The organism is Candidatus Neomarinimicrobiota bacterium (genome assembly GCA_012964825.1).
Classification (GTDB): domain Bacteria; phylum Fidelibacterota; class Marinisomatia; order Marinisomatales; family S15-B10; genus UBA2125.
Map to the genome: position 1 here is coordinate 14,488 of DTTI01000075.1, position 53,046 is coordinate 67,533.

The 53,046-nt window shown below is 46.7% G+C and carries 48 protein-coding genes, 1 tRNA gene and 1 pseudogene (1 of these 50 only partly in view); 33 read left to right on the top strand and 17 right to left on the bottom strand.

Going from position 1 to position 53,046, the window contains the following annotated elements; all coding sequences use genetic code 11:
• The 3 genes and pseudogenes from EYO21_07400 to EYO21_07410 all read right to left on the bottom strand — a co-directional run.
• Nucleotides 1-1,325 (bottom strand): annotated as a pseudogene (locus EYO21_07400) (hypothetical protein) (it extends 109 nt beyond the left edge of the window).
• A complete protein-coding gene (locus EYO21_07405; protein ID HIB03629.1) occupies nucleotides 1,322-2,503 on the bottom strand; it encodes a hypothetical protein in 1,182 nt (393 codons plus the stop codon). The pseudogene EYO21_07400 and the gene EYO21_07405 overlap by 4 nt, the downstream one beginning before the upstream one ends.
• Nucleotides 2,484-3,266: a UDP-2,3-diacylglucosamine diphosphatase gene (locus EYO21_07410; GenBank protein HIB03630.1), complete on the bottom strand. Its 783-nt coding sequence runs from the start codon at nucleotides 3,264-3,266 to the stop codon at nucleotides 2,484-2,486. Before EYO21_07410 ends, EYO21_07405 begins: the two co-directional genes overlap by 20 nt.
• A 131-nt stretch (nucleotides 3,267-3,397) precedes the next feature.
• On the opposite strand from EYO21_07410, the gene EYO21_07415 reads away from it, so the two are divergent.
• The 5 genes from EYO21_07415 (at nucleotide 3,398) to EYO21_07435 (ending at nucleotide 9,879) form a co-directional block, all read left to right on the top strand.
• The gene (locus EYO21_07415) at nucleotides 3,398-6,538 is read left to right on the top strand and encodes a hypothetical protein (protein HIB03631.1); all 3,141 of its coding nucleotides are present in this window, start codon (nucleotides 3,398-3,400) and stop codon (nucleotides 6,536-6,538) included.
• A 97-nt stretch (nucleotides 6,539-6,635) separates the two neighbouring features.
• Entirely contained in the window at nucleotides 6,636-7,982 is a 1,347-nt protein-coding gene (gene radA / locus EYO21_07420) for a DNA repair protein RadA (protein HIB03632.1), read from the top strand.
• Nucleotides 7,983-8,285, top strand: coding sequence for a hypothetical protein (locus EYO21_07425; protein HIB03633.1), 303 nt, complete (start codon nucleotides 7,983-7,985; stop codon nucleotides 8,283-8,285). It begins immediately after the preceding gene.
• A gap of 3 nt (nucleotides 8,286-8,288) precedes the next feature.
• Nucleotides 8,289-9,419 carry a tRNA guanosine(34) transglycosylase Tgt gene (tgt, locus tag EYO21_07430; protein ID HIB03634.1) on the top strand — a complete coding sequence of 377 codons (1,131 nt, stop codon included), beginning with the start codon at nucleotides 8,289-8,291 and terminating at the stop codon, nucleotides 9,417-9,419.
• Nucleotides 9,412-9,879 (top strand): NUDIX pyrophosphatase, encoded by a 468-nt coding sequence (locus EYO21_07435; GenBank protein ID HIB03635.1) that lies wholly within the window; start codon nucleotides 9,412-9,414, stop codon nucleotides 9,877-9,879. Before tgt ends, EYO21_07435 begins: the two co-directional genes overlap by 8 nt.
• A 6-nt stretch (nucleotides 9,880-9,885) precedes the next feature.
• Here EYO21_07435 and EYO21_07440 read toward each other — a convergent pair whose 3' ends face one another.
• From EYO21_07440 to EYO21_07465, 6 genes are read right to left on the bottom strand one after another with little or no spacing between them, the layout of a single operon-like run.
• On the bottom strand, nucleotides 9,886-10,983 hold the full coding sequence (locus EYO21_07440) for a long-chain fatty acid--CoA ligase (protein ID HIB03636.1): 1,098 nt from the start codon (nucleotides 10,981-10,983) through the stop codon (nucleotides 9,886-9,888).
• A gap of 2 nt (nucleotides 10,984-10,985) precedes the next feature.
• Nucleotides 10,986-11,606, bottom strand: coding sequence for a flavin reductase family protein (locus EYO21_07445; protein ID HIB03637.1), 621 nt, complete (start codon nucleotides 11,604-11,606; stop codon nucleotides 10,986-10,988).
• Nucleotides 11,603-12,889, bottom strand: a complete 1,287-nt coding sequence (gene fahA, locus EYO21_07450) for a fumarylacetoacetase (protein ID HIB03638.1) — start codon at nucleotides 12,887-12,889, stop codon at nucleotides 11,603-11,605. The genes EYO21_07445 and fahA overlap by 4 nt, the downstream gene beginning before the upstream one ends.
• 46 nt (nucleotides 12,890-12,935) lie before the next feature.
• Nucleotides 12,936-14,117, bottom strand: a complete 1,182-nt coding sequence (locus EYO21_07455) for a homogentisate 1,2-dioxygenase (protein HIB03639.1) — start codon at nucleotides 14,115-14,117, stop codon at nucleotides 12,936-12,938.
• Entirely contained in the window at nucleotides 14,117-15,250 is a 1,134-nt protein-coding gene (gene hppD, locus EYO21_07460; GenBank protein ID HIB03640.1) for a 4-hydroxyphenylpyruvate dioxygenase, read from the bottom strand. Before hppD ends, EYO21_07455 begins: the two co-directional genes overlap by 1 nt.
• 58 nt (nucleotides 15,251-15,308) lie before the next feature.
• Nucleotides 15,309-16,394 carry a histidinol-phosphate transaminase gene (locus EYO21_07465; GenBank protein HIB03641.1) on the bottom strand — a complete coding sequence of 362 codons (1,086 nt, stop codon included), beginning with the start codon at nucleotides 16,392-16,394 and terminating at the stop codon, nucleotides 15,309-15,311.
• Nucleotides 16,395-16,571: 177 nt separating this feature from the next.
• Here EYO21_07465 and EYO21_07470 point away from each other — a divergent pair, with 177 nt between their 5' ends.
• The 23 genes from EYO21_07470 (at nucleotide 16,572) to acs (ending at nucleotide 41,927) form a co-directional block, all read left to right on the top strand.
• Complete coding sequence (locus tag EYO21_07470; GenBank protein HIB03642.1) at nucleotides 16,572-17,540, top strand: cystathionine beta-synthase; 969 nt, start codon at nucleotides 16,572-16,574, stop codon at nucleotides 17,538-17,540.
• A 62-nt stretch (nucleotides 17,541-17,602) separates the two neighbouring features.
• Nucleotides 17,603-18,745, top strand: coding sequence for a PLP-dependent transferase (locus tag EYO21_07475; GenBank protein HIB03643.1), 1,143 nt, complete (start codon nucleotides 17,603-17,605; stop codon nucleotides 18,743-18,745).
• Between the two features lie 11 nt (nucleotides 18,746-18,756).
• Entirely contained in the window at nucleotides 18,757-19,914 is a 1,158-nt protein-coding gene (locus tag EYO21_07480; GenBank protein ID HIB03644.1) for an aminotransferase class I/II-fold pyridoxal phosphate-dependent enzyme, read from the top strand.
• 3 nt (nucleotides 19,915-19,917) lie between these two features.
• On the top strand, nucleotides 19,918-20,622 hold the full coding sequence (gene sfsA, locus EYO21_07485) for a DNA/RNA nuclease SfsA (protein ID HIB03645.1): 705 nt from the start codon (nucleotides 19,918-19,920) through the stop codon (nucleotides 20,620-20,622).
• On the top strand, nucleotides 20,619-22,286 hold the full coding sequence (locus EYO21_07490; protein ID HIB03646.1) for a hypothetical protein: 1,668 nt from the start codon (nucleotides 20,619-20,621) through the stop codon (nucleotides 22,284-22,286). Before sfsA ends, EYO21_07490 begins: the two co-directional genes overlap by 4 nt.
• On the top strand, nucleotides 22,283-23,365 hold the full coding sequence (locus EYO21_07495) for a mannose-1-phosphate guanylyltransferase (GenBank protein HIB03647.1): 1,083 nt from the start codon (nucleotides 22,283-22,285) through the stop codon (nucleotides 23,363-23,365). Before EYO21_07490 ends, EYO21_07495 begins: the two co-directional genes overlap by 4 nt.
• Nucleotides 23,362-23,628 (top strand): hypothetical protein, encoded by a 267-nt coding sequence (locus tag EYO21_07500; GenBank protein ID HIB03648.1) that lies wholly within the window; start codon nucleotides 23,362-23,364, stop codon nucleotides 23,626-23,628. Before EYO21_07495 ends, EYO21_07500 begins: the two co-directional genes overlap by 4 nt.
• 116 nt (nucleotides 23,629-23,744) lie before the next feature.
• Nucleotides 23,745-25,832 carry an elongation factor G gene (locus EYO21_07505; GenBank protein HIB03649.1) on the top strand — a complete coding sequence of 696 codons (2,088 nt, stop codon included), beginning with the start codon at nucleotides 23,745-23,747 and terminating at the stop codon, nucleotides 25,830-25,832.
• 134 nt (nucleotides 25,833-25,966) lie between these two features.
• Nucleotides 25,967-26,455 (top strand): HIT domain-containing protein, encoded by a 489-nt coding sequence (locus EYO21_07510; protein ID HIB03650.1) that lies wholly within the window; start codon nucleotides 25,967-25,969, stop codon nucleotides 26,453-26,455.
• Complete coding sequence (locus EYO21_07515) at nucleotides 26,448-26,663, top strand: hypothetical protein (protein HIB03651.1); 216 nt, start codon at nucleotides 26,448-26,450, stop codon at nucleotides 26,661-26,663. Before EYO21_07510 ends, EYO21_07515 begins: the two co-directional genes overlap by 8 nt.
• Nucleotides 26,663-28,522 (top strand): sodium:solute symporter family protein, encoded by a 1,860-nt coding sequence (locus EYO21_07520; protein ID HIB03652.1) that lies wholly within the window; start codon nucleotides 26,663-26,665, stop codon nucleotides 28,520-28,522. Before EYO21_07515 ends, EYO21_07520 begins: the two co-directional genes overlap by 1 nt.
• A 59-nt stretch (nucleotides 28,523-28,581) precedes the next feature.
• Nucleotides 28,582-28,656, top strand: a tRNA-Asn gene (locus tag EYO21_07525).
• Nucleotides 28,657-28,737: 81 nt separating this feature from the next.
• The gene (locus tag EYO21_07530; GenBank protein ID HIB03653.1) at nucleotides 28,738-29,976 is read left to right on the top strand and encodes a flavin monoamine oxidase family protein; all 1,239 of its coding nucleotides are present in this window, start codon (nucleotides 28,738-28,740) and stop codon (nucleotides 29,974-29,976) included.
• Between the two features lie 43 nt (nucleotides 29,977-30,019).
• Nucleotides 30,020-32,860, top strand: coding sequence for a hypothetical protein (locus EYO21_07535; GenBank protein ID HIB03654.1), 2,841 nt, complete (start codon nucleotides 30,020-30,022; stop codon nucleotides 32,858-32,860).
• A 58-nt stretch (nucleotides 32,861-32,918) separates the two neighbouring features.
• Nucleotides 32,919-34,106 (top strand): IscS subfamily cysteine desulfurase, encoded by a 1,188-nt coding sequence (locus EYO21_07540; GenBank protein ID HIB03655.1) that lies wholly within the window; start codon nucleotides 32,919-32,921, stop codon nucleotides 34,104-34,106.
• A gap of 54 nt (nucleotides 34,107-34,160) precedes the next feature.
• Nucleotides 34,161-35,336, top strand: a complete 1,176-nt coding sequence (gene moaA / locus EYO21_07545; protein HIB03656.1) for a GTP 3',8-cyclase MoaA — start codon at nucleotides 34,161-34,163, stop codon at nucleotides 35,334-35,336.
• Between the two features lies 1 nt (nucleotide 35,337).
• Complete coding sequence (locus EYO21_07550; protein HIB03657.1) at nucleotides 35,338-36,279, top strand: bifunctional molybdenum cofactor biosynthesis protein MoaC/MoaB; 942 nt, start codon at nucleotides 35,338-35,340, stop codon at nucleotides 36,277-36,279.
• 2 nt (nucleotides 36,280-36,281) lie between these two features.
• Nucleotides 36,282-37,046 carry a sulfite exporter TauE/SafE family protein gene (locus EYO21_07555; GenBank protein ID HIB03658.1) on the top strand — a complete coding sequence of 255 codons (765 nt, stop codon included), beginning with the start codon at nucleotides 36,282-36,284 and terminating at the stop codon, nucleotides 37,044-37,046.
• Nucleotides 37,043-38,266, top strand: coding sequence for a molybdopterin molybdotransferase MoeA (locus tag EYO21_07560; protein ID HIB03659.1), 1,224 nt, complete (start codon nucleotides 37,043-37,045; stop codon nucleotides 38,264-38,266). Before EYO21_07555 ends, EYO21_07560 begins: the two co-directional genes overlap by 4 nt.
• A complete protein-coding gene (locus tag EYO21_07565; GenBank protein HIB03660.1) occupies nucleotides 38,248-39,249 on the top strand; it encodes a hypothetical protein in 1,002 nt (333 codons plus the stop codon). Before EYO21_07560 ends, EYO21_07565 begins: the two co-directional genes overlap by 19 nt.
• A complete protein-coding gene (locus EYO21_07570) occupies nucleotides 39,246-39,494 on the top strand; it encodes a MoaD/ThiS family protein (protein HIB03661.1) in 249 nt (82 codons plus the stop codon). Before EYO21_07565 ends, EYO21_07570 begins: the two co-directional genes overlap by 4 nt.
• A gap of 8 nt (nucleotides 39,495-39,502) precedes the next feature.
• Nucleotides 39,503-39,916, top strand: a complete 414-nt coding sequence (locus EYO21_07575) for a molybdenum cofactor biosynthesis protein MoaE (GenBank protein ID HIB03662.1) — start codon at nucleotides 39,503-39,505, stop codon at nucleotides 39,914-39,916.
• Nucleotides 39,917-39,989: 73 nt separating this feature from the next.
• A complete protein-coding gene (gene acs, locus EYO21_07580) occupies nucleotides 39,990-41,927 on the top strand; it encodes an acetate--CoA ligase (protein HIB03663.1) in 1,938 nt (645 codons plus the stop codon).
• 9 nt (nucleotides 41,928-41,936) lie between these two features.
• On the opposite strand, the gene EYO21_07585 is transcribed toward acs, so the two are convergent.
• From EYO21_07585 to EYO21_07610, 6 genes are read right to left on the bottom strand one after another with little or no spacing between them, the layout of a single operon-like run.
• Complete coding sequence (locus EYO21_07585; GenBank protein ID HIB03664.1) at nucleotides 41,937-42,182, bottom strand: hypothetical protein; 246 nt, start codon at nucleotides 42,180-42,182, stop codon at nucleotides 41,937-41,939.
• Nucleotides 42,183-42,206: 24 nt separating this feature from the next.
• The gene (locus tag EYO21_07590; protein HIB03665.1) at nucleotides 42,207-42,404 is read right to left on the bottom strand and encodes a hypothetical protein; all 198 of its coding nucleotides are present in this window, start codon (nucleotides 42,402-42,404) and stop codon (nucleotides 42,207-42,209) included.
• On the bottom strand, nucleotides 42,404-43,219 hold the full coding sequence (locus tag EYO21_07595; protein ID HIB03666.1) for an XdhC family protein: 816 nt from the start codon (nucleotides 43,217-43,219) through the stop codon (nucleotides 42,404-42,406). Before EYO21_07595 ends, EYO21_07590 begins: the two co-directional genes overlap by 1 nt.
• Nucleotides 43,206-43,820 (bottom strand): nucleotidyltransferase family protein, encoded by a 615-nt coding sequence (locus EYO21_07600; protein ID HIB03667.1) that lies wholly within the window; start codon nucleotides 43,818-43,820, stop codon nucleotides 43,206-43,208. The genes EYO21_07595 and EYO21_07600 overlap by 14 nt, the downstream gene beginning before the upstream one ends.
• Nucleotides 43,817-45,049, bottom strand: coding sequence for a VWA domain-containing protein (locus EYO21_07605; protein HIB03668.1), 1,233 nt, complete (start codon nucleotides 45,047-45,049; stop codon nucleotides 43,817-43,819). The genes EYO21_07600 and EYO21_07605 overlap by 4 nt, the downstream gene beginning before the upstream one ends.
• A 49-nt stretch (nucleotides 45,050-45,098) precedes the next feature.
• Nucleotides 45,099-46,019, bottom strand: coding sequence for a MoxR family ATPase (locus tag EYO21_07610; protein ID HIB03669.1), 921 nt, complete (start codon nucleotides 46,017-46,019; stop codon nucleotides 45,099-45,101).
• Between the two features lie 163 nt (nucleotides 46,020-46,182).
• Between EYO21_07610 and EYO21_07615 the strand changes: the two genes are divergently transcribed.
• Genes EYO21_07615 through EYO21_07635 form a run of 5 tightly spaced genes read left to right on the top strand, consistent with a single transcriptional unit; the run spans nucleotide 46,183 to nucleotide 51,515 of the window.
• Entirely contained in the window at nucleotides 46,183-47,073 is an 891-nt protein-coding gene (locus EYO21_07615) for a xanthine dehydrogenase family protein subunit M (GenBank protein HIB03670.1), read from the top strand.
• A 1-nt stretch (nucleotide 47,074) separates the two neighbouring features.
• On the top strand, nucleotides 47,075-47,569 hold the full coding sequence (locus tag EYO21_07620) for a (2Fe-2S)-binding protein (GenBank protein ID HIB03671.1): 495 nt from the start codon (nucleotides 47,075-47,077) through the stop codon (nucleotides 47,567-47,569).
• On the top strand, nucleotides 47,569-49,932 hold the full coding sequence (locus EYO21_07625) for a carbon-monoxide dehydrogenase large subunit (protein HIB03672.1): 2,364 nt from the start codon (nucleotides 47,569-47,571) through the stop codon (nucleotides 49,930-49,932). The genes EYO21_07620 and EYO21_07625 overlap by 1 nt, the downstream gene beginning before the upstream one ends.
• A 21-nt stretch (nucleotides 49,933-49,953) precedes the next feature.
• Nucleotides 49,954-50,541, top strand: coding sequence for a carbon monoxide dehydrogenase (locus EYO21_07630; protein HIB03673.1), 588 nt, complete (start codon nucleotides 49,954-49,956; stop codon nucleotides 50,539-50,541).
• A 38-nt stretch (nucleotides 50,542-50,579) separates the two neighbouring features.
• Nucleotides 50,580-51,515 carry a YHS domain-containing protein gene (locus tag EYO21_07635; protein ID HIB03674.1) on the top strand — a complete coding sequence of 312 codons (936 nt, stop codon included), beginning with the start codon at nucleotides 50,580-50,582 and terminating at the stop codon, nucleotides 51,513-51,515.
• Nucleotides 51,516-51,593: 78 nt separating this feature from the next.
• Here EYO21_07635 and EYO21_07640 read toward each other — a convergent pair whose 3' ends face one another.
• Nucleotides 51,594-51,980, bottom strand: coding sequence for a hypothetical protein (locus EYO21_07640; GenBank protein ID HIB03675.1), 387 nt, complete (start codon nucleotides 51,978-51,980; stop codon nucleotides 51,594-51,596).
• A 14-nt stretch (nucleotides 51,981-51,994) separates the two neighbouring features.
• The coding region (gene prpE / locus EYO21_07645) for a propionyl-CoA synthetase (protein HIB03676.1) at nucleotides 51,995-53,046 on the bottom strand (1,052 nt) is incomplete at its 5' end.

Genomic DNA, 53,046 nt, shown 5'->3' on the forward strand with positions numbered 1-53,046 from the left:
CCGATGTTTCTTACCCTTCCCAAGAATTCTTCGCGGTTGGGATACTCTATTTTTTCATAATCACCGACAAATTCTACTTTAGGACCAGGAAAATATTGCTCATCGTATTCAAGGATGTAATTCTGATCTATCACTAGTTTTCCCAAGGTAGTTTCCATAATGATCACATCGAGGTTCTCAGCAAGTTTGTATCCAACAATGACAGTGCCGTTTTTTAAAGTAATTTTGTGTCGTAATACTGGAAGCTTCAAAATGTTCAGGACATCTTCGTCAAGTTCAGGGAGCCCTTTTTCAGCAAACTCGTAATAGCGGACCACACCTTTTAAAGAATCGATCTGGGTGCGAAAAAATGACATGCTTGTACCCAAGGAAAAGAAAAGTGAGTCTGATTCATTTTTTTGGCTTGTGATGCTGTCAACGATACTTACTGAAAGATTTCCAATCTGATCCTTCAATGCCGCATCAGTCTGTCGAATGACCGTGCCCATAGAATCAGCGACTTGTGTCTGTCTGGTCCGTGTTGTATCAATTCTGGCACTCAGTTGATCTATACGTGATTTGCTTTCTTCCAGATCGGTGGTGAGTTTTTTCTCCCGATCAAGAAAAGAAACCATTTCCTGTTTGGCCGTACCGTAATCGGCGACTGTCTGCCTCAACTCTTCCATCTCTTTCGTCATTTCCTCTACGCTTTTTACAACTTCGAAGAAAAGATCCACCGAATCGGACTCAAAGATAAACGTGCTTCCCGTTTCGAGACTATCTGGTGGTAACGGCAGAGCTGATTCAATTGTGCGGAGTTCTTCTACCAGAACGCGAGCATTTGATTCAATGGCACTTTTCTCAATTTCATCGATTACCTGATCAATAGCACTGCCGGAAACGGAGAGAGAATAACTGGCATATTTGGCTTCCAGATTGTTTCGGCCTCTGGTTGTGGTTGCGTAAGATTTACTGTCCGTAGGTAGATAGCCGATGAATGCGTCCAAATCAAAAATTAGATCTTTGAAAGTGGTTTCTTCCTGAGATTGGAGACTTGTCATTTCATTGTTTTCACTTGTTGTAATCAGTTCATCAGACAAGGCTGTAATGGTAGCATCTACGCGGCTTTCAGATAGTGTGATTAGAGTGCCGATGTTTTTCCGTGCCCGGTTGGCAGTGGGGAAAAACTCCAGTCGCTCCTGGGCTGATCCTCCGGCGGTGGGAACTTGAGCAGTGGTGGCTATCGGTTTAGGCGGTGAAGGGCGCGACTGCAATGTTTGAGAACCGCCGCAGCCCCAAGTCATGGCTAGAACAATGAGACAAAGAAACAACCGAGGAATATTCATTTTTCCAGTTTAGAAGCTTCTAACGCTTTTTCCTGGGCGATGAGGCCAGCATTTCTGATCTTTGTTTTGTACGTATCGTAGGCACCTAGTGTATGCGCAAGTTCAATGATGTATGGGTAATATTCGTAGCTTTCAGGATCTTCCAGCATGGGGAGGATCAATTCAAATGTTCCCGGATCTCTGAAGTTACCGAGATTCAGGATTGCCTTGACTCGGAGCGACCGCGGCACATTATCTTGCATGGCGATCTCAACAAGAGTTGGTTTCACTACCGGGTCGTTGAAATTACCCAATGCATCTAGAAGTGTGCTGAGAAGGGAGTAGTAGGATGCTTGTCCCTGACTGTAGGTATCCAGCAATGCGAGAATGAGACGCTCTTCCTTCACATCTTTCATAGTGTGAATGGCGAAATCACGGATCTGAGACTCCATAGAGGGATCGGTGAGCATTTCAACGAACATTCCCACAATTCTGGCATCATTTTTTCTTCCGGCGAGGATTTCTAGTGAACGGTTTCTGGTCTTTACATCTAACGACTCATCTTTTGCCAAGAAAATGAGGACGGGAACAACTTCGTTCTCATCCATAGATGCCAAGGTGTTGGAAACCATGGTAGCGGTACTGTAAAAAGCGGCCCTACTCCGCTCATAAATGTCTATGAGTGCAAGGACCTTATTCTCGGGTTTAACGTTCTTGAGACTTTTGAAGGTGGCGGCCTGAACTTGTCTGAGTTTATCATCCACTGCAAAGATAGATTCCATCAGAGCGCCTGAAGCAACGGGGTCTTCCTGAAATTCTGAAAGAACTCCCACACTGGTGATCATCAGTTCAATATTGAGTGCTTTGGCCTTTTTTACATATTCGGCCAGAGCGTCGAGGGCGAGGGGGTGCTGTGTTTCCGCCATGGCGCGGACGGCCGATTTTCGCACATCCAGATGCTGTTCCTCATCCTGATAAATGGCAATGAGTTCTTCCAGCGCACCCATGTCGCCTTCAATGTAGGAGACGCGAAGTTCTTCAACCGTTTGCGGAGAGACGGCCTCAACTTCACCCTTTTTACTCAAGCGGTTGAAGAGATTTTTTGCCTGGGAACATCCTGTTGATGACAGACTCGTAAACACAATCAGCAACGCGACAGACCACCTTTTCACCCTTGGATTAATATTCAACTTTCTCATTCTCCCAACTTTTCAGGAAAAGACTTTCTCCATCAAAATAACCGTAGGAATGATACTTAATCCAGTCACCGAGGATGAGAAACTGACCATTCTCCAGCCGGATATCCTTATGCTGATGATAATGCCCCATGATGACATAATCAATACCATTTTTACACTGTTCCTCAGAGTATTGCGTCAGTTCTTCAACAATTTGTTCTTTCTGTTCTGGCGTGTAGTGGTCGTAGTCCCCGTTTCTTGAAAAGTTTTTTGCGATGGCATAAGCAATGTCCGGATGAAGCCATCGATAAAAAAATATAAATACACGATTCCGTAGAAGGCCCCGAAGTGCACGGTAACCCCGATCCCAAGACAGCAGGCCGTCTCCATGGTTGATCAGGAATCGTTTTCCTTCTATGTCGAGGGTGACTCCCTTTGGGTATACTTTATTGAAAAGTGTCTCCTCCAGGAATTCCCGCCCCCAGAAGTCGTGATTCCCCGGAATAAAGTGGAGATTCACACCATTTAACTTTGCATCATTGAGGACAGTCAAAATATCGAAATACGCTTTCGGCATGACATGTTTGTATTCGAACCAAAAATCGAACAGATCACCCACGATAAAGAGCGTTCCTCCCGTTCCGGCGACGTGCCGGACGAACTCAATCAGTCGTTCGCGCTTTCCGACCTCATCGGCGGAGCCGTTCAGACTCAGGTGAACATCTGATATGAAATACAGAGGAAGCTTCACAGCGCAGGAACTTAGTTTAAGGCTTCTCGTCAATCAAATAAAATGTGGGGAGTAATGTGCGTTGCCTCACTTGACATAAGATATTTTTCTGCCTATGTTTTATGTGACATGTGGAGTTTGGATTAAAAGGAACTCACACTTATTATCTTGAGTAAGAAAATGAGATGAAAAGACTTATTTTAATTACACTGTCAATTTTTCTGGTGGCCGATTTTGCCTCAGCTCAGGTATTTGGGCAGAACAAGGTCCAATACAGGAAATTCGACTGGCAATTTATCCAGTCTCCCCATTTTGATATTTATTTTTACAATGGAGGTCAGCCTCTGGCTGAGTTTACAACGGAAGCAGTAGAAGAAGCTTACTCTCAGGTCTCCAGATATCTCGACTGGCAACTCCGGAAGCGCGTTTCCATCATCATCTACAATTCACATAATGATTTTCAACAGACCAATGTTACGATGGAATACATGCCTGAGGGTGTCGGCGGCGTGACGGAGCTTTTTAAGAACCGGATCGTGATCCCTTTCGAAGGTTCTTATGATCAGTTTCGTCATGTGATCCACCACGAACTTGTCCACGCCATGATCAATGATCTGGTGTACGGTGGTTCAGTGCAAAGTATTGTCTCCAACAGAGTACAGCTGGTGATTCCTCTTTGGATGAATGAAGGTCTTGCCGAATACCTTTCCAGTCAGTGGGATACTCAGGCGGATATGATAATGAGGGACGTGGCCGTACACGACAGGATTCCTGAGATTCAAGAACTGAACTATTATCTAGCCTATAAGGGTGGGCAGTCGGTCTGGAAGTTTGTTGTTGAGAAATACGGCTGGCAGAAAGTGGGTGAGATATTTGCCCAGTCCAAACGGCGGCAGGATGTAGAGAGAGGATTCCAAAAGTCTATGGGACTGAGTTTTGAGGACCTTACGGACCAGTGGCACAAAAATCTGAAAAAAGAATACTGGCCTGACGTAGCCGGCAGAGACGAGCTTGAAGACTACGCCCAGCAAGTTACAGATCACAAAGAGATCAACAACTATTTCAACATTTCTCCAGCTCTTTCTCCCGATGGGAGCCGTATTGCAATTATCAGTGACCGAAGTGGTTATTCTGACGTTATGTTGATCTCTGCAAGTGATGGTGAATTGATCAAGAAACTTGTAAAAGGAAACCGGACGCCGGATTTTGAAGAGCTGAAGCTTTTACAGCCGGGGATATCCTGGGCTCCGGATGGGAAACATATTGTTCTCGCCGCAAAAGCGGGCGGCTCTGATGCGTTGTTTCTTATTGATGTGGATAGCGGGGAAAAAGAAAAAATCACCTTTGAACTTGACGGTCTTTTCACTGCCGCGTGGAGTCCTGACGGAAAAAAAATCGCCTTTGTTGGCAACAAGAACGATGCTAGTGACCTTTATATCTACGATTTAAAGAGCAAGGAACTGGAAAATCTGACCAATGATGTCTTTTCTGACTCAGAACCGACTTGGTCTCCCGATGGTCAGTACATTGCTTTCGTTTCGGACCGTGGTGAATTTCCCGAGGCTCCAGATGATTTCAATATGTTCCAGCACGGCTATGACCAGACTGATCTTTTTCTTATGGAGTTTGAGACGAGAAAAATTGAGCGGCTCACCGATACACCTTTCAGGGAGAACTTTCCTGTTTTCGCCCATACATCTAATGCTCTGGCTTACACATCAGACGCCAGCGGTGTATGGAACCTCTATATACTTGATCTGGATAAAGATGAATCTCGGTCCATCAGCAATGTCCTTACCGGTATCTTCCAGCTCAGCTTGTCGAGAGATGATCAGATGCTGGTTTTCTCAGGCTATTCGGGGGTTGGTTGGGATATTTATTCTCTCAGCAATCCTCTTTCGCATGAAGAGATGGAGGTTAAACCTTCTAATTTCGTTCTGACGGGTACAGATGAGGATCCTCTTGATCTTGTAAAGGCCGAGAAAGACACAGTTGGGCAGAGGATTGAATTAGAATGGGCAGATAATGCTTTTGCCAGATGGATTTTTGCTCCAGAATATGCGCACTATAATGATGGGATTTTTGATTCGACCACTGTGGAGTCTATTGAACCACTTGCTGTATCGAGTTACAAGGATTCAGATGGTTCATACCTTGCCCAATCTTATAAAACACGCTTTACATTGGATCTTGTTAGTGGTCAAGCCATGTACAGCAATCTCTGGGGTGCCATGGGGACAACCATTTTTGCGTTCAGTGATATCTTGGGAGATCACCGGATTTATGTCGGCACCGAAATGGTGATGAATCTTGAAAATAGTGATTATTTTGTTATGTACAGCTATTTGAAACCACGAAATGATCTGAACGTCGGCATATTCCACACATCAAACATCTTTGGTTCTCAGTGGAACTTTCTGAGGCTAAGATATCTCAGCATGGATATGTCTGTTTCAAGACCTATCAGCAGATTCCAGCGTTTAAATTTTGGTCTGACGAATCATTTCGTTAACAGCAAGGAGTACGTTCTCGTGGCGTACAACCAGTACTCTCTCGCCGTCGATGAATCACTTCGTATTTTGTCATATTCTCTGAGCTGGACTTATGACAACAGTCAGTGGGGTTTTACGTCCCCATCGGACGGCTGGAGAGCTAATGCACAGTTCTCACAGAGTCTCGATCTTTTTGGATATCCTCTCGATTTCAAGACAGTCCTCTTTGATGCTCGCCGTTATTTCAGAGTCGGTAGACTCTACAGTTTTGCTTTCCGAGCCATGGGTGGATTTAGTTTTGGCGCGAATCCACAAAGATTTTTCCTTGGTGGCACGCAGAACTGGCTATTCGGTTCTGGCTATACTGATGGTAAACGTGATCCTGCCCGGTGGAACGATGATGAGGATGCTGACATTTGGGATAGTGAAGACAGTAACTACCTTAAGGATCTTTATTTCTCGATTTTTGTACTTCCCGTCCGGGGTGCCAGGCTGGTGGAGAAAAATGGAACAAAGGTTTTCCTGACAAATTATGAATTCAGATTTCCATTTGTGAATTATCTTGCACTCGGCTTTCCGCTAAAAGTCATCTTAGGTAACATTCAAGGTGTTCTCTTTATTGATGCCGGTGCGGCATGGGATGAGAATTTTCAATTCCGATCTACCGATTCAGTCACGGGTCTCACCGATTTTGATGATTTTGTTGCTACTTACGGAGCGGGATTGAGGATTAACATTGGCTATACCATCATCCGGTTCGATGCAGCCAAGGACTATACCATGCACGGCAGTTCCAAGTGGCAGTATTACATTTCTCTGGGTACCGACTTCTAGGTTACATTATTTGAGTTGGCGGTCTCTAATAACCGTCGAAAACCCTCTTTGTTCTTGATTTTCCTCGGAGGAATCATCAACTTCATCTTACTCAGTTATGGCTAAGGCCTCACCCAAAACTGTCTTTCTCTGTTCTGAATGCGGCAACGATTTCCCCAAGTGGAACGGCAAGTGCCCTGCCTGTAATGAATGGGGCACGCTGAAAGAGTACACTCCGCCCGCTGGCGGCCGACGAGGACAAGGACGGGCGGATACTCCGCCTCTCACGTCTCTTGAAAACATCCTCGCCAATGGAAATTCGAAACGTGCCACCACAGGTATCAGTGAACTGGACCGTGTTTTAGGCGGCGGTTTCCTCAGAGGAGCCGTGGTACTGCTGGGTGGCAATCCAGGTATCGGTAAATCGACACTGGCTTTGCAGGCTGCGGTGGCGGTGAGAGGTTCAACGCTATATGTTTCAGCTGAAGAAAGTCAGGAACAGATTGGATTGAGAGCAAAAAGACTTGGCGCCTCGGGAGGAAAAGTCTCCATTACATCGGAAAATCGATGGGAAGGGATTGAGGAACAGATCAGTTTGTTGAAACCGGAATATTTTGTGATTGATTCCATTCAAACCATCTTTACAGAAAGGGGCGATGCACTTCCTGGTGCTATCAGTCAGGTGAGAGAATGCGGGCAGAAAATCCTTGATGTATGCAAGTCCCGAGGTACCACCGCAATCATTATCGGTCACGTCACCAAGGAAGGCGTTATTGCCGGACCGCGAATGCTGGAGCATATGGTGGATACAGTGCTTTACCTTGAAGGAGACACTCGTCACGACTATCGCCTACTCCGGGCGGTGAAGAATCGCTTCGGTTCCACCAATGAAGTTGGTGTTTTTGAAATGACTGGTGAAGGGATGACGGAAGTGGAGAATCCGTCTGAAATGTTTTTGGCTGAGCGGCAATCTGATGCAGTCGGCTCGGCAGTTTTCCCCAGTATGGAAGGAACCAGAACAATCCTTGTGGAAGTTCAGGCATTGGTTTCCAATGCCAGCTTCGGAACGCCTCAGCGCAATGTTACCGGTTTCGATCTGAGACGTCTTTCAATGCTTCTAGCAGTACTGGAGAAACGGTTGGGTGTAATAGTTGGAACGAGCGATGTTTTTGTGAATGTGGTGGGTGGCATGCGAATAGATGAGCCGGCGGCGGACCTGGCAGTCATTTCCGCTGTGGCATCCAGCAAGAAAGATCAAGCAGTGCCAGGTGATACCGTCCTTATGGGAGAAATAGGTCTTGCCGGAGAGTTGAGATCCATCGCTGGCATGGATAGCAGGCTGAAAGAAGCAAAGCGACTCGGTTTCAAACAGGCCGTCGTTCCTCACAAAGGGGCGAAGAAAGTGCAAGGGCTCCATCTGACGGCATGCCGAACCGTGTCAGAAGCCTTCAAAGCGATCTTCTAATTGAAACTCTACGGCATTTTTTCGTCGCTGACCTTTGTATGGCGGATGAAATTTAGTTATAGTCGTTTGACAGCGGTTTTTCTGGCTTGCTTATTCTTTGGGTGCAATGAGCCGTGTTGGGAAGAGGATTCTGCCTGCAAGCTCGAGCCCGATCCGGGACCTTGTGAAGCGGCAATTATCATGTATTATTTTGACAAACGTTCCGGTGACTGCGAATTCTTCTATTGGGGTGGCTGTGATGGGGTTGCTCCATTTAACAGTTTGGATACATGTGAAGAGGCGTGTGTCTGCAACAGCGGGTGAGGCATGAGTTTTACAGTAGAATCAGAAGATACTGCTTCTTCAGCACGCGTTGGTTACCTAGTAACTTCCCGGGGCGATATACCAACGCCTGCTTTCATGCCTATCGGTACTTATGGTGCCGTTAAGACACTCTCACCAAGGAATCTGAAAGAGGTAGGTGCTGATATTATTCTGGGTAACACTTACCACCTTTATCTCCGACCGGGGATGGACATTATCAAAGATGCGGGCGGGCTCCACAAGTTCATGGCGTGGGAGAGACCCATTCTTACCGACAGCGGTGGTTTCCAGATCTTCAGCCTGGCTGAGCTGAGGAAAATCAGCGACGACGGCGTCATATTCACGTCGACTCTTGACGGCAGTGGACATTTTTTGACGCCCGAACTTTCTATGGAGATTCAGCTGACGCTGGGTAGTGATATTATCATGGCATTTGATGAATGTCCGCCCGGCGGCTCAGATGACGCTACTCTAACTGGAGCCGTCAATAGAACAGAAAAGTGGGCTGACCGTTGCTATAAATTTCTGCAAGAAAATGAAGGATTTGGAGAGTCTGGCACTCATTTTTTCCCCATTGTTCAAGGCGGCGTGGACGAAGAGCTCAGAAAACAGAGTGCCGAGACCGTTCTTCCTTTCGCCCAAAGCGGAATTGCTATAGGCGGGTTGGCGGTAGGTGAAGAAAAAGAAGCAATGTTTGAAACGGTAGTGTTGATGAACGATATTTTACCAAAAGATAAGCTGAGGTACCTCATGGGTGTGGGAAAGCCGGAAGATATTATCAATGCTGTGTTAAGAGGTATTGATCTGTTTGACTGTGTCATTCCAACCCGGAACGCAAGGAATGGCCAGTTTTTTACCTGGGACGGGAAACTCAATATCCACAACAGCCGATTCAAAGAAGACTTCTCTCCCATCAGTGAAAACTGCTCTTGTTATACTTGCGTCACATTCACCAGGGCTTATCTCCGGCATCTTTTTAAACTGAATGAGGTTCTTGTTCTTCACCTCGCTTCGCTCCATAATGTTACATTTTATCTCGAATTTATGAGCACGATCCGACAAGAGATTGAAGAAGGGACCTTTGACCGATGGGCAAAAGACACACTGTTAGCAGTCTCCTCCTCAAATGACTGATATGGCAGTGACACATATTGACAGTTATCCTTATCGATTTGGTAAGGATGGCTGTCCTATCTTCCTGCTGTTAAGGCGACAGATGAAGAAACGTTACGGGCACCTTTGGCAAGGCGTTGCGGGAAAGATTGAAGAGGGAGAGACGGCGATGCAGACGCTCCTGAGAGAGATTGAGGAGGAGACGGGACTTCGCCCAAAGCGTGTTTTTGTGGCCGATCATGTCACTTCTTTCTACCAGAGTTATAACGACAGAATAAACAGTGTCCCCGTTTTTGGTGTGGAAGTAGACTCAGCCGAAGTTCGCCTTTCTGAAGAACATGTGGATTATCAGTGGCTGCAATTCGAGAAGGCGGTGAAGATACTGACATGGAACGAGCAAAAAAAAGCGCTGTCAGTTATCAACGGCATGCTCATGTCTGACGACGGCCGGATCGATTGGTCCGAAGTCGAGATCGGTTAGTTTGAATCAGGAAATGGTCGCAAAGAATGACCTGACTCTTTCAGGACCGATCTGAGAAAGGCCGGTCAATCCCGTATTAAACCAACCGTGTGCAAAGGCTTTTCTATCGGCTTCTTTGTTGTTGAAATAACCTTTCATGATGTTGTGGCCACGCACCGCTATCTGTCCCTTCTCGCCGTTAGGTAACTTTTCCCCGCTTTCATCAAGGATTGTCATCTCACAAAGGTGGAGAGGTGTTCCGACTGGAATCAGGTTTTCCGTAACTTTTTCACTGGCTTGGGAAAAACTGGCGAAACCCGTTAGCTCCGGCATGAAAAAGCCGGCGGTGATTTGGGGGTGATTTACTCCTGAAAAAGATGTGTGAGGGACAACTGTCTCATCTGCTTCAAGCCCTAGTTTCGGAGTGCAGGAAAATGCAGTGTGGACCGGTTCGATTAAATTGCCTGACGAACCATCTTTCGTGAAGAGGACCCGGCAGCCGGCGTAAAGGGCGGTCATCACCCCACCGCTGAGGGTCAAGAGCTCGCTGACCGGCTCGGGGCAAAGGAGGATATCATCGTCTCTGAAATTGAACCTTTCGGCAATAGCCATTCCGTTTACTATCAGGTTGTAGTGGGAGAGGACAACTATAAGATTATTTCCATTGTTTATCCTAAGACTGTCATCGGCAAGTTTTGATTTTTTGCCAACGGCCGCTGTGTCAGCTTCCCCATCCAGCGCGCCCTCAAATTCTGTTAGATCGCTGGGGAAAATGGGTGATGATATATTTATTAGATCTACTGTTCCACCCACAGCCCAAATCCCGAAAATTTGTATCAGTACTGCCAGTGGTTCGTCCAAAGTGAGGCCGACCGTGTCACCAAATTTAATTTTCTCCCGGCGAAGGTAGTTGGCGCATTGTGAAACTCGTTTGAAGAAAAAAGTGAAGGAAACTTCTTCCCGGCCGCTCCCATCCTCAATGATAAGAAAAGTTCTATCTCCGTAACGCCTGACCTGGGAATCGAGAAGTGATCGGATACTGGGGTAGGGGATCATAATCTCCGATGGTGGGACCCCTCGAATGGACTGTGCTGATTCTCTGTTAGCCTGAAGTTTTTCGTCCACCGTCAATCGGGGTGGACTTTGCGGACTATATCGAAAATCTCACTGATCTTGGTGTAGCTGTTCCCTGCCAGTCTGCCTAAGGGCTTGAGAGTGTCGATATCAATTTTTCCATCCTGAAAAACATCATCATCAACGTGAAACATGACAATTGTACCGATAACCACAAAACCGGCACCGGCACCGCCATCACCAATCTCCACAATCTGGTTTAGCTTACATTCAAAGCTCACTTTTGATTCGGCCACGCGGGGCGCTTTCACTTTTTCAGCCGTTCTAGGTGTGAGCCCTGAGATCTCAAATTCATCCACACTAGGCGGGTAATCGGTGGCGCAGGCTACCATCTGTTTACCTATTTCTTCTGAAACAATGTTAACCGTGAATTCTTCTGTTTCGCGAATGTTGTTAAGTGTATCCTTGGTTAAACCGTCATATCCACGTCTACCAGGCGCAAACATGATAGTAGGTGGATTGGAGCAAACACCGTTAAAATAGGAGAAAGGTGCCAAATTATTGAGACCGTCGTTAGACACGCTAGAAACGAATGCTATGGGTCTCGGTACTATGGAACCGATCATCAGTTTGTGATTTTCAGCGAAAGTTTGTTTTTCCGGGTCGATAATCATTCTTCCATAGCCGGCAGAATTTTCCCCGCACATTCCCCAAAACCTACACGATAACCGTCTCCCTGGCACCAGCCTGTCAGGGTAACCGTATCACCATCTTGAAGAAACTTTCTGGTTTCGCCGCTTGAGAGAGTAATAGGTTCCTCTCCTCTCCAAGTGAGTTCCAGCAGACTGCCCCGGTTTTTTTTGGCAGGTCCTGAGATGGTCCCTGAAGCCATGAGATCTCCTGTCCTGACATCACATCCCGTGGCAGTGTGATGGGCCAGTTGCTGATGTACATCCCAGTATAAATAGTTGAAATTGCTTTGGACAATAGTTCCCATTTTATCTGAACCTTCAGGGGTCAAATTGACTTCCAGGTGAATGTTGTACGTTCTGTTACCCTCAGATTTGAGATAGCGTAGGGGTTCCGGGTTTTGTTCCGGTGCCGGGCATTTGAACGGTGCCAATGCGTCCATGGAGACAATCCACGGAGAGATAGTGGTCCCAAAGTTTTTGGCAAGGAAAGGTCCCAGCGGTTGATACTCCCAAGTTTGGATATCCCGGGCTGACCAGTCATTCACCAAAACCATTCCGAAAATATGATCTATGGCATCATTCACTGAAATCGATTTCCCCAATTTACTGGCCGGTCCCACAAAGAAACCCATCTCAAGTTCAAAATCAAGAACATTACTGGGACCGAAGACAGGGGCATGGGCATCTTTCGAAAAGGTCTGACCTTTGGGTCGATGGAGCGGCGTTCCGGAAATGATGACGGAAGAAGCCCTACCATGGTAAGCTACAGGTAGGTGAAGCCAGTTTGGCATGAGGGCTTTTTCCGGCCCACGAATCAAAGTACCCACATTGGTGGCGTGCTCCCTTGAAGAGTAAAAATCTGTATAGTCCCCGATGGAAACGGGCATGACCATTTCTACTTCTGAAGCAGGAATTAAAACCTTATTCTTCAAATCTTCATTGTCCCGGATGGCTGGGTTGTCAGCCTGGAACAGGTGACTTAGTGCCTGGCGAACGACCTTCCATGCATCTCGGCCAAGGGCCATGAAGTCGTTGAGTGAGGATCCTTGGAAAACATTTTTTCCGGCAATTTCGGTGGTTGAAAAGACACCACGTCTTTCAATCTCGGTGAGACTCAAAACAGAATCACCAATGGCTGTCACCAGAAAAGGTTTTTTACCAGTTTTTCTGATGGCGGCACCGTAAGGGAGGTTCTGGATGGGAAAGTGGGAGTCGGGTGATACATCAACCCAAGATTTCAGTTTTGGATCGGTAGTTTCGTCCATATTTGGGATATTAGTGGGCCGCGAGGTGTAAACCAGTCAGGAGCCGTTATTCCCCAAGAGTGTTATCGAAATTACCTTCCACCCAGGATTTGGAATAATTGGGATCTTCAATATCAAGTGCCTCTTTGGCTACAAGAAGGGGATAAAAAGTATCTACCATCACAGCCAGTTCATTGGTCTCTTTCATACCAATGGATGCCTCGTACTTTCCAGGGTGAGGACCATGGGTGATACCGTCAGGATGTAGGGTGATTGAACCATATTCCACACCTTTCCGTGACATGAATTCACTCTTGGCATAATAGATGACTTCATCTGACATCACATTAGAGTGATTATAAGGTGCGGGTATAGAATCTTCACCAAAATCGTAGGGTCTTGGGCAAAAAGAACAAACGACAAAATTGTCGCCTTGAAATGTCTGATGGACCGGTGGTGGCTCATGAACACGTCCGACAATGGGCTCGAAATCGTGTATGCTGAAAGCATAAGGGTAATAATACCCGTCCCATCCGACGACATCAAAGGGGTGGTGGTCGAGCGTCACTTCGGTCAGTTGATCTCGCTGCTTTACCATCACCGACGTCGGTTCTTTTTTGTCTACAGTAATAAGGTTCTCAGGAACACGAAAATCTCTTTCGGAGTAGGGGCTACGCTCAATGAGCTGACCGTAATCATTCCGGTATCTTGATGGTGTTCTCGTTTCTCCCTTGCCTTCGGTGATAAAAAAGTGTTGTTCACCCTTGGTAAAACGGTAACGATGCATGATACCTCGCGGAATAATGAGATAGTCTCCTTGAGAGTAGAGAATTTCGCCAAATGCCGTTTCGAGTATGCCTTCTCCGTCACTTACATAGACGATCTCATCTCCCTGGGCATTACGATAGAAAAATTCATCTTCTTTATCAGGAAAAGCCATCCAGAGAGCCACATCATTATTGAACATAATGGGCGTACGATCCAATACAGGACTGCCTCCTTTATTAAGTTTAGAGGTATAGAAGTGCCGCATCCTCAAACTGCGATCAGGATCTTCTTCTAGTTTCACTTCGCGAACCAGTTTGGTGCCGACAACAGCAGTGGGGCGGTAAATGTGGTAAATAAGAGACGAAGGTCCGTCAAAACCTTTATTGCCTTTCAGTTCTTCGTGGTAGATCTTGCCGTTATCATCGCGGAATGCTATATGCCTCTTCCGTGGAATCTTACCAAGTGTGTGATATCTGTGCATCAGAGGTTCCCTCTGAGAGCTTGCTCGCACTCGATTGCCTTGAACAACGCCTTAAAATTTCCAAAACCGAAACCTTGGCTTCCTTTACGTTGAATGATCTCATAGAAGAGAGTGGGACGGTCTTCAACCGGTTTTGTGAAAAGCTGTAGTAGGTAACCTTCATCATCCCTGTCCACCAGAATGCGGAGATCGCGTATGGTGTCCAGACTTTCATCGATCCTACCGACACGATCTTCAAGCATATCATAGTAGGAATCTGGTACTTCCAGAAATTCGACACCGTTTTCTCGGAGTTTTATAATTGTCCCAAGTATATCACCGGTAAGAAAAGCCACGTGCTGCACACCGGGGCCATTATAAAAATCGAGGTATTCCTCAATCTGAGATTTTTTCTTTCCCTTGGCTGGTTCATTAATTGGAAATTTTATCCTTCCGTTTCCGTTTTGCATCACCTTGGACATGAGGGCACTGTACTTGGTTGAGATATCATCGTCCGTGAAGTGGAGCATTTGTGTAAAGCCCATAACCTCTGCATAGAAATCGACCAGTTCATTCATCTTGCCCAATTCAACATTTGCAACGATGTGGTCTACAACTTTCAATCCGCATTCATTTCCTTTAATTAAAGATTTTTCATAACCCGGCAGGAACGGCCCGTTGTACTGATCTGTGGAGATCAGTGAATGAATTGTGTCACCATATGCATGCACTGCAGCTTTTCGGACAATCCCGTTCTCATCTTTAATATCATGCGGTTCCAACACGGCTTGGGCACCTCTTTCTATCATTACCTCAAAACAGGCATCCACATCATCGACATGGAAGGCAACATCCCGAACGCCATCGCCGTGAGCCATCAAGTGATTGGTCATTCCGTTTCCACTGTTAAGAGGTGTTGATAGAACGAGGCGAATGTTACCTTGGGATAGGACATAAGAGGCATAATCCCGGTTACTCGTTTCCAGACCAGAATAAGCCAACTGTGAAAAGCCAAATGCATTACAGTAATAGTAGGTTGCCTGCTTGGCGTTACCGACCCATAATTCCACATGATGGACTGCCTTGATGGGAACCGGATCTTCCACCGGTGGTGCTGATTTTTTGTTTTCGAGAGTGTCCATCTCCGAAGTCATTTAGGCTCCTGGCAAAGTGTAGTCAAAATTACGCAAAAGAGCAGCTCCTTCGCCACCCTTATAGCACTTTTCGGAAGACGTTTAAACAGGTCTCGTTTTCTTCAAGCAACCCCATGGAGATTCTAATATAATCGGGCCAGCCGAACGGTTTTAAATGGCGTAAAATAACACCTTCTTCCAGAATCTGCTGACAGATATCTCCCGCTTTTTTCTCTGAGGAGAATTTGGTAGTAATAAAGTTGGCGGCGGAAGGGATGGTATTGACCTCCAGCCGCCTAAGCTCTCTAGAAAAATATTCAATCCCATCTTGGGTGAGCTGGACAGTTTTTTCAATGTGATAGTTGTCTTCCAAAGCCGCCAACCCGGCCGCCTGAGCCAGAGAAGAAGGTTCAAAGGGAAGCTTTACTTTCATGAGATTTGATATAAGCTGATCGTGGGCAAAACCATAACCAATTCGTAGACCGCCCAGCCCGTAAGCCTTTGAAAAAGTTCGGAGCGTGATAACGTTGTCGTAACGGTAATGCATGGAATCGGGGTAATCTTTTTGAGATTGAGCGAATTCGAAGTACGCTTCGTCCATGATTATAAGAACACGCTCGGGAACTTTCTCCATGAAGGCATCGAATTCTTCCACTGTGAAATAAGTCCCCATGGGATTATCGGGATTGGCAAGGTAAATGATCTTGGTATATTCATTAATAAATGTCGCCATGGCTTTCAGGTTGTAACGGTGCTCTTTCATGGGTACCCAGTGGACCTGCCTTCCGCTGGCTTTTGCCAAAACAGTAAAACCTATGAATGAGTTCTGTGCGGTGATGATTTCATCTTCAGGAAGCAAAAATGTTCGCATTATAGTGGCCATGATCCCTTCTGAGCCGGCACCTAAGACCACATTGTCAATCTTTACATCGAAGCGTTCAGCCAGTCTCTTGCGCAGATTTAATCCACTGGCGTCGGGATAGCGGTGAAGGTCTTGTTCAGCTTTACGAATCGCTTCCAGTGCCAACGGAGAAGGGCCCAGTGGATTTTCATTAGAAGCAAGTTTTGTGATCTGCTCAAGACCAAGTTCACGCTGAACTTCTTCAATGGATTTACCTGGTTTGTAAGGTGAGAGTTCCTTTATGTTTTTAGGAACCAGCGGCATTAGTTAAATAACATCCCAAACAGGATATTTGAGATCAAAACATTTCGGTTTTTTGCCACTTACCTCATTGGTTAGATTTAGAACGAAAAATTCTTCAAAAGACTCTGTTGGGCTGTGTCATAATTATAAGTAATATCTCGAATTTACATTTAAAGGATCAATGGTGAATGTAATATCATGAGCCTCAATCTGAGTCGGCTTGAGACCATCCTGGAAACTGTGGGCGAGACACCCGTTGTGAAATTCCACCGGGTCGGCTCAGAGCTGGACTGCGACCTGTATGGCAAGTGTGAATTCCTCAATGCTGGCGGATCTGTAAAGGACAGGATCGGTGTGAGGATGGTGGAGGAAGCGGAGAAGTCTGGACGGATCAAACCGGGAGATACGCTTATCGAACCCACTTCGGGCAATACAGGGATCGGTATGGCACTGACGGCCGCCGTTAGAGGGTACCGGATGATCATCACCATGCCGGAAAAGATGAGCAAAGAGAAGGAGGTCGTTCTAAAAGCCCTTGGCGCAGAAATTGTGAGGACGCCTACGGAGGCGGCCTGGGATGATCCGGAAAGTCACATTGGAGTCGCAAAAAAACTAAACGAGGAGATACCTAATTCTTACATACTTGACCAATACAGCAACCTCGACAATCCTGATGCCCATTATCACGGAACGGCGGGAGAGATCCTGGCTCAATTTGGGGAAGATCTGAAGATGGTTGTCATGGGTGTCGGCACAGGGGGGACTATTACAGGAGTGGCCAGAAGGGTGAAAGAAGAACGTCCCGACATCACCATTGTAGGCGCTGATCCCGAAGGTTCCATCCTTGGTGGAGGTGATGAGGTGAAGTCATATATGGTAGAAGGGATCGGCTACGATTTTTTCCCCGATGTGCTTGACAATGCCCTTGTGGATGACTACGTCAAGACCAATGACAAGGACTCATTTCTCACCGCTCGCCGGCTCATCAGCGAAGAAGGACTGCTCATCGGTGGCTCATCAGGGTCTGCAGTTTGGGCGGCGTTGCAGGTTGCGGGACGTTTGAATAAGGGAGAACAGTGTCTTGTAATTCTACCTGATTCTATCAGAAATTATCTCACCAAATTCGTAGATGATGACTGGATGAAAGATCAGGGATTTCTGGATTAATGAGGCACCAAAAGAATAACAATCACCCTTCAAAATGTTCAAGTTAGAGAATGGAGAATAAGATGAAATTTGACACACGTGTAGTTCGTGCTGAGATCGAGCCGGATCCCACAACTGGTTCGGTCATTCCGCCGATTTATCAAACAGCCACTTATGTTTTACCTGAAGTAGGTCGGGACAAAGGTTATGATTATACCCGCTCCGCAAACCCCACACGGCAGATGCTGGAACAATATCTGGCCGCCATCGAAGGTGGAAAGTACGGTGTCTGTTTTTCCAGCGGTATGTCAACAGTAGACAGCTGCCTGAAACTGCTTAATTCCGGGGATCATGTCATCTGTTCCGATGACGTATACGGTGGTGTTTCTCGACTTTTCAACCAAATCCTTACAAGGTATAATCTCCATTTTTCTTATGTGGACACAAGTGAACCTGAAAATGTGAAAGAAGTTCTCAAACCTGAGACGAAAATGCTCTGGATTGAATCGCCTACCAACCCTCTCATGAAGGTGACTGATCTTGAGGCTATGGCCGTGATTGCTAAAGAAAATGGGTTGTATTACGGGATAGATTCCACCTTCGCTACACCTGTTTTTCTTCGACCGCTGGAGTTCGATGCCGATATGGTGGTACACAGCACAACAAAGTATCTTAGCGGTCACAATCAGCTTATAGGTGGTGCTGTAATCACAAACCGGGAAGACATCTTTGAGGAAATGAAATTTGTTCAAAAAACCATCGGTGCGGTGCCTAGTCCTTTTGATTGCTGGCTAACCATGCTGGGTGCCAAAACGCTCCACCTCAGAATGCTACGCCACGCCGAGAATGCGCAGATCATTGCCGAATTTCTAGAATCACACTCTAAAGTTGCGAAAGTGGTCTATCCGGGTTTGCCATCCCATCCCCAGCATGAAGTTGCCAAGCGCCAAATGGAGGGTTTCAGCGGTATGATGTGTTTCGAACTGGAGGGGGGTATCCTTGCAGGCAAGACCCTCATGAATAGTGTAAAGCTGTGCGCACTGGCTGAAAGTCTTGGTGCTGTGGAAACCATGATTACCCATCCCGCAACCATGACACATGCAGATGTTCCAGAAGAGGAAAGGCAATCCCGCGGCTTGACAGATGGCCTTGTGAGATTGTCTGTCGGTATTGAAGATCCTGAAGATATTGTGGATGATCTGAAGATGGCACTGGAGAAGGTTTAAAGGAGACTGTAATGGCAGATAATGGGCATAAGATAGAGACAAAACTTATTCACGCCGGTGAGCCAGAGACGCGGCCGGCCGGCGCCGTTGTACTTCCTGTTTATCAGTCCGCAACCTTCGAGTATGGCGGTCAGACTAATTATAAAGATTTGAAATATATCAGGCTGAACAACACACCCAACCATGACGCGCTTCACGAGAAACTAGCTGCACTGGAGAATGCTGAAGCTGCCTTGGTCACTTCCAGCGGTATGTCCGCCATCTCGACCACTCTATTGACATTTCTCGGCTCAGGAGATCACCTCCTCGCTCAGAAAACGCTCTACGGCGGAACCTACAGCTTCGTAACTCACGACATTAAAAAGTGGGGTATCGATTTCACTCTCATCGATCCAGACAGTCATGACACCTGGGAACAGGTCATGACACCTGAGACAAAAGTTATCTATGTTGAAACCATGTCAAATCCCCTTCTTGAAGTGGGTGATCTGGAAGCTGTTGTGGATTTTGCCAAAAACCACAATCTCATTTCTGTTATCGACAACACATTTGCATCTTCGTTCAATTTCAGGCCACCTGAAATCGGTATCGATATCTCCATTCACAGCTGTACCAAGTATCTCAACGGGCATTCGGATATCGTCGCCGGCGCAATAATTGGTCGCGAAGATCTTGTTGAGGAAATTATACCTGTGATGAATCACTTTGGCGGTTGCCTCGATCCCCACGCCTGTTTTCTTTTGCATCGAGGTGTGAAAACGCTGGCTGTGAGGATGAAACAACACAATGAAAATGCTCAAAGTCTGGCAGAGTTTTTAGAGCAACATCCGGCCGTTGAGAAAGTTAATTATCCGGGCTTAAAATCACATCCTCGCCACGGCAGAGCCAAATCCCTCTTTGACGGCTTCAGCGGCATGTTCAGCTTTGAACCAGCCGGCGGGCTGGAGTCGGCGGAGCGATTTATGACCCGTGCCAAATTTCCCGTTTCCGCACCGAGCCTCGGCGGGATTGAAACGCTTATGACACGACCTTCCACAACATCCCATTCCGGAATGACGCCGGAGGAGCGTGAATCGGCCGGTATCAGCGACAGCCTTATACGGATCTCGGTGGGAATTGAAGCGGTGGAAGATCTTATAGACGATTTCGATCAAGCTTTATCAAACTAACCCGTGAAGATTCCCGGCCCCCTAAGGGATGCCCGTTTTGTTGAAAGACCAAACAGATTCCTGACAGTGGTGGACATAGATGGCAAACGCGTGAAGAGTCATCTCCCTGATCCTGGTCGGCTGAAGGAGCTGTTAATCCCCGGCGCTCAGCTGAAAGTTCGGCCCAGGGATAGCCAGTCATCACACAGGCGTACCTCATGGACCACACTTCTAGTAAAAAAGGAACGGCACTGGGTCTCTATCGATTCAACGCTTCCCAACAGGTTTGTCCAGAGTCTTTTAGTAAATGGAGAACTTTCCATTTTTGATTCGTACACTCTGGTTAGAAGAGAGGTGACAGTAGGCAATCACAGGTTTGATTTTCTGCTAAAAAAGAACGGAAAACCCTACTACTTGGAAGTCAAATCGGTGACGTTTGTGGAAGAGGATGTTTGTATGTTCCCAGACGCTATTACCGAACGGGGAGCCAAGCATGCATTGGCGCTAACAAATATGGTGAAAAGTGGCGTTAAAGCAGGTATTCTTTTTGTTTGTCAACGGTCCGATGCGAAACTGTTCCGACCCATGTGGGACAGAGATTGGAAATTTGCTGAAGCGCTGGTTACGGCTGAAAAGACCGGGGTTGAGATTAATGTTATCACAGCCAAGGTGACACCGTCATCCATCACCTACAACAACCAGATACCGTATGATCTAAGGCCGTTTTGAAGCGCTCTACACTACTTGTTGTCCTTTTTCTAAGGTGTGCGGCGGTTTCCCCACCGCCAGGAGGGCCGGAAGACAAAACACTTCCATCCCTAATTGATGTCTCACCACTATCAGGAACCACAGGCATTGAAGGCGGGTTAAAACTGACATTGACATTTTCTGAGCGACTCCACGAACAGACAGATGTCCAAAGGATCCGTCTTTCGCCCTCTACAGATGAAAACCTCCAGGTTGATCTGAGAAAAGATATCCTCATCGTTACATTGCCTGAAGAGCTGAGGCGTGAGCAGACCTATATCTTGACCATTACTAGAGATATTATTGACGAACGGAAGAACAGGCTCGACAAAACTTACCAGCTTGCTTTCACCACAGGAAGCAAAATTGCCAACGGGCGAATTTCAGGCACTGTGTATGAACTCGGGGAAACCTCAGCACTGGTTTATCTCTTCCGGCGCAGGGAAGTTGCTGACGACACCCTTTTACTACGTACCCCGGACTACTACACGGAAACCGATGATTCAGGCAGATTCACTTTTGATTTTCTTGACCCGGGTAAGTTCAGCGTGATGGCTCACCGGGGCGGTGCGGCACCGGCACCTCTGTCACCTTCCCGATCAACCTACGGCCTCTACTGGGAGGAGTCAGTGACTATAGACAGTGAGAATGATGTCGTTGATAATATAAACATCCGTCTTGGCAAAGAAGTGCCTCTATTTCGCGTTATTTCAACGGTCATGGAAGATGCCAAATTGGGAACGGTTACTTTTATGAATTCTTTCAAATTATCCGAATCTCCCGGTGCTGTAATTGAATTCTCTGATCCTGAGAGTTTCGCACCCATAAAAGCAGATCATATTTTCCAGTATGCCGATGAAAAGAGCCAGCTTCGCTTTTTTGTGGATGAGCTAACCGCCGGACAGGTTTATTCTCTCTCAGTATCCGGCCTGACAGACTCCGTTGGTCAATCGCTTCAAGCGGTTGACCGGCAAATCATAATTTCGGAAAAGGACAGCATCCCGCCAGAAATTCATTCCCCGCTCTCGGATAAACCTGTGACCCTTGCTCCCGGTGATGAGCCTTTGACATTTCAGTTCACTCGGCCAGTTACCGTTTCGGACACTGATTCGGTCATTACTCTAACTGACAGTGAAGAGACCTTGATTGCAATTTCCCTTACTCAGCCTGATCCTACGAGGCTGGAAGTTGTCCCCGAAACAGGCTGGCCAGAGAGTGAAAGATTTGATCTTAAACTTTACGGTTCGGAGATACTATCGGAAGATGACATTGTTATGGTTGATTCACTGTTTAACTACAGTGTGTCAGTCAGCAGAGAAAGGGGAAGGGGCGGACTCTCCGGGTATGTTACCGGATCCTATGTTGAAAAGACGATCGTGACCGCAAGACCTGTAGAAAAAAACCCGATTTCAGTGACTGTTTCGGTAAATTCCGAAGGCGAGTTTCAGATGAAAGAAATACCTGCTGGTATGTGGCTCCTTGGTGCTTTTCAAGACAAAGACGATAATGGCCGTTATACTTTTGGAAAAGCATTGCCCATGATGCCGGCCGAACCTTTTACATTGTTAAGTGATACGATTGAAGTGAGAGCCAACTGGGATGTAGAGGGAATCATCGTCACATATCCAGAGAATCAAAAACCATGAAATCACAGAAGATGTTTGGAGTGATCCTAGCCGGTGGTCAGGGAACCCGGTTCTGGCCGGTGAGCAGGAAGAACCGCCCGAAACAGCTTCTGAACATTATCGGGGATCGGACCATGCTTCAAATGACGGTGGACCGACTCCGCAAGATAAGGTTTGTAGAGGACATTTACATTGTTGTTGGATCGGACCTTGCGAAAACAATTGCGAAGGAAGTGGATGGTGTACTGAAGAAAAATATTATTGTTGAACCGTCCGGAAAAAATACGGCCCCTTCCATTGGCCTGGTGGCCTCTCATCTTCTTGCAAGAGATCCTGACGCCGTCATGGGTGTTTTCCCGGCAGATCACCTTATCGTGGGACACCGCCTTTTCTCAGGAGCACTTTCATCGGCGCTGAAGCTGGTAAACTCAGACCGCCTCCTGGTGACACTGGGTATTGTTCCTTCATCTCCTCATACAGGTTACGGCTATATTCAGTTTGATAAAAAACGACCTTTAGAAAATGGAAAGGCGTTTGGCATCAAAACTTTTGCTGAGAAGCCTACAGCCTCTGCCGCCAAACGGTTTCTTGAGAGTGGTGATTTTCTCTGGAACAGCGGCATGTTTGTCTGGAAAGCCTCAGTTTACCTCGAAGCCATGAGGGATCACATGGCCGTTCATCACGAAATCATGGAAGAGATCGGACAGGCTGTTGGGACAGGCAAGTATCAGTCAACTCTGGAAGCGAAGTGGGACTCGCTTTCGCCCGAATCGGTTGACTACGGCATTCTTGAAAAAGCGTCCAACATTTACGTTGTGAAGTCCGAGTTCACGTGGAGCGATATGGGATCGTGGAATTCCTATTTTGAACTTTTACCGAAAAAGGGTGACGGCAATGTTGTGAAAGGTGACGGCTTGGTTATCGATGGCGGAGGAAACCTCATCTATTCTTTGGATAAACTAACAACAGTTATGGGACTTAGCGATATTGCTGTTATCAACACTGATGATGCCACACTCATCGTACCGAGAGACAGGGCGGAAGAAATCAAGACTATTGTATCAATTGTGAAACAGAAAGGGAGGGACGATCTTCTTTGAAGCCGGAAGAACTGTACAATCACTTTGAGGAACTTGCCGATCAGCTCAATGTAACCATTCTTGAGGGAAAAGGTGACTTTGAGGGAGGATACTGCACGGTGAACGGTGATCAGTTTGTGGTGTTGAACAAAATACGACCTCTTGCTCAACGTCTCCGGATACTGGCGGTTTCATTCGGGGCGCTCGATCTGAAAGATCGCTACATTGTGCCAGTCCTGAGAGAATTTGTCGATTCTCATTTATTTGAAGAGGAGCGTGCTTGAGGCGAAAAGCCTTGATTTGGCTGACGTTCGTTTTTATACTCCCGTCCCTTGGCGTCCAAGCGGACGGTTGTGTAGAGCTCGGGTTACCTTTTCAAAGTTTTTAGAAAGGAATTTTCATGAGCAATATTCAGACTAAAGATATCCGCAACATTGCGATTGTGGGTCACGGTACGTCCGGCAAGACGATTCTTGCCGAAACGATGCTTTATAACGCTGGTGAGACAAACCGTATCGGGAAAATAGAAGACGGCACGACCATATCTGATTATCATCACCAGGAGATCAACAGGAAAATTTCTATCAGCAGCACACCGCTACACTGCAACTGGCTAGATAAACGGGTGAATATTCAGGATGCACCCGGTTTCCTCGATTTTCTGGGTGAAGCGAAAAGTTCGCTTCGGGTTTCCGACCTTTCTGTTATTGCTGTACCTGCCACAAGCGGTGTAGAAACAGGGACCGATATTGTGAGCGGTTATGCTGATGAATACGGAATTCCTAAAATGTTTGTGGTGACGATGCTAGACAAAGAGCACACCAAGTTTGATGCGATTTTGAGCGATCTTCAGAGTCATTTCTCACGGCGGGTCTTCCCGCTCACACTGCCGGTAAATGCCGGGGCAGGATTCAATCAGGTGGCCGACGTTCTCAGAAAGACAATGCTGACCTATAGCACTGATGCCAGTGGCAAGAGCGAAGAGGGTGATCTTCCCGATGATCTAAAAGATAAAATTGATCAGATGCACGAGGAGCTTATCGAGTTCATTGCTGAATCAGATGATACTCTGCTTGAAAAATTTTTCGATCAAGGCGGACTTTCTGAGGAAGAACTGAGAAGCGGAATTCATGAAGCTATACTTAGCGGAAGTATAATTCCTCTGGTCGCTACGGCGGCGCAAACCAATGTTGGTGTTACAAGACTCTTGGACTTTATTTCAAAGTACTGTCCTTCTCCTGCAGATGTTGCAGAGGTTAGCGTAAATAAATTGGGCTCAGATGATGAAACGATGATTACTGCCTCTACAGATCAGCCTACCTCTCTTTTCATATATAAAACTGTCAGCGAACCACATGTAGGAGAACTTTCATTCTTCCGGGTCTACTCGGGATCTGTAAAAAGTGGTCAGGATCTGAAAAATACTTCTCGCCATTCCAATGAACGAATGGGACCTATTTTTTCCATGAATGGAAAAAATAGGAAAGATGCAGGAGTGCTTAATGCAGGTGACATCGGTGCCGTAGTAAAACTGAAAAATACACATACAGGTGATACCCTTTGTGATGCGAAACTGGATGTAGAGCTTCCCGGGATTGTTTTTCCCGCACCTTCAATCCATGAAGCTGTGATTACGAAATCCAAAGGTGATGAAGAAAAAATTGCCACAGGTTTAGCGACCCTTCATGAGGAAGATCCCACTTTTGTTTATCGTGTCGATTCTGAGTTGAAGCAGACAATCATTTCCGGTCTCGGTGAACTTCAGCTAGAAATTGTTGTTGATCGTCTGAAACAGAAATTTAGCGTTGAAGTTGACTTAATCGAACCGAAAGTCCCTTATCGTGAGACAATTCGTGGTAAAGGTGAATCGAAATATCGCCATAAGAAACAGTCAGGTGGCGCTGGCCAGTTTGCCGAAGTTTGGATGACCGTTGAACCGAAAGCTCGAGGAGAAGGTGTAGAGTTTTCTAACAGTCTTGTTGGGCAGAGTGTTGATCGTGTCTTTGTGCCATCTGTCGAAAAGGGTGTTAATGCAGCTTGTGGGGAAGGAATATTGGCCGGATGTATGGTTGTGGATGTAAAGGCGAATTTCTATGATGGAAAACAGCACCCTGTGGACTCTAAAGACGTGGCTTTCCAGATCGCAGGTAAAGGCGCATTTAAAGAAGCTTTCATGGATGCCAAACCTAGTCTTTTAGAACCTATTTTGGAGATTGAAGTGAAAGTACCGGAAGATCAAATGGGTGATGTTATGGGCGATATCTCAGGCAGGCGAGGAAAGGTTTTAGGGGTGGACACAGAAGGGGGATTCCAGGTAATCAAAGCTGAAGTGCCTCAAGCAAGCCTTTATCGTTATTCCACGACACTGAGGTCCCTTACTGGTGGCCGAGGCACACACCGTGAGAAATTCAGCCACTATGAAAATATGCCTGGTGATGTCGAAAAGAAAGTGATTGCCGCGAATACAGAAACAGAAGAGGAAGAATAATCTTTGGATTCATGCATGGTATAGGGTTGAAAGAAATTTCGCTTTGATCACTCATTCCGATTATCTAATAAATATCTTAGTTCGGGCATCATTTCATTACTGTAATTCTCCAATAATCCAGACCTACATATTCCATGGATAGACTCTGGGCTCCTTGGCGCATTGAGTACTTAAGGGCTCCCAAAGAAGAGGGGTGTATTTTCTGTGATAAGCCTGCTGCAGACGATGACCGAAAAGAACTTATCCTGTACCGCGGGGAATACAGTTTTATTTTAATGAATCTCTATCCCTACAACAATGGACATCTCATGTTAGCACCTTATGTTCATGAATCCGACCCATTGAATATTCCTGTGGAAACAAAGTCTGAGATAATGGTCCTGGCAGATGCAAGTATGGAGATACTAAAGTCTGCCTTGAAGGCTGAAGGCTTTAATTTTGGGGCGAATATCGGTAAAGCCGGAGGTGCTGGTATAGCGGATCATCTTCATTACCATCTTGTACCGAGGTGGAGCGGCGACACAAACTTTATGCCTGTATTGGGGCATACCAAGATAGTTATGGAAGGTCTCAGTGAAACTTACGACAGTCTAAGGCCAGCTTTCGATAAAATAGATGCTTGATTTCGCCCAAACCTGGCTGCCATTTCTTTATCTCTATGGAGTAGGAGGTGCAGCCTTCGTTATTGGTATGATGTTGATTCTTAGAACGAAGGCACTCAACAGTGAAATACCTCGTCATAGACTCTGGATCAAGGTGCTTCTTTTTGGTTTTGGTTTTTATTTTACCTTGCACGCCGTCTTCATCATGTTGGCGTTGGGGAGTTCCTGATGGATTTGGCAGTCGGCACAAATCTCGACCGTTTCGTTATAGTCACATATTTCGTGATTGTCATGGGTTTCGGTGCCTATTTCGGGAAGTACAGCAAAACTACATCGGACTATTTTTTTGGTGGCAGGCGCTTTTCTTGGTGGCTCATATCAATCTCAATCGTTGCCACAGGGATCGGCTCCCATAGCTTTGTCAAGTATTCCACCAAGGCGTACCAGTACGGTTTCTCATCAACCATGACATACATGAACGACTGGTTCTTCATGCCGCTTTTCATGTTCGGCTGGCTCCCCATCATCTATTACACGCGCGTTGGTTCTATACCAGAATACTTCGAAAAACGATTCAATAAAACAGCAAGATCCCTCGCCATGCTCATGATACTTGTTTACATGATCGGCTACATTGCAATTCAGTTCCTGACGCTGGCAACGGCTCTGTACAGGATTTATAGTATACCACTTATGGTAACCGTGGTGATTATTGCTGTAGCTACCACCATCTATATGCACTTCGGTGGACAAACATCAGTCATCTTCACAGATCTGTTCCAGGGACTCATACTTATCTTTGCCGGACTGTTACTTTTCTTCCTCGGTCTCAACTACCTGGCCGATCACACAGCGTTGGGTGGATTGCAAGCATTCTGGCAAAATCTTACACCTGATCAGAAACTTCCGCTTGCACATTTTAACCGTCCGCCCGATTTTAATTTTGTTGGGATTTTTTGGCAGGATGGTATCGCGGGCTCTATTGGTTTTTTGTTTCTCAATCAAGGATTGATCATGCGTTTCATGGCTGCACGGAGTGTGAACGAAGGTCGAAAGGCTGCAGCCTTTAACGTACTTCTGGTATTACCTATTTCTGCCATTGTTGTTTCAAATGCCGGTTGGATCGGTCGGGCAATTGCCAACGCTGTGCCTGGAGCTCTACCTGCCGGCATGGAGGCGAATGATGTCTTTGTTGCCGTCACAAATGTGGTTTCCAGTCCGGGTGTTTTCGGCTTTATCATTGCTGCTCTATGTGCCGCCCTAATGTCTACCGCTGATACACTGGTGAACGCTTCATCAGCTATTATTGTAAATGACGTCTACCGCCCACTAGCGAAAAAAGAGGCTAATGATATAAAAGAGCTAAAAATTGCCCGTTTCACCTCCATTGGTGTGAAAGTTATAGCGGTGATTTTGGTACCTTTTTTCAATTCATTTGACTCGATCTATGAAGCTCACGGCTGGTTCCACTCAACATTCACACCGCCACTTGTTGTGGCAGTATTCCTTGGGATTTTCTGGAAACGGTTCACCACACCGGCTGTAATTGCCACGTTTGTATTGGGTGCTGCTCTGATGATTCTGGGCCAATTCTTTCCAGAACTAGTTAAACCATTTTCACACGGTATTGAATTGAGACCCGGCCGGGGATATTATTACATAGGTGCACTCTATAATATTGCAGTGTGTGCCGGTGTTGGAGTTATTGTTAGCCTTTTTACTAAGCCTGAACCTATGGAGAAGTTAAAAGGTCTAACGCTATCCGATGTGAATTCGCTGCGGGAGATATTTAAAGGAAGTAAACCGAATGATCGTCTCGGCGAAGAAGTAACAGTACTCTGGAAACTGATTGACAGTGATAAAAATATTGTTCGCTTCTCTAAACATGAGATGGATAAAATGGCTGCGGAGGTTGGTGATCTTGTCTATGTCTCAGACAGCCGTAAATGGCTCGGGGGACTCAAATCCATCCATTCGGTTTATGGTGAACCCCATGAAGAACAGGGTATTATTTACATCTCTAAAGAGCAGCTTGAACATGGACAGTTTGTTGAGGATAAATCAGTCACAGCTGAAAAAGAAATGTAACATCCTCCTTGGGTGCGCCAGCGTGAAAAGGTAAATTTGCCGCGCTTTGATTGAGATATTCCGGAGTAGCTCAATGGTAGAGCGGGTGGCTGTTAACCACTAGGTTGGGGGTTCAAGTCCCTCCTCCGGAGCAATAAATAAGCCTCTTTCGAGGCTTTTTTCATTAATAGCACTATATTTATGAAAGTGTCAACTGGTCTACAGAAAAGGAAAGAGTGTCTGATCTAACTCGTCGGGATTTTCTCCGCCAAACTATCCTTCTAGCCGCGGGTTCGGCATTTATTTCTTGTGACAATGATCCGGAAGAAGCAGACAACGACTCTCCTGGAGCTTTGTCAGGCAACAAACCCTCCAAACAAGTCATTATTGTTGGCGCGGGTATGTCTGGGTTGGTTGCGGCTTACGAGTTAAAAAGAGCCGGTCATGATGTAACAATTCTGGAAGCCAGGGACCGTATCGGGGGACGTGTGTTTACTGTACGCTCGCCATTTTCTGATGGACACCATGCTGAGGCCGGCGCCGCCCGAATCCCTCCTGATCATAACCTGACTCTAGGCTATGCTGACCATTTTGACTTAAAACTTGATCCCTTTTATCCCCTATCAGGTTCCTTTGTAGACTTAGCAGATGGGACTCGTACCGTGATTCCTACCAGCGATTTTCTGGAAGGTCGCCCCTGGCCCGGATCGGTTAAACACAAAGAATATGTAAAGATTCGGGGCGGTTCGGATTTGCTTCCTCAGTCTTTCGCTGAATCCCTTGCGGATAAGATCCAACTCTTGAAACCTGTTGAATCCATAGAGCAAAACGCCGATGGTGTGGTAGTAAAAGTTTCAGGTGGAGCCCAGTTTACCGCTGACAGAGTGCTGTGTACTGTCCCTTTGCCTGTGCTCAATAAAATCGATTTCAAACCATTACTTTCTGCTGAAAAAGTAGATGCTACGAGTGGTGGCTATAATTATGCTGCCTCTACCAGGGTTTTTGTTCAGTTCAAGGAAAGATTTTGGGAAAGCGAAGGTCTCAATGGATGGGGCTATACGGACTGGCCCGAGGAGGTCTGGCAACCGACCTGGGACCGGGATGGGCCCCGAGGAATCATTATGTCCTATTTAAGATACGATAGAGCTGTTGAACTAGATGGGATGAGTGAAGACAAACATGTTGAGAACGTGTTGAGCAGGTGGGAAAATGTCTTTCCTGGTGTGAATGATCACATTGAAAATGGTACTTCACACTCTTGGGCACTGCAGGAGTGGTCTGGTGGTGCTTGGGCATCCCCAACTGCTGCTCAATATGAAGCTTTACAGTCACACATTGGCAAGGCTGAAGGTAGAATCCACTTTGCAGGTGAACATGCATCGGATTATCATGGCTGGATGCAGGGAGCACTGGTTTCTGGGCTGAGGGCGGCTCAGGAAATCCATGAGTATGAGTCGGATTCATTAGTTGTATAAATTGACGCGCTCTGGCGCCCTTTGTTTATTCTTCACTTTCTCCATGGTATTAGGACAAGATCCTCCCACTATTCGATGGAAACAGATTGAAACCAGCCATTACCGCCTCGTATTTGCAGAGGAACTCTCACTGGAAGCCAATCGGGCAGCAAATCTCCTTGAGGCAAATTATATTCGCACTGGTGGCAGTATGGGTGGGCGCCACAGAAAAATCCCCATTGTTTTACGTAACCGCAGCGCAATACCCAATGCCTTTGTTGGTTTGGCACCATGGAAGTCGGAATGGTACCATATCCCACTGTCCCTAAAAGAAATGGGATCCCTTGAATGGTATGAGCTTCTTGCCAGCCATGAAGGTCGACACATGTTCCAGTTCGGACAGGCAGACAAACGAATTAATCGTCTTTTCAGGCTTCTGGGTGGTGAGGGGATGCAATCCATAGCGGGTTTTTTGATGATACCCGGTTGGTTTTGGGAGGGGGATGCCGTAGTCACTGAAACTTTATTATCTGAAAGTGGTCGCGGTCGCCAACCTTACTTTAACAGAGAAATTCGCGCCCTACTTTTGGATGACACCCGTTACAGTTATCGCAAGGCACTTTACGGTTCATTCAAGGAGGAATACCCAAACCATTATCATTACGGCTCTCTGATGTCGTCTCACGTGGTCAGGAGATATGGACCGGAAACACTTTCAGAGATTCTCTATCAGACGATGAAATGGCCTTTAATTAGGAATCCCTTTAATCCTTTCAGCGCTGCTTCAAAAAAAGTGACGGGTCGTTCCACTTCTCAGCTTTACCATGATGCCATGGATGAAATGGCCGGTGTTTGGAAAGATCATATCAAGGATGTTCAATTCACTGAACTTGAAGTTCTCAGTCCTGAGAACTTCAAGTTCAGGACCGACTATCTTTTTCCCGGTTATGACAAAGAAGGTAACCTTTATGCCGTTAAACGCAGTTTATCTCAATTAGCTTTGCTTGTTCAGCTAAATGAAGAGGGTGGTGAAAGGGTTATCACAGAGCTCCCCAGTATGGTGGAAGAATTGGGTATTCACATTGCCGGTGGGTTTGCAGTTTGGAATGAGATTCAACCGGATAGGCGATGGACAAAACAGAGTTGGTCCAATATAGTCCTTTGTGATTTGAAAAATGGTGGTAGAAAACAGCTTACGGAAGAGGTGCGGTACTATGCTCCTGCCATCTCAGCTGATGGATCAAGAATAGCAGTTGTAGAATTCAGTGAAACTCGAGAATGCTTTCTTGTTATCCTGGATAGTGATACAGGAAAGATTTTATACCGTTTCTCCTCAATTGGTAACACCTCCATTTTGCATCCCCGTTGGTCTGATGACGGAGAAAAAATTGTCTTTGTTTCACACCATTTAAATGGAAAGTCAATATCCGTAATCAATGTTACCAGTGGGGAGATAACAAACATCAAACCTGAATCTTGGGAGGAAGTATTTAAGCCAATTTTCAATGAAAATTTTATTATTTATGAGTCACCCTACTCAGGTATAGATAATCTTTACGCAACTGAAATATCAACTGGGGCAACATTTCAGGTTGCCTCTGTTAAGGTTGCTTCTTCGAACGCGGTCCTTTCAGCCAGCGGAGATAGTTTGGTTTTTAATGATTACACTTCCAAGGGTGATAGAATTGTATCCATATCCTTAGATCAAGACCGATGGATACCCATTCAATCAGTGAACATTCGAGATGACATCACGACTGATTCCTTGGTAAAGAAAGGTCCATCTTCCGATAATGAATCAGTAAATAAAAAGTATGAGATTACAGATTACAACCATTCTGGCTTCTTTTTCAATTTTCACAGCTGGGAAGTCATCCCTGAAACCGTAGAACCGACTTTTTCCCTTTATTCGGACAATGTTCTAGGAACTGCCAGTTTCATTTTACGGACATCTTACAACAGGAATGAAAAGAAGCTGTTTTCAGAACTGCGAGGAGGTTATCGGGGGTGGTATCCCATCTTAAGCGGCGGTCTCGGTTGGGGTGAAAGGGTCAGCCCGGACATTGTAGAAGTGCCTGTGGGTAGAGCGGACACAGCCAAAAGTCACCTCACTCATTTTTGGCAGGAGCAAAGCTTTGATTTAAGGGTCACCTTACCAATTATCAATCGGCGGTTTGGGGTCAGGATGGAAGCCTTAAACATTACAACCACCCTGCAAAGGACGACCACATCCAATCATGAAGTTGCCTTTACCTGGCAAGAGAGAGATGATCTGCCTGACACCACCCTTCCCAATACAGCTGCGGACGGCATTATTTTCCCCATTACCGTTGAGGCTAACTATGCTTTTTATACGGAAGATGCGCCAAGAGACGTGATGCCAAGAAAAGGGGCTGAGGTCGACATTGCTATTACAAATACGCCCTTCAAGAGCAATTTTAAAGGGAGCAGGGCATTTCTGGGCACAACATGGTTCCTGCCGGGGATATTCGCCCATGACGCCATTAGGGTTTCAGGGGCACTGGAGAAAAAGAAAGATGATGGATACCCTTTCCAAAGTTTAGTGGAGATGCCCCTGACCCATGAATATGTTTTCCATGAAAGTGTAACAAGCATCAGAGGTTACTACAAAGTCCCCCTTTTCTATCCCGATGGTGGATTGGACATGTTACCTCTAATGAGATGGCTAAAGTTCGGGTATGTTAAGAGGGTTTCCCTGGACATGTTTGGTGAGTGGATGCGTGGTCTTAATGGTGACACAGTCCGTGATTATCTTACCATCGGCGCCGGTTTCACTTTTGAATCAACTGCGTTCCACCTGCCGTTCACGTTGCCTCTCACCATCCTTTATGTTTATTCTCCAACTGAAGGTGTCGGATCAGTCAAATTTCGGCTCGATTTTTAGCTGGCTATGATTAACTCTGGTCGGTTTGTATATTCCTTTGAGTGATCAATCTAACAGGATGAAGCGGAAGATTTACCTCGATAACAACGCCACAACGCCCATAGACCCGGCCGTGCTTAAGGCGATGATGCCTTACTTTACCGAGAAGTTCGGGAACGCTGCTAGCAGGAACCACCCTTTTGGTTGGGAAGCGGAAGAAGCTGTTGAAAAAGCTCGCAAGATCGTTGCCGAAGATTTGAAATGTCGCCCACGGGAAATTGTATTTACCAGCGGCGCTACGGAATCGATCAATCTTGCCATTAAAGGGTATTGCCATCGAAACAGTGAAAAAGGGAAACATATTGTAACGCAGGTAATCGAGCACAAAGCTGTACTCGATACTTGCAAAGAGATGGAAAATCGGGGTTGGACAGTGACTTATCTACCGGTAGACAAAAATGGTTTGATCGATCTGGCTGAATTGAACGAGGTTATCCATGACGACACCATTCTTGTGACAATTATGCATGCGAATAATGAGATCGGGGTCGTGAATGATATAGCCAGGATCGGAGAGATATGTCGGAAACGGGATATCCGTTTCATGGTGGATGCGGCTCAGTCGTTTGGCAAGTTGCCCATTGATGTTGAGGCAATGAATATTGATATACTTGCTGCCTCTGGACACAAAATTTACGGACCAAAGGGGGTCGGTTTTCTTTATGTCCGTCAACGAAATCCGAAGGTGGAACTAAAACTCCAGATGGATGGCGGCGGTCACGAACGGGGCATGCGCTCAGGAACTCTCCCTGTGCCCCTTATTATTGGGCTTGCTGAGGCTGCCAAACTTTGCGCTGATAACAGATTTGAAGAGTCAACACGACTTAAGTCAATGCGTGATAAATTGGTAAAGAAAGTGACTTCTGATCTGCCGGACACAATTATCAACGGCAGTCTGGAACATCGACTGCCCCAGAATATCAATTTTTCTTTTCCCCACGTGGAAGGCGAGGCACTCCTCATGAAGTTGGAATCCATAGCCTGCTCATCGGGCTCGGCCTGTACCAGTGCAACACTTCAACCTAGTTACGTCATGAAAGCTCTGGGGCACAGTGAAGAACTGGCTCATTCATCTATACGCATCGCCTTCGGCCGCATGAATAAGGAAGACGATGTGGAAATCGCAGCTAAAGAAATCATTGATGCGGTGATGACCTTGAGAGAAAAATCACCCTTTCATCATATAGCAAAGTCACAGCCGGCCTGAAAAAAAGAGCTCCCACTTCCTGTTTTTTCCTTAATTTCCACGCAAGTCTCTTAGCTGACTGACCTAAGTCGAACCCTTCGCAGGGATACTTCAGTAGCGATAAGGTCTGATGCCGGTACTGTTCTGTTGGAAACGACAGGATCAGCTCCCGATCCCGTTATTTGGCGGGATAAACTTGGAAGGGGACACCTATTGAATAGTCGAACGGAAACAGTAGATATATCATCCGCATCGCTTGCTAGACATGGCGAATTGATTGTCGATCAGTTCGGACGCACGTTTGACTATGTCCGTATCGCGGTAAACGAACGATGTAATCTTCGGTGTGTTTACTGCATGCCTGAGGAAGGTGTCGATTTTCTTCCCCAAAAAGATCTCCTCACAACAGATGAAATCAATCGATTAATATCCATCCTGGTCGAAAGTGGGGTAAAAAAAATCCGATTTACGGGGGGTGAACCCCTTCTCCATAAAGATATTGTTTCTCTTGTGGGTTTTGCAGCAAATGCGGGGGTCAAATCAGTCCATCTTACCACAAACGGCTTGTTGCTGGAAAAAGTGGCAAAACCTCTTCTGGATGCGGGACTAACGGGCATCAACATCAGCCTGGATACTCTAGATCATCAAAAATTTGTAGAGATTACCCGACGAGAAGGGGTGGAGAAAGTAATAGATGCGCTAAACCTTGCCCTCTCTTTGGAATTTCGATCCGTGAAAATAAATGTTGTGTTCATGCGGGATTTTAACCACAGGGAGATCGGAGACTTTATTGAACTGACACGGGAAAAACCTCTGACAGTTCGATTCATCGAATTGATGCCCTTTGACGCTCACCAGATCTGGAAGACGGGAAAATTTTTCGGTGCTGAGCTTATCGAAAAAGAAATTCGCCGTCTCCATCCAGGAATTGAACCCGATTCCGGTACAGCCACGGAACACAGTTTATTCAAAGTGCCCGGTTATGCCGGTAAAGTGGGAATTATCCCCGCCTTTACCCGCAGCTTTTGCGGTGAGTGCAACCGTATTCGGGTTACAGCCGATGGGAAGATCAGGAACTGTCTCTACTCAGATGATGAATTTGATCTGAAGGGACTTATTCGGAACGGTGCTAACGACGTGGAGATTGGTAAGGTGATCCGTCGTGCCATGTGGATGAAGCCGGAAGACGGGTGGGTAGCCCAAAGACAGGAAGACCACGGCAGGGAAAGTATGACAAAGATCGGAGGATGAATTGATCAAATTTTCTCATTTAGATGAAAAAGGCGATGTGGAAATGGTGGATGTTACTGATAAGCCAGCTACCGAGAGAACAGCCAGAGCTGAAGGCAAAATCAGCATGAAAAAAGAGACTCTGGCGTTGCTTCTTGAAAATGAACTTCCCAAAGGCAATGTTCTGACCACCGCCAAAATCGCCGGTATCCAGGCGGCGAAAAAAACATCCGATCTTATCCCTTTATGTCATCCCTTGAATGTTTCCTGGGTTAATATTGAGTTTGAGCCTGAGGGGGACCATATTCTCATTAAAGCAGTAGCAAAAACAAAAGAAGCAACAGGAATTGAGATGGAGGTGCTTACAGCGGTTAGTGTAGCAGCACTCACCATTTACGATATGTGCAAGGCTGTGGATAAGACCATGGTCATTTCGGACGTTCATCTGTTGGAGAAAAAGGGCGGCAAAAGTGAACATCGAACCGATTACTCTGTCAAAACGGCCGTTCTGGTTCTCTCCCAGTCGGTCCATGAAGGAAAAAGTGAGGATACCTCCGGTAAAATATTGGAACAAGGGCTGTCCAAAAACGGATGCAAAATTGACCACACCGAGGTGATTCCCGACGACAGCGAGCAGTTAAAGACAGTTATGAATGATCTCATTTCAAAGAATTTTGAACTTGTGGTCACCTCCGGCGGAACCGGGGTAGGGCCCTATGATATTACCATCGACATCATAGAGCCGATGCTCTCGCAGCGACTGCCCGGTGTTGAACAGGCTCTTCACAGCTACGGCCGATCTAAAACACCGACAGCCATGCTTTCCAGGCTTCTGGCCGGCCGGATTGGTAACACCTTTGTCATTTGTTTGCCGGGCAGTCCCGGTGCGTCGAAGGATGCACTTACAGTACTCATTCCGGATTTCCTTCATGTGTTCCCAATGATAGAGGGAAAACGACACTAAATATGGAATTCCAGATCGGACTTCTCTTTTCACTGGCGGTTATTGCTGCACTGTACGGTTCTGTGGGTCACGGCGGTGCTTCAGGATATCTGGCTGTCCTATCTCTGTCAATTTTTGCGTCTTACGGTGCGGTCTGGTTGAAACCTCACGCTCTCGTCCTCAACCTTGTGGTTGTTTCCTTGGGGCTTTATCACTACGGCCGGCAAGGATATTTCAATATGAAGCTGATACTGCCGTTTGTCTTGACGTCTATACCGTTCGCATACCTGGGGGCTTACCTCCCGATTATCAATTGGCTTTTTGACACGCTTCTTTCTCTAACCCTTTTGTGGGCTGCCTGGCGACTTATGATGTCAGTCAAGAGCAATAGTCAAGTTCAGAAATCACCGTCGATGGTTGTCAGCCTTGGTGTTGGGGCGGGGCTTGGATTTTTGTCGGGACTTGTTGGTGTGGGAGGCGGTATTTTTCTTTCCCCCCTTATTATCCTCAAAGGTTGGGCTACAGCTAAAGAGACTGCTGCTGTGAGTGCTTTCTTTATTCTTGTCAATTCTCTGGCGGGCTTGACGGGTGCTTTTATATCAGACCAAGTCCAATTGGATGGTGATTTGATCATCCAGTTTGCTGTGGCTGTTCTTATTGGTGGATTCTTGGGTACTCGCTTTGGTGCCAACCATGCTTCAGACCAGATGATTCGCCGTCTTTTGGTAGTGGTCCTTGTGGTTGCCGCCCTCCGCCGAGTGTTGGGTCTTGTTGGGCTGTGGCCATGATATCAGTCGCTGAAGCTCACAAGATTATTCAAGACCGGATTCGGAGGCCGGAAATCGAGACTGTTAAGGTTAATGATGCTACAGGGAGAGTTCTTGCTCGTGAGATAGTGGCCACCTTCCCTCAACCCCGTTTCGACAACACCGCCATGGACGGTTTTGCTGTCCGCGCGAGAGACACGATAGGCGCATCAGCTGATTTGCCAGTCACACTTTCAATGAAAGGTGTTATTCCTGCCGGTAGTTCAGCCGACACCGTCATCGGCAAGGGTGAATGTTGCCAGATTATGACAGGAGCTCCCATTCCCGAAGGGGCAGACGCTGTTGTGGTGGTGGAAGAGAGCAGCGGGTTTAGCAATAACCGTTGTGTTGAGGTTTTCCGGGAGGCGACGGATGGTGAAAATATTCGCTATGGTGGAGAAGAAATTGCTGAAGGAGAGACACTTATTCGCCCCGGTAACCGTCTGGGTGCCGGCGAGATCGGTGTTGCTGCTACTTTCGGTTTCGGGGAGCTGGAAGTTTACCGTCGACCTAACATTTCCTTATTTGCTACAGGAGATGAGTTGATTGAACCGGGGGAAGAATTGAAACCGGGCCAGATTTACAATTCCAATCTTCACGTCTTCGCCGAACTTTCAGAACGTGTTGGCACTCTGGTAGCCATGCAGCGTGTGTTGAAAGACAGCCGCGAGTCACTGAAGGATTTCCTGTCGGAAGCCATGGAAAAAAGTAACCTCATAGTCTCCTCCGGTGGTGTTTCCATGGGGAAACACGATTATGTCCGGGATGTTTTCCTAGAGTTGGGCGTGAAGGAATATTTCTGGAAAGTGGCACAAAAACCGGGACGCCCCTTTTTTTTCGGAGAATCAGAAGAGACACTGATATTTGGACTGCCGGGCAATCCCGTTTCCTCCTTTGTCTGTTTTATGGAATATGTGTGGCCCACCTGTGAAAGGTTTATGGGTTTAATACCAATAAATAAAGTAACTGCCCGACTCGTTGAGTCTTTCCCACGGGAAACAGAGAAACGGCGCTACCTTTTAGGGCATGTTGAAATGGACGGCCGGGAGATGGTGGCAAAACCGTCCGGCAAGTACGGTTCCCATATGTTTACCTCTGCTCTTATGGCCAACGCTATTCTGGAATCACCCCGAGGAGAAGGTCCTCTCAAATCCGGTCAAGAAATTACAGCCCGGCTCCTTCCATGGAGCGAATTACAATGAATATTTCAGCTAAAGAGTTGGCCCAGTGGCTTGACGGGAGCCGCAAGGTTGAAGTTGTGGATGTTCGCCGTGAGGACCAGCGGAAACAGTGGCCCTTGAGAGAACTTGAGACATTGGAGACAGATCTTGACCAACTGTCCCCGGAAAAGTTGAAGACGACAACGGTTCTTATCTGTCAGTTCGGAATTATTACACAGCGGTGGATTGAAATAGAGGATCCGGATGAGGTGTACAATCTCATCGGCGGTGCTCAGGCGTGGAACGCCTACAAAAAAGATGAACGTGATCTGTCTCGGTACAGCCGGCAGATGGTTCTGCCAGAAATTGGTGAAGAAGGTCAACGTAGGCTTCTCGAATCCAAGGTAACTATTGTAGGTATCGGAGGGTTGGGATGTCCTGCCGCTCAGTATCTTGCCGCAGCCGGAGTGGGGAAACTTTGCCTTATTGATGGCGATGTGGTGGACCTCACCAATCTCCAACGCCAGCCTCTCTTCAGATCAGACCGTATAAGCGATCCAAAAAGTGATGTGGCGGTTGAGGCTCTATCCGGGCTGAATCCTGACTGTAACGTGGAATCACATCACACATTTCTTTCGGAAAAGAATTGCCAGACATTGCTGGCCGGAAGCGATGTGGTGCTGGATGCCACAGACACCATTGCCGCACGCAGAGTAATGGATCAGTATTGTTTCCGAAAGTCTATTCCTCTCATCTACGGCGGACTCTACAAGTTTGAAGGCCAAGTCTCTGTTTTTCATTTCAACGGTGGACCTTCATATGCTGACGTTTTCCCAGAGAGTGTTACTGATGGCGGCTCATGCAGTGACGATGGTGTTCCAGGGATGTTACCAGGAATTATTGGAAGCATTCAGGCATTGGAGGCGATCAAGGTTATCCTGGGAATTACGCCCAACCTATCGGGAAAGCTGTTGCTTTACAACGGTCTCAGCCACACCATGGAGCAAATCGAACTTAACGTATGAGTCTACAGGTGACCGTTCGCTGCTTCTCTCATGTTCGTGAGGCGTTGGGAAAAGAAACTGTAAATCTGGAGTTGGAAGACGACGCTGATACATCCACCGTTGAAAATAAAATTCGCGAAATGGCCGGGGACAACCTTCATGGAATAACTCTGAGAGTAGCAGTCAACAAAAAATATATGCCTGAACCTATTGCCCTGAAAAACGGTGATGAGGTGGCACTGATTCCTCCAGTCCAAGGGGGATAAAAAACAACATGATTAAGACAGAAATCGTTCAGGGAAAAATCGATCCGTTCCCTAGTGAAAACAATCATACCAGTGAAGGAGCTGAGGTTGTATTCAATGGTCGGGTGAGAAAGACAGAGCACGGCAAACCCATCATCGCACTGGAATATGAACAGTACGAGGGAATGGCCGGTGAGGAACTGGAAGCTTTGGCCAAAGAAACGGTGGAGAAATTCCCCATTCACGATCTGCTTTGCCGCCATAGGGAGGGTGAAGTGCCCGTAGGAGAATCCTCTCTGCATATATCTATCTGGGCTCCCCACCGAAAAGAATCGCTGGATGCACTCTCCTGGTTTATTTCGGAACTGAAGAAACGGGTACCCATCTGGAAGTGGGCTGTCTATCCTGATGGGACAAAAGAGGCCACCAGTCATGAATGCTGAAAGTGGATGGGCAGCGGCGATCTGTGTAAATTATAACGGGGTGATTCTTTAACTGATCTCAAGGGTGTAAATAATGATTAACAACAAATTTCCACCTCCTGGTTCTTTTGCCTCAAATGCGCATATTAGTTCCATGGACCAGTACCATGAACTGTATAAACAGTCCATCGATAATCCCGAAGATTTTTGGGCGGACAAGGCTGAGAGACTGGACTGGAGCGAAAAATGGAGTAATGTCCGGGCCTTCGATTTTGTGGATGGTAATATCAGCTGGTTTGAGAACGGTAAGCTGAATGTGAGCCAGAATTGCCTCGACCGGCATGTGGATGGTGGTCACGGCGACCGACCTGCCATCATTTGGGAAGGGAATGATCCCAATGAAGACCAAACCTTCACCTATTCAGAACTTCTGTCTGAAGTAAAGAAGTTTGCCAATGTGCTCAAAAATAATGGGATAGAAAAAGGAGACAGGGTTTGCTTTTATCTTCAGATGGTGCCTCAGTTGGCCATCGCCATGCTCGCCTGTACCCGGATCGGTGCCGTTCATTCTATTGTGTTTGGTGCTTTTAGTGCAGATTCGCTGAGAGACCGTATCAACGATTCTGCCTGCAAAATACTTATTACGCAAGATACGGGTGTGCGGGGGATCAAAACGGACATCCCAATGAAAGCTAACGCTGATAAAGCTGTGGCGCAGACGCCGTCCATTGAGACGGTGCTTGTCGTGAAGCGTACCGGCGCCGATGTCAATTTTGAGAGTGGGCGTGATTTCTGGTGGCATGAAGAGATGGACAAAGCCGATGCCGAATGCCCGCCTGAGCCCATGGATTCTGAAGATCCTCTCTTTATTCTCTATACCTCCGGCTCAACCGGAAAGCCGAAGGGGGTTCTTCACACGACAGGGGGATACCTCACATACACGTCCTATACGCATGAACTGATCTTTGATTATCATCCGGAAGATATTTTCTGGTGTACAGCGGATATCGGTTGGATCACGGGCCACTCCTACATTGTTTACGGTCCTCTAGCTAATTGCGCCACTACCGTCATGTTTGAAGGGGTTCCCAATTACCCGGATTTTGGCCGGTTCTGGGACATTGTTAAGAAACATAAGATAAACCTGTTTTATACCGCCCCCACCGCACTCCGGGCACTCATGAAAGAAGGTGACGACCACGTCACTTCACGAGACCTGTCATCCCTGCGACTGCTGGGCACGGTAGGTGAACCAATCAAAGAACCAGAGTGGATGTGGTATCACTCCGTGGTGGGCAAGGAAAAATGTCCCATTGTGGACACCTGGTGGCAAACGGAGACAGGCGGTATTCTCATAACCCCTCTTCCCGGGGCCACACCAACCAAACCCGGCTCCGCAACGCTGCCTTTTTTTGGTGTTGAACCGGTTCTTTTAGAAGAAAACGGAAAAGAAATTGAAGGAAATGATGTTTCCGGACTGCTGGCCATTAAAGCTTCCTGGCCTGGGCAGTTGAGAACGGTTTATGGCGATCGTAAAAGATTCATCGATACCTACTTCAAAATGTATCCCGGTTACTATTTTACCGGTGACGGCGCCCGGCGGGATGAGGAAGGCTACTACTGGATTACGGGTAGGGTGGATGACGTCATGAATGTGTCAGGTCATCGCATCGGTACGGCGGAAGTGGAGGGAGCCATAGGAAAAGCTAACGGAGTTGCCGAAGCTGCTGTGGTGGGATTCCCCCATGATATCAAAGGTCAAGGAATTTACGGTTTTGTTACCCTTATGACAGGTGTGGATGAGAGTGATGAAATCTATGAAGATATCTTGAAGAGTGTGACAGAGGAAATTGGTCCTCATGCCAAGCCGGACAAGCTCCAGTTTACACCGGCCCTGCCCAAGACCCGCTCCGGGAAGATCATGCGGCGAATCTTGAGGAAAATTGCTGAAGGAGATGTTGACAAAATGGGTGATACATCAACCTTGGCCGATCCTTCCGTGGTGGATGCGCTGGTTGAAGGGCGTAAGTAGCGTCAGTGCCTACTCTAATTCAGTTTCGAGACTTAAAGTAAAATCGATGGCGTCCCGGAAGGTCATATAAGCAGGGCATTTTACCGGATGGTGCTTATAGGCACGGTTCACGGCATTCATCTGATCATCTGAACATTTCAAATGATAGGCTACGCGGATTTTTGTGATCCTTAAAACGCCGTCTACAGCATCAATATCACCTTCCACATCTGACCAAAGTCTGTTTGGGGAACTTTGAACTCCACGCGCTTCCAGCGCGCTACCAAAGGTGCCCGTTAGTCAACCGGCGGCTCCGGCGATAATATAATCCAAAGTGGCGGGGTGCTCCTCCTTTGGCTCCACTCCGTAGAAATCCTTGATGTTGGTATGAACACCAAAAATGGCAGGCTCGTCGAATCCTTCAATGTAAGCCCGGCGAACCAAGTTCTCATCCCGGTAGATCTTTATCTTACTGGTGTGGACATGTTCAGTGGCCATTAGGATGTTTCTTTCTCAGATTCAACCGCGGACACGCTTCTCAAAGGATGCCCCGTGCCGCCGTTGCGATGCATTACCATTTCAGACAGGATACTCAGGGCGATCTCTTCCGCTGTTTTTGCCTCCAAGTCAAGTCCTGCCGGGGCGTGGAATCGCTCCAGATCTTTATCGGTTATACCGTTTTCCCGGAGATAATCAATGATGATGCCCGTTTTTTTCCCACTGGCCACCACCGCTACAAATGGGATGCCCCGCTTAATGGCCTCGCATGATATTCTATCGTCGTCCCGATGGTGTGTGGCAAGAACAAAGTAATTCACATCAAAATCGATATCGTCCATCTCCAGTGGATCGGTGATAATCTTATCGACATCCGGGTACCGTTCCACTTCTTCTTCAGGTGTCTGAATTACCACCTTGAAATTGAGGGTGTGCGCTATCTGGCACAGCACCTCCACCGCCCGTCCCATTCCTCGCACCAGCAAGGTGGGCACTTTTAACTGAGGTTCTACAATTACTGACATATATCCTCCACAAGGGATGCCCATCCCCATTTCATCGCTGTCCAAATCTATGTTAACAGTTTTTGGTTTACCTTCTGCAATGGCTTCCTGAGCCGTGGCCGCCACGCGATTTTCGATACAGCCGCCGCCGATGTAACCGATAATTCGTCGACCGTTTGCATCGTAGAGCGCTTTGTCGCCTACTTTCCCTGAGGAAGAACCCTGTACCATGAACACAGTGGCAAGACCGTAAGGGGTGTCAGCCGCTTCCAACTCCCCAATTTTATCAAAAAGATCCTTATGTCTGGACATTTAACTCCTCGGAATAATCTTTCAATTTAAGGTAGTCCTCATTTGTGTCACAATCAAGGATCACTTCATTTGAATCGATTGGAACGGGAACGGCATGGTCGGGATATTTACTTAATACTCTTTTGCAGCCCCTGTCTCCGGTGGAGGACATTATCTCATAAAAATATTTTTGAGGGAACAGTACAGGGTTTCCCTGCCGGCCGTCATGCTTAGGGTAGATTATGTGCTTTCCCTCGTGAGAAATAAAACTGTTTTTCAATTTTTCCAGTGTTTCAACAGACACAAAGGGCATATCTCCCAGTGCAATGAGGTTACCATCGGTGTTATCTGGAAGAGCCACCAAACCGGAAAAGATAGAGGTCGCCATGCCATCAGCCCAGTGACTGTTGTGGGTGAATTGAAGCTCCAGCTTATTCAAAGCTGCTTCAACCTTATCTTTTTCAAAACCAGTCACCACTACAACAGGATCAAAACCTGTGGCCAGAACTGATTCACAGACTCGTTTGACCATAGGGTTACCATCAATGGTCAAAAGCAACTTGTTTGTGTTATCCATGCGGGTAGATTGTCCCGCAGCCATGACTGTGGCTGATATTCTCATGCGTAGACAGGTACTGTTGATGCGGATCGCCGGCTGTTGAGTGTCGCCAGAACATTCCCCAGGTCCACCAGGCTGTTTAGATTATGAATGGGGAGAAAATCATCGGCGTGAGGAAGCAGAGTCTGAACGCCTCGAGTCAGGGGCTGAAAATCGTCATAGCCCAGGTTGGGGTTGAGCCAGATGAGTCGGTGACAGCTCCTGTGTAGGCGGTCAATCTCTTTCTCTAGTTTATCAACGTCACCAGTATCCCAACCGTCACTGATGACCAGTACCACCGCACCGCTACCGAGGACCCGCCGCGCCCAGAGCAAGTTGAATGTCTCAATTGTTTCACCGATTCGTGTTCCTCCTGACCAATCCTTTATGGAGTTGGCTAAAATATCCATGGTATCCTCCACATCTTTATGGCGGAGAGTGTGGGTGATTCTGTTAAGCCGTGTCCCGAATGTGAAAGCCTCCAGCCTAGGGTTGATGGCGTGGAGAGTAAAGATAAAATGCATAAGAATTCTCGTATAAGTCTCCATGGAACCGCTGATATCACAAAGAATAATGAGTGGTCTCGGTTTCCATTTTTGCTGGCGCCAAGCCAACTCAACAAAATCCTGCGTGGGAAAGATGTTATTTCGAATTGTACCTCGAAGGTTAAGTCGGTGTCGTTTTCTTCCCGGTTTCAGTCTGCGAAGGCGCCGTTCACCAAACTCCCAGCGCCATCTGTTCAAAAACTCTTTCGCTTCTTTCAACTCTTCTTCCGTATAGGCATCAAACCTTTTTTCCCGCAGTATTTCCGCAGGGCTGTACATAAAAAGATCAAATGTCTTATTTTCGTGCTCTTGGTCTTCTTTGCCTTCCTCTGTTGGTTGAAATGAATCGAGGCGTCTCTCTTTCATCTGTTCCGCCTGCTGCTTCATACTTTCCAGTTCAGCCTGAGCTAACCGTGATTCATAGAGTTTCCGAAGGATATCGGAAACATTCTCCAACCTGTCCGGGTTTCGCCAGTAGAGATCGAAGAGCTGATCAAAAACGGGAATAAACCTGTGGGAAGTGATGAAGGTAGTACGCAAGGCACTCTTAAAATCTTCCCGGTTGGTGATATCGACGCAGGAGGCAGCCTGTACTCCGTTCATGATTTCACCAGTTCCCAGATCACACCCCGCCTGTCGGACAAACCGGCCGAAACTAGCGATGGCGTCATGAAGGTGTGATTCAGCAGTTGTTGATGATTCTGTCATTACAGTTGAAGAGATTTATGACCGCAAAAGAAAATCCAACGCTTCGGAATCAGGCTGAAATCATATCAGCTTCAGCCACAGCTCGCTGGACAAGACCTTGGGTCACTTCACCCTTCATCTTTTCGATATCGTCCTGATATTTGAGAAGTGTTCCCAGGGTATCTTCCGTTATTTCCGTAGACAGTTCGGTAGTCCCCAATTGCATGAGAGCGTTGGCCCAGTCAATGGTTTCAGCTACACCGGGGAGTTTGTAGAAGTCTTTTTCACGAACGGCCTGAACAAAGGTTACCACCTGTTTCCCCAACTTTTCGTTTACATCCGGAATCCGCCGCCTGACTATCTCGAATTCCCTGTTTGCAGAGGGATACCCGATCCAGTGATAGAGACATCTCCGTTTCAGGGCATCGTGAATTTCCCGTGTTCTGTTCGAGGTGATGACCACAAAAGGTCGCTGCTTGGCGGTAATGGTGCCGATCTCCGGAATGGTAACCTGAAAGTCTGACAAGATCTCCAACAAAAAAGCTTCAAATTCTTCGTCGGCTCGGTCCAGTTCATCAATGAGAAGAACGGGGGGAACCTTCTTATCATAGTCCACGGCTTGCAAAAGTGGCCTTTTGATAAGGAACTCTGAGCCGAAAATTTCGGCTGTTAATTTCTCCTTATCTTTTTCACCGCCTGCTTCCATAAGGCGAATCTGGAGAATCTGCCTGGAGTAATTCCACTCGTAAATGGCATTATGAACGTCAAGGCCTTCATAGCATTGGAGGCGGATCAGTTCAGTTCCCATCATTTTTGCCATTACTTTACCGACTTCCGTCTTGCCCACACCCGGCTCCCCTTCCAAGAAAATGGGTTTTCCCATTTTCATCATGAGAAATATGGATGTACTAAGAGATCTGTCAGAAATATAGTTGTGTTTGCTAAGCTTATCATGCACCGCATCAATTGATTTAGGGATTCTCACCTTCATGGCTAGGAAAATAACTCAAAGCGTTTAGAAAACCAACGTGGTGAAATACCTTGACTTTCATGCCTATCCTAACTACAATTTGTTGGCGCGAGTGAGATAAGAGTTATGTTGATAGGTCAACAAGCTCACACAAATAACTTCAAAAAAAGAAGGAGCATCAGTTATGATTCCCGGATCCTTCGATTACCATAAACCAGAAACTTTGGAAGATGCTGTTGGATTGCTGAATGAACTAGGTGACGACGCCAAGGTTCTTGCAGGTGGTCACAGTCTTATTCCACTCATGAAACTTCGGTTGGCAGAGCCGACACATCTTGTGGATATCAATGGCCTTGAAGGTCTTGACTATATCAAGGAGGAGGGTGGTTATCTTAAAATCGGTGCCATGGTCACTGAAGCTCAGCTGGAAGAGTCGGATTTAATCGCTGAGAAGTATCCCATTCTCAAGGACACTTCGAAAGTGATTGCCGATCCCCTGGTTAGGAATAAAGCGACTGTTGGAGGCAATATTGCCCATGGAGATCCTGCGAATGACCATCCAGCCACCATGATGGCCATGAATGCAGAAGTTGTGGTAAAAGGTCCCAGTGCTCCAATGACTGATGGTGTACGGACCGTAGCTATTGATGAATTTTTTGTGGGTCCGCTAATGACTGCCTTAAGTCACAACGAGATTTTAATGGAGATACGAATACCAGAACCAGATGGCATGTGCGGTGCAGCTTATTTGAAACTGGAAAGAAAAGTTGGTGATTATGCAATCGCTGGTGTTGCGGTATCATTAGTTGTTGACGGCGAAGGGAATTGTTCCAATGCAGGTATTGCCCTTACAAATGTTGGGCCGACACCCGTTCGTGCTACGCAAGCCCAGGAAGCACTGATAGGTAAACCACTGGATGAGAATAACATTGCTGAGGCTGCCCAATTGGCTGCTGACGCTGCCCAACCGGTTGGTGATCATCGGGGTTCTGAAGAATTTAAACGGGCTATAGTAAAAACCATGACCACAAGAGCAATTGATAAGGCAAAAACAAGAGCCGAAGGAAAGAAATAATATGGCAACACGATCAATTACTGTAACAATTAACGGAGAGGCCAGAACCGCTGAAGTCGAAGATCGACTACTTTTAGTTCATTTAATTCGAGACAACTGTGGCTTAACTGGCACTCACATTGGATGTGACACGACCCACTGCGGTGCTTGTACCGTGCTTCTGGATGGAATAGCTGTTAAATCCTGTACGGTATTTTCAGTCCAGGCAGATGGAGCTGAAGTAACAACCATTGAAGGAATGGAAGGAGAAGCTCTTCATCCTTTGCAGGAGGGATTCATGGAAGAGCATGGTTTGCAGTGCGGTTTTTGTACACCAGGCATGATCATGTCATCCAAGCATCTCCTCGATAAGAATCCAAACCCGACGGAAGATGACATTCGTTGGGGTATATCAGGGAATCTGTGTCGTTGTACCGGTTATCAAAACATTGTAAAGGCGGTACAGTACGCTGCGAAAAAACTTCAAGAAACACCCGCAGAACAAGGAGCAAAGTAATGGCAAAATGTAAAACGTCACCCGAAGTTGGAGGAATGGGGCACTCCGTTAAGCGAAAGGAAGATCCAAGATTCATTCGTGGACAGGGTAATTATGTAGATGATGTCGTGCGACCAGGAATGGTTTTTATGGACATTGTTCGCAGTCCATATGCACATGCAAAAATTAAAAGTATTAACACGGAAAAAGCGCTGGCACACCCCGGTGTTGCTGCTGTGATTACTGGAGAAACTCTCAAGGAATACAATCTCCATATGATGCCGACACTTATGTCCGACACCCAGATGGTTTTACCGATAGAAAAGGTATGTTACCAATCCCAGGAAGTAGCTGCTGTGGTTGCCACGGACCGCTACAGCGCCGCGGACGGAGTGGAACTGGTGGAAGTGGAATACGAACCTCTACCAGTTGTTGTAGACCCTCATAAAGCTAACGATCCTGATGCACCTATTATACGGGATGATAAGGAAGGGCAGGAAAATAACCATATTTTCCACTGGGAAGCAGGGGATAAGTCAGGAACAGATGAAATCTTCAAAAATGCAGACGTTACAGTCAAAAAAGATATTTACCTTCCTCGCATTCATGTTGCCTCCATCGAAACCTGCGGCTGTGTGTCAGAATTTGACAGCGTTACCGGCCAACTGACAGTTTGGATGACTACACAGGCACCCCATGCTATCCGTACAGTGTTGGCTCTGGTAGCCGGACATGTTGGACTACAGGAAGATAAGATCCGCATCATTGCACCGGATATTGGCGGCGGGTTTGGCGGTAAGGTTCCTATTTATCCTGGTTATGTGATCGCTATCGCAGCATCTGTGGTGACAGGTCTACCTATAAAATGGATTGAAGATCGTCGAGAAAACCTGCAGGCAGATTCTTTTGCCAGAGATTATCATATGACATGTGAGATAGCAGCAGATAAAGATGGTACATTAAACGGATTGCGAATTAAGACACTAGCAGATCATGGTTATGCTGATGCAGCGGCGAATCCATCTAAGTTTCCTGCTGGAATGTTCTCGATCTGTACAGGTTCTTATAATTTTAAGAACGCCTTCGTTGAAGTTGATGGTGTGTACACTAATAAACCGCCAGGGGGAATAGCCTACCGATGCTCTTTTCGTGTTACAGAAGCTGTGCATGCTATCGAACGTCTGGTGGACCTGGTTGCTGATGAATTAGGGATGGATGCGGCTGAAATCAGAATGAATAATTTCATTCCGAAAGATGCTTTTCCTTATAAATCACCTATGGGGTGGGAATATGATAGTGGGGATTACCATGCAGCTCTGAAGTTGGCCATGGAAAAGATAGGCTATGATCAGCTACTCAAAGAACAGGCCGAAAAACGTAAAAAGGGTGAATTGATGGGAATTGGGATCTCCTCTTTTACTGAAGTTGTGGGAGCGGGTCCTTCCAAGGATTTTGATATTCTTGGGATAAAGATGTTTGATAGTTCCGAAATACGAATTCACCCCACTGGTAAAGTCATGGCCCGATTCGGCACGAAATCCCAAGGTCAGGGGCATGAAACAACATATGCTCAGATCATCGCAGAAGAATTAGGTATTCCTCATACAGATATTTCTGTTGAAGAAGGGGATACCGATACAGCACCCTATGGTCTAGGGACTTATGCCAGTCGTTCAACACCTACAGCAGGGGCTGCTGCTGCTGTGGCCTGTAGAAAAATCAAGGATAAGGCCCAGAAGATTGCTGCACACTTGTTGGAAACTGCTGAAGATGACTTGGAATGGGAAGTTGGTAAATTCTCGGTGAAAGGCGTTCCGGACAAATCGGTTACAATTCAGGATATAGCTTTTGCAGCTTATACCAATCACCCGCAGGGATTAGAAGCTGGACTGGAGGCAACTCATTATTATGATCCGCCTAACATGACTTATCCCTTTGGCAGTTACATTGCGGTGGTGGATATTGACTCGGATACTGGTGTAGTAAAGGTGCGTAGGTTTGTGGCGGTTGATGATTGTGGAAACATTATCAATCCCATGATTGTTGATGGTCAGATCCACGGGGGCCTTACTCAGGGATTGGCACCTGCTCTCTATGAAGAAATCAGCTATGATGATGAAGGCAATATTACTGGGGGCAGTTTCATGGATTATCTTGTTCCCACTGCAGTAGAAACACCCCACTGGGAGACACATAAAACGGTAACTCCTTCACCTCATCATCCTCTTGGTGCTAAAGGGGTTGGTGAATCAGCAACTGTTGGTGCACCGCCTGCTATTGCTAATGCTGTAGTGGATGCCCTGTCGCATCTTGGTGTGAGGCATTTGGATATTCCACTCACGCCAGAGAAGGTCTGGCAAGCAATTCAGAGCGCTAACGCTTAGAGTCCTAAATAAGAGTTTCATATGAAGATTAAAATGGAAAAGAACTTCTCTGTTGCTGCGTCCATTCAGGACGTTTGGGACTTCATGACTAATATCGAGAAAGTTTGTGCCTGTGTCCCTGGCGCTCAATATTCTGAAGATCTCGGGGATAACAAACATGCCGTTATGCTCACTGTGAAAGTAGGTCCTATAAAATCGAGTTACCGGGGTGAAGCAACCATTCGGAATATGGATGCCAATTCCTACACCATCGAGATTGAAGGCAAAGGAACTGACACGAAAGGAAAGGGCGGAGCCACCATGGAACTGGTTGGAACACTGACCGCAACTGATAACCATACGACCGAAGTAAACGGTGACTCCACAGTTACCATACAGGGAATGCTGGCCCAGTTTGGTTCCCGCATGATCGAAGATGTTTCTAATCAACTGTTTGATCAGTTTGCTACTTCTCTACGAGGGAAGTTGGAGGGGGATGCTTTAAGTACAGCTGGTGCGGCTCTGAATGAAGGTGATCAAGCATTAAGCGGACTTTCAGTCGCAGGTGCTGCCATCAAGGGGGCAGCAGGTCGCTTGGTAGACTCGGTGAAAAAGAAGACTGAGAAATAGTCTCTCGCCCAAATGGGCAATATTATGTATACTTTTTCGTGAAGTTAAACTGGATACAACGGGCCGCTGAATTAGATAAGGAAGGGAAACCATTCGCCCTCGCTACTGTAATCAACGCTTCTGCCCCTACTTCAGCCAAACCAGTGGCAAAGGCTATTATCACTGGGGACGGCAAAATGGAAGGATGGATCGGTGGTGGATGTTCCAAGGAAGTGGTGGTTGAAGAAGCACTGAAATGCCTGAATACAGGTAGGTCCACTATCCTTAGGGTTACACCACAACCCGACACTTCACCGAATCATTATGTAAAAGAGGTCTTGCTGACCTGTGAGAGTGGAGGTACACTTGAACTGCACATTGAACCGATACTTCCTGTGACTAAACTTTTGATATACGGGTCGACTCCCACAGCCACTGCTCTTGCTCGGATGGCATATGTCATGGATTTTGATATTCATCTTTTCGGGGCTGGAGTAACCGAGATAGAGATGACTAAAGGTATTCAGCTTGAAGAACAGTTTCAATCTCCTCCAGGTCGTTCTGTAGCTATAGTGGCGACCCAGGGAGAAGGTGATATAAAAGCCCTGAAAGCTGCGATTAAAACTGATGCTCTTCATATTTTCTTTATCGCCAGTAGGAAAAAGGGGGGGGAAGTGACAGCTGGATTCTCCCCTGAAGATATGGACAAGATCAAATTTCCTGCCGGTCTTGACATTGGTGCAGTTACACCGGAGGAAATTGCGGTCTCAATCCTTGCCGAGATTGTTCAGGTGACCAGAGAAGATAGCTTGGCCGAGAAAGTTAAGGAAGACTCTGGTCTGACTTCAGAAATAAAGGACCCAGTTTGCGGCATGACGGTCAATCCTGCCACCTCCGAATATTCTCTAGAGCACAACGATGAGATGTACTATTTCTGCTGCGGAGGCTGTAAAGACAGTTTCGAGGCCGAACCCGCCCAGTTTGAACTAGCCTGATTAACTACCAGCCCTAATCTGAGGGAAGACCCTCAATAAACCCTGACACATCATGTATGTCAGGTTATATAGCCTTTATTAAGCCTCGGCTCCTTTTCCAAAGCCGAAGTAGCCATATGCAGCAGCAAAAATGGCATATAGGGCTACGGTTGACCAACCAAGAGGACCCATTTCACCGGACATTTGGATAAAAATAGAGACCAAACAAGCCACTCCAAATCCAAGAGCGGTTGCTTTGACCACTGCTGTTCTTGCATCTGAGGATGCTGTACCCCTCATAAACCAGAAAAGCAGTGCATATCCAAAGTTGGATGCACCGAAAAAGCGAGCCATCATTGCGGATTCAGCTGCCTGATGTGCGGAAATGCCATAAGGTGCCAGCATTGCCTCTGGGGCCAATATGAATCCGAGGCCAAATATACCTGCCACTGGGATATTTATTGTGAAGAGTGTATTTAGATTCATTGTATTCTCCTTTCTTATTTAAAAGCATTACCGATATTACGTGACTTCATGACGATCCTGATCTCATTAATAATGGCAGGATCATCAATTGTTGATGGTAGGGCAGCATCACCTTCGTTAGCAAGTGTTCGAATGGTTTTTCGAAGTATTTTCCCTGATCTTGTTTTTGGAAGTCTTTGAACAATGGCAGCCTGACGAAAATTAGCAATAGCACCAATATTGGATCGAATGGATTGAATCAGTTCAGGTTCTAATTCTTCGACCGAGATATCAAAACCATCTTTTAGAACAACGAATCCTGCAGGAACTTCTCCCTTAAGCTCATCGGCAATTCCTACTACGGCACATTCGGCCACGGCTTGGTGAGCACCAATGAGTTCTTCCATCTCACCTGTTGAGAGGCGATGCCCAGCAACGTTGATAACATCATCTGTGCGGCCCATGACAAAGACGTATCCGTCCTTGTCCTTGTAACCGCCGTCGCCTGTTAGGTAGTGCCCCGGAAATTCTGAGGTGTATGAATTTCTGTACCGCTCATCATCGTTCCACAGTGTTGAGAGACATCCCGGAGGCATGGGCAGTTTCACCACAATGTTTCCTGTCTCCCCGGGCTTTGATTCATTTCCCGCCTCATCCATAATACGAACATCAAAACCGGGGACCGACACCGTGGCCGAACCAATCCTGATCTGTTTTAATTCTGTTCCCAGCATGTTGGAGCAAATGGCCCACCCTGTTTCCGTCTGCCACCAGTGATCGATGACAGGGCAATGGAGAATCGAAGCAAGCCAGTCGTAAGTGGGTGGATCCAGCCGTTCTCCGGCAAGAAAAACAGAGTTTAAGGAGGACAGGTCATATTTCGCTTTATACATTGCTTCGGGGTCCTCTTTCTTCACCGCGCGGAAAGCGGTAGGGGCGGTAAAAAAACAGTTGACATCGTATTCCGACATTACCCGCCAAAATGCACCGGGATCAGGTGTCCGCACAGGTTTTCCTTCGTAAAGAATAGTTGTGCATCCTCGAATCAGAGGCGCATAGACGATATAAGAATGTCCAACTACCCACC

Coding starts and splice junctions, on each gene's coding strand:
- EYO21_07630 (HIB03673.1), top strand. CDS start 49,954: ATGAAGATTAAAATGGAAAAGAACTTCTCTGTTGCTGCGTCCATTCAG.
- tgt (HIB03634.1), top strand. CDS start 8,289: ATGAGTTTTACAGTAGAATCAGAAGATACTGCTTCTTCAGCACGCGTT.
- EYO21_07495 (HIB03647.1), top strand. CDS start 22,283: ATGAAATCACAGAAGATGTTTGGAGTGATCCTAGCCGGTGGTCAGGGA.
- EYO21_07570 (HIB03661.1), top strand. CDS start 39,246: ATGAGTCTACAGGTGACCGTTCGCTGCTTCTCTCATGTTCGTGAGGCG.
- EYO21_07505 (HIB03649.1), top strand. CDS start 23,745: ATGAGCAATATTCAGACTAAAGATATCCGCAACATTGCGATTGTGGGT.
- EYO21_07515 (HIB03651.1), top strand. CDS start 26,448: ATGCTTGATTTCGCCCAAACCTGGCTGCCATTTCTTTATCTCTATGGA.
- EYO21_07405 (HIB03629.1), bottom strand. CDS start 2,503: ATGAGAAAGTTGAATATTAATCCAAGGGTGAAAAGGTGGTCTGTCGCG.
- EYO21_07415 (HIB03631.1), top strand. CDS start 3,398: ATGAAAAGACTTATTTTAATTACACTGTCAATTTTTCTGGTGGCCGAT.
- EYO21_07470 (HIB03642.1), top strand. CDS start 16,572: ATGAGCCTCAATCTGAGTCGGCTTGAGACCATCCTGGAAACTGTGGGC.
- radA (HIB03632.1), top strand. CDS start 6,636: ATGGCTAAGGCCTCACCCAAAACTGTCTTTCTCTGTTCTGAATGCGGC.
- EYO21_07605 (HIB03668.1), bottom strand. CDS start 45,049: ATGACAGAATCATCAACAACTGCTGAATCACACCTTCATGACGCCATC.
- EYO21_07600 (HIB03667.1), bottom strand. CDS start 43,820: ATGAGAATATCAGCCACAGTCATGGCTGCGGGACAATCTACCCGCATG.
- EYO21_07540 (HIB03655.1), top strand. CDS start 32,919: ATGAAGCGGAAGATTTACCTCGATAACAACGCCACAACGCCCATAGAC.
- EYO21_07520 (HIB03652.1), top strand. CDS start 26,663: ATGGATTTGGCAGTCGGCACAAATCTCGACCGTTTCGTTATAGTCACA.
- EYO21_07590 (HIB03665.1), bottom strand. CDS start 42,404: ATGGCCACTGAACATGTCCACACCAGTAAGATAAAGATCTACCGGGAT.
- acs (HIB03663.1), top strand. CDS start 39,990: ATGATTAACAACAAATTTCCACCTCCTGGTTCTTTTGCCTCAAATGCG.
- EYO21_07565 (HIB03660.1), top strand. CDS start 38,248: ATGGAGCGAATTACAATGAATATTTCAGCTAAAGAGTTGGCCCAGTGG.
- hppD (HIB03640.1), bottom strand. CDS start 15,250: ATGACTTCGGAGATGGACACTCTCGAAAACAAAAAATCAGCACCACCG.
- EYO21_07615 (HIB03670.1), top strand. CDS start 46,183: ATGATTCCCGGATCCTTCGATTACCATAAACCAGAAACTTTGGAAGAT.
- EYO21_07455 (HIB03639.1), bottom strand. CDS start 14,117: ATGCACAGATATCACACACTTGGTAAGATTCCACGGAAGAGGCATATA.
- EYO21_07560 (HIB03659.1), top strand. CDS start 37,043: ATGATATCAGTCGCTGAAGCTCACAAGATTATTCAAGACCGGATTCGG.
- EYO21_07640 (HIB03675.1), bottom strand. CDS start 51,980: ATGAATCTAAATACACTCTTCACAATAAATATCCCAGTGGCAGGTATA.
- EYO21_07610 (HIB03669.1), bottom strand. CDS start 46,019: ATGAAGGTGAGAATCCCTAAATCAATTGATGCGGTGCATGATAAGCTT.
- EYO21_07575 (HIB03662.1), top strand. CDS start 39,503: ATGATTAAGACAGAAATCGTTCAGGGAAAAATCGATCCGTTCCCTAGT.
- EYO21_07620 (HIB03671.1), top strand. CDS start 47,075: ATGGCAACACGATCAATTACTGTAACAATTAACGGAGAGGCCAGAACC.
- EYO21_07445 (HIB03637.1), bottom strand. CDS start 11,606: ATGATTATCGACCCGGAAAAACAAACTTTCGCTGAAAATCACAAACTG.
- EYO21_07510 (HIB03650.1), top strand. CDS start 25,967: ATGGATAGACTCTGGGCTCCTTGGCGCATTGAGTACTTAAGGGCTCCC.
- EYO21_07475 (HIB03643.1), top strand. CDS start 17,603: ATGAAATTTGACACACGTGTAGTTCGTGCTGAGATCGAGCCGGATCCC.
- EYO21_07555 (HIB03658.1), top strand. CDS start 36,282: ATGGAATTCCAGATCGGACTTCTCTTTTCACTGGCGGTTATTGCTGCA.
- EYO21_07535 (HIB03654.1), top strand. CDS start 30,020: ATGGTATTAGGACAAGATCCTCCCACTATTCGATGGAAACAGATTGAA.
- EYO21_07435 (HIB03635.1), top strand. CDS start 9,412: ATGACTGATATGGCAGTGACACATATTGACAGTTATCCTTATCGATTT.
- fahA (HIB03638.1), bottom strand. CDS start 12,889: ATGGACGAAACTACCGATCCAAAACTGAAATCTTGGGTTGATGTATCA.
- EYO21_07480 (HIB03644.1), top strand. CDS start 18,757: ATGGCAGATAATGGGCATAAGATAGAGACAAAACTTATTCACGCCGGT.
- EYO21_07465 (HIB03641.1), bottom strand. CDS start 16,394: ATGCCGCTGGTTCCTAAAAACATAAAGGAACTCTCACCTTACAAACCA.
- EYO21_07625 (HIB03672.1), top strand. CDS start 47,569: ATGGCAAAATGTAAAACGTCACCCGAAGTTGGAGGAATGGGGCACTCC.
- EYO21_07595 (HIB03666.1), bottom strand. CDS start 43,219: ATGTCCAGACATAAGGATCTTTTTGATAAAATTGGGGAGTTGGAAGCG.